General features: G+C 49.1%; 59 protein-coding genes and 3 tRNA genes. 24 read left to right on the top strand and 38 right to left on the bottom strand.

What is annotated here, in order from left to right; translation table 11 throughout:
- The first annotated feature begins 19 nt into the window (after window positions 1-19).
- Window positions 20-238 (top strand): hypothetical protein, encoded by a 219-nt coding sequence (locus QXJ75_03735; GenBank protein ID MEM3737182.1) that lies wholly within the window; start codon window positions 20-22, stop codon window positions 236-238.
- Between the two features lie 377 nt (window positions 239-615).
- On the opposite strand, the gene QXJ75_03730 is transcribed toward QXJ75_03735, so the two are convergent.
- Genes QXJ75_03730 through QXJ75_03710 form a run of 5 tightly spaced genes read right to left on the bottom strand, consistent with a single transcriptional unit; the run spans window position 616 to window position 4,197 of the window.
- Complete coding sequence (locus tag QXJ75_03730) at window positions 616-888, bottom strand: hypothetical protein (GenBank protein MEM3737181.1); 273 nt, start codon at window positions 886-888, stop codon at window positions 616-618.
- Window positions 889-916: 28 nt separating this feature from the next.
- Window positions 917-1,174 carry a hypothetical protein gene (locus tag QXJ75_03725; protein MEM3737180.1) on the bottom strand — a complete coding sequence of 86 codons (258 nt, stop codon included), beginning with the start codon at window positions 1,172-1,174 and terminating at the stop codon, window positions 917-919.
- A 30-nt stretch (window positions 1,175-1,204) separates the two neighbouring features.
- Window positions 1,205-2,263, bottom strand: coding sequence for a carbamate kinase (locus QXJ75_03720; GenBank protein MEM3737179.1), 1,059 nt, complete (start codon window positions 2,261-2,263; stop codon window positions 1,205-1,207).
- A gap of 23 nt (window positions 2,264-2,286) precedes the next feature.
- Window positions 2,287-2,508, bottom strand: a complete 222-nt coding sequence (locus tag QXJ75_03715; protein ID MEM3737178.1) for a hypothetical protein — start codon at window positions 2,506-2,508, stop codon at window positions 2,287-2,289.
- 3 nt (window positions 2,509-2,511) lie between these two features.
- Window positions 2,512-4,197 carry a hypothetical protein gene (locus tag QXJ75_03710; GenBank protein MEM3737177.1) on the bottom strand — a complete coding sequence of 562 codons (1,686 nt, stop codon included), beginning with the start codon at window positions 4,195-4,197 and terminating at the stop codon, window positions 2,512-2,514.
- Between the two features lie 144 nt (window positions 4,198-4,341).
- On the opposite strand from QXJ75_03710, the gene QXJ75_03705 reads away from it, so the two are divergent.
- Together QXJ75_03705 and QXJ75_03700 are read left to right on the top strand one after the other, a co-directional pair.
- Window positions 4,342-5,391: a nitrilase-related carbon-nitrogen hydrolase gene (locus tag QXJ75_03705; GenBank protein MEM3737176.1), complete on the top strand. Its 1,050-nt coding sequence runs from the start codon at window positions 4,342-4,344 to the stop codon at window positions 5,389-5,391.
- Window positions 5,392-5,448: 57 nt separating this feature from the next.
- Window positions 5,449-5,892 carry a CBS domain-containing protein gene (locus QXJ75_03700; GenBank protein ID MEM3737175.1) on the top strand — a complete coding sequence of 148 codons (444 nt, stop codon included), beginning with the start codon at window positions 5,449-5,451 and terminating at the stop codon, window positions 5,890-5,892.
- Window positions 5,893-5,951: 59 nt separating this feature from the next.
- Here QXJ75_03700 and QXJ75_03695 read toward each other — a convergent pair whose 3' ends face one another.
- Window positions 5,952-7,295 (bottom strand): helix-turn-helix domain-containing protein, encoded by a 1,344-nt coding sequence (locus QXJ75_03695; protein MEM3737174.1) that lies wholly within the window; start codon window positions 7,293-7,295, stop codon window positions 5,952-5,954.
- Window positions 7,296-7,660: 365 nt separating this feature from the next.
- Between QXJ75_03695 and ala the strand changes: the two genes are divergently transcribed.
- Window positions 7,661-8,659 carry an alanine dehydrogenase gene (ala, locus tag QXJ75_03690; GenBank protein ID MEM3737173.1) on the top strand — a complete coding sequence of 333 codons (999 nt, stop codon included), beginning with the start codon at window positions 7,661-7,663 and terminating at the stop codon, window positions 8,657-8,659.
- Here ala and QXJ75_03685 read toward each other — a convergent pair.
- Window positions 8,649-10,070, bottom strand: coding sequence for an aspartate aminotransferase family protein (locus tag QXJ75_03685; protein ID MEM3737172.1), 1,422 nt, complete (start codon window positions 10,068-10,070; stop codon window positions 8,649-8,651). The genes ala and QXJ75_03685 overlap by 11 nt on opposite strands.
- A 122-nt stretch (window positions 10,071-10,192) precedes the next feature.
- Here QXJ75_03685 and QXJ75_03680 point away from each other — a divergent pair, with 122 nt between their 5' ends.
- Genes QXJ75_03680 through QXJ75_03670 form a run of 3 tightly spaced genes read left to right on the top strand, consistent with a single transcriptional unit; the run spans window position 10,193 to window position 12,020 of the window.
- Window positions 10,193-10,912 carry a class I SAM-dependent methyltransferase gene (locus tag QXJ75_03680; GenBank protein MEM3737171.1) on the top strand — a complete coding sequence of 240 codons (720 nt, stop codon included), beginning with the start codon at window positions 10,193-10,195 and terminating at the stop codon, window positions 10,910-10,912.
- 8 nt (window positions 10,913-10,920) lie between these two features.
- Window positions 10,921-11,763, top strand: a complete 843-nt coding sequence (locus QXJ75_03675; GenBank protein MEM3737170.1) for a translation initiation factor IF-2 subunit alpha — start codon at window positions 10,921-10,923, stop codon at window positions 11,761-11,763.
- 44 nt (window positions 11,764-11,807) lie between these two features.
- On the top strand, window positions 11,808-12,020 hold the full coding sequence (locus tag QXJ75_03670; GenBank protein MEM3737169.1) for an RNA-protein complex protein Nop10: 213 nt from the start codon (window positions 11,808-11,810) through the stop codon (window positions 12,018-12,020).
- Window positions 12,021-12,029: 9 nt separating this feature from the next.
- On the opposite strand, the gene QXJ75_03665 is transcribed toward QXJ75_03670, so the two are convergent.
- The gene (locus QXJ75_03665; GenBank protein MEM3737168.1) at window positions 12,030-14,060 is read right to left on the bottom strand and encodes an STT3 domain-containing protein; all 2,031 of its coding nucleotides are present in this window, start codon (window positions 14,058-14,060) and stop codon (window positions 12,030-12,032) included.
- 206 nt (window positions 14,061-14,266) lie between these two features.
- Between QXJ75_03665 and ileS the strand changes: the two genes are divergently transcribed.
- On the top strand, window positions 14,267-17,437 hold the full coding sequence (gene ileS, locus QXJ75_03660; GenBank protein MEM3737167.1) for an isoleucine--tRNA ligase: 3,171 nt from the start codon (window positions 14,267-14,269) through the stop codon (window positions 17,435-17,437).
- Window positions 17,438-17,453: 16 nt separating this feature from the next.
- Here the strand turns inward: ileS and QXJ75_03655 are convergent, their stop codons facing one another.
- Window positions 17,454-17,621 (bottom strand): hypothetical protein, encoded by a 168-nt coding sequence (locus tag QXJ75_03655; GenBank protein MEM3737166.1) that lies wholly within the window; start codon window positions 17,619-17,621, stop codon window positions 17,454-17,456.
- 219 nt (window positions 17,622-17,840) lie between these two features.
- Between QXJ75_03655 and topA the strand changes: the two genes are divergently transcribed.
- From topA to QXJ75_03640, 3 genes are read left to right on the top strand one after another with little or no spacing between them, the layout of a single operon-like run.
- Window positions 17,841-19,955: a DNA topoisomerase I gene (gene topA, locus QXJ75_03650; GenBank protein ID MEM3737165.1), complete on the top strand. Its 2,115-nt coding sequence runs from the start codon at window positions 17,841-17,843 to the stop codon at window positions 19,953-19,955.
- Window positions 19,956-19,963: 8 nt separating this feature from the next.
- A complete protein-coding gene (locus tag QXJ75_03645) occupies window positions 19,964-20,173 on the top strand; it encodes a hypothetical protein (protein MEM3737164.1) in 210 nt (69 codons plus the stop codon).
- A gap of 46 nt (window positions 20,174-20,219) precedes the next feature.
- Window positions 20,220-20,558, top strand: a complete 339-nt coding sequence (locus QXJ75_03640; GenBank protein ID MEM3737163.1) for a hypothetical protein — start codon at window positions 20,220-20,222, stop codon at window positions 20,556-20,558.
- Here QXJ75_03640 and QXJ75_03635 read toward each other — a convergent pair.
- The 6 genes from QXJ75_03635 to larA all read right to left on the bottom strand — a co-directional run bounded on the left by QXJ75_03635 (window position 20,555) and on the right by larA (window position 25,555).
- On the bottom strand, window positions 20,555-21,271 hold the full coding sequence (locus QXJ75_03635; protein ID MEM3737162.1) for an AAA family ATPase: 717 nt from the start codon (window positions 21,269-21,271) through the stop codon (window positions 20,555-20,557). The two genes, QXJ75_03640 and QXJ75_03635, sit on opposite strands and share 4 nt — an antisense overlap.
- 171 nt (window positions 21,272-21,442) lie before the next feature.
- Window positions 21,443-22,240 carry a sulfide-dependent adenosine diphosphate thiazole synthase gene (locus QXJ75_03630; protein ID MEM3737161.1) on the bottom strand — a complete coding sequence of 266 codons (798 nt, stop codon included), beginning with the start codon at window positions 22,238-22,240 and terminating at the stop codon, window positions 21,443-21,445.
- Between the two features lie 49 nt (window positions 22,241-22,289).
- On the bottom strand, window positions 22,290-22,850 hold the full coding sequence (locus tag QXJ75_03625) for an NUDIX hydrolase (GenBank protein MEM3737160.1): 561 nt from the start codon (window positions 22,848-22,850) through the stop codon (window positions 22,290-22,292).
- Between the two features lie 187 nt (window positions 22,851-23,037).
- Window positions 23,038-23,637, bottom strand: coding sequence for a small multi-drug export protein (locus QXJ75_03620; protein MEM3737159.1), 600 nt, complete (start codon window positions 23,635-23,637; stop codon window positions 23,038-23,040).
- The gene (gene rimI, locus QXJ75_03615) at window positions 23,574-24,107 is read right to left on the bottom strand and encodes a ribosomal protein S18-alanine N-acetyltransferase (GenBank protein MEM3737158.1); all 534 of its coding nucleotides are present in this window, start codon (window positions 24,105-24,107) and stop codon (window positions 23,574-23,576) included. Before rimI ends, QXJ75_03620 begins: the two co-directional genes overlap by 64 nt.
- 170 nt (window positions 24,108-24,277) lie before the next feature.
- Window positions 24,278-25,555, bottom strand: coding sequence for a nickel-dependent lactate racemase (gene larA / locus QXJ75_03610; GenBank protein MEM3737157.1), 1,278 nt, complete (start codon window positions 25,553-25,555; stop codon window positions 24,278-24,280).
- Between the two features lie 131 nt (window positions 25,556-25,686).
- On the opposite strand from larA, the gene QXJ75_03605 reads away from it, so the two are divergent.
- From QXJ75_03605 to QXJ75_03585, 5 genes are all read left to right on the top strand, one after another.
- The gene (locus QXJ75_03605) at window positions 25,687-26,310 is read left to right on the top strand and encodes a phosphoribosyltransferase family protein (GenBank protein ID MEM3737156.1); all 624 of its coding nucleotides are present in this window, start codon (window positions 25,687-25,689) and stop codon (window positions 26,308-26,310) included.
- A gap of 132 nt (window positions 26,311-26,442) precedes the next feature.
- Window positions 26,443-27,678, top strand: a complete 1,236-nt coding sequence (gene nifS / locus QXJ75_03600; protein MEM3737155.1) for a cysteine desulfurase NifS — start codon at window positions 26,443-26,445, stop codon at window positions 27,676-27,678.
- Between the two features lie 18 nt (window positions 27,679-27,696).
- Window positions 27,697-28,068 (top strand): Fe-S cluster assembly scaffold protein NifU, encoded by a 372-nt coding sequence (nifU, locus tag QXJ75_03595; protein MEM3737154.1) that lies wholly within the window; start codon window positions 27,697-27,699, stop codon window positions 28,066-28,068.
- A 425-nt stretch (window positions 28,069-28,493) separates the two neighbouring features.
- The gene (locus QXJ75_03590) at window positions 28,494-28,877 is read left to right on the top strand and encodes a hypothetical protein (GenBank protein MEM3737153.1); all 384 of its coding nucleotides are present in this window, start codon (window positions 28,494-28,496) and stop codon (window positions 28,875-28,877) included.
- A 147-nt stretch (window positions 28,878-29,024) separates the two neighbouring features.
- Entirely contained in the window at window positions 29,025-29,207 is a 183-nt protein-coding gene (locus tag QXJ75_03585) for a hypothetical protein (GenBank protein ID MEM3737152.1), read from the top strand.
- 43 nt (window positions 29,208-29,250) lie between these two features.
- Here QXJ75_03585 and QXJ75_03580 read toward each other — a convergent pair.
- A tRNA-Arg gene (locus QXJ75_03580) sits at window positions 29,251-29,371 on the bottom strand.
- Window positions 29,372-29,509: 138 nt separating this feature from the next.
- Here QXJ75_03580 and QXJ75_03575 point away from each other — a divergent pair.
- On the top strand, window positions 29,510-30,433 hold the full coding sequence (locus tag QXJ75_03575) for an NAD-dependent epimerase/dehydratase family protein (protein ID MEM3737151.1): 924 nt from the start codon (window positions 29,510-29,512) through the stop codon (window positions 30,431-30,433).
- Window positions 30,434-30,482: 49 nt separating this feature from the next.
- On the opposite strand, the gene QXJ75_03570 is transcribed toward QXJ75_03575, so the two are convergent.
- Window positions 30,483-30,986 carry a ribbon-helix-helix domain-containing protein gene (locus tag QXJ75_03570; GenBank protein MEM3737150.1) on the bottom strand — a complete coding sequence of 168 codons (504 nt, stop codon included), beginning with the start codon at window positions 30,984-30,986 and terminating at the stop codon, window positions 30,483-30,485.
- 82 nt (window positions 30,987-31,068) lie between these two features.
- Between QXJ75_03570 and QXJ75_03565 the strand changes: the two genes are divergently transcribed.
- Window positions 31,069-31,824 (top strand): phosphoglycolate phosphatase, encoded by a 756-nt coding sequence (locus QXJ75_03565; protein MEM3737149.1) that lies wholly within the window; start codon window positions 31,069-31,071, stop codon window positions 31,822-31,824.
- Here the strand turns inward: QXJ75_03565 and QXJ75_03560 are convergent.
- The 6 genes from QXJ75_03560 to QXJ75_03535 form a co-directional block, all read right to left on the bottom strand.
- On the bottom strand, window positions 31,759-32,640 hold the full coding sequence (locus QXJ75_03560; GenBank protein ID MEM3737148.1) for an ARMT1-like domain-containing protein: 882 nt from the start codon (window positions 32,638-32,640) through the stop codon (window positions 31,759-31,761). The genes QXJ75_03565 and QXJ75_03560 overlap by 66 nt on opposite strands.
- An 8-nt stretch (window positions 32,641-32,648) precedes the next feature.
- Entirely contained in the window at window positions 32,649-33,335 is a 687-nt protein-coding gene (tpiA, locus tag QXJ75_03555; GenBank protein ID MEM3737147.1) for a triose-phosphate isomerase, read from the bottom strand.
- Window positions 33,328-34,425: a fructose-1,6-bisphosphate aldolase/phosphatase gene (fbp, locus tag QXJ75_03550; protein ID MEM3737146.1), complete on the bottom strand. Its 1,098-nt coding sequence runs from the start codon at window positions 34,423-34,425 to the stop codon at window positions 33,328-33,330. The genes tpiA and fbp overlap by 8 nt, the downstream gene beginning before the upstream one ends.
- Before the next feature lie 92 nt (window positions 34,426-34,517).
- Window positions 34,518-36,326: a ribosome biogenesis/translation initiation ATPase RLI gene (locus tag QXJ75_03545; protein MEM3737145.1), complete on the bottom strand. Its 1,809-nt coding sequence runs from the start codon at window positions 36,324-36,326 to the stop codon at window positions 34,518-34,520.
- 70 nt (window positions 36,327-36,396) lie between these two features.
- On the bottom strand, window positions 36,397-36,522 hold the full coding sequence (locus QXJ75_03540; protein ID MEM3737144.1) for a hypothetical protein: 126 nt from the start codon (window positions 36,520-36,522) through the stop codon (window positions 36,397-36,399).
- An 86-nt stretch (window positions 36,523-36,608) separates the two neighbouring features.
- Window positions 36,609-38,075 (bottom strand): radical SAM protein, encoded by a 1,467-nt coding sequence (locus QXJ75_03535; protein MEM3737143.1) that lies wholly within the window; start codon window positions 38,073-38,075, stop codon window positions 36,609-36,611.
- Between the two features lie 178 nt (window positions 38,076-38,253).
- Here QXJ75_03535 and QXJ75_03530 point away from each other — a divergent pair, with 178 nt between their 5' ends.
- Window positions 38,254-38,865, top strand: coding sequence for an L-threonylcarbamoyladenylate synthase (locus QXJ75_03530; GenBank protein ID MEM3737142.1), 612 nt, complete (start codon window positions 38,254-38,256; stop codon window positions 38,863-38,865).
- A 10-nt stretch (window positions 38,866-38,875) separates the two neighbouring features.
- On the opposite strand, the gene cgi121 is transcribed toward QXJ75_03530, so the two are convergent.
- Window positions 38,876-39,460, bottom strand: a complete 585-nt coding sequence (gene cgi121 / locus QXJ75_03525) for a KEOPS complex subunit Cgi121 (GenBank protein ID MEM3737141.1) — start codon at window positions 39,458-39,460, stop codon at window positions 38,876-38,878.
- Window positions 39,461-39,608: 148 nt separating this feature from the next.
- Here cgi121 and QXJ75_03520 point away from each other — a divergent pair, with 148 nt between their 5' ends.
- Together QXJ75_03520 and QXJ75_03515 are read left to right on the top strand one after the other, a co-directional pair.
- Complete coding sequence (locus tag QXJ75_03520) at window positions 39,609-39,896, top strand: Trm112 family protein (GenBank protein ID MEM3737140.1); 288 nt, start codon at window positions 39,609-39,611, stop codon at window positions 39,894-39,896.
- Between the two features lie 58 nt (window positions 39,897-39,954).
- Window positions 39,955-40,073 (top strand) — tRNA-Glu (locus QXJ75_03515).
- Between the two features lie 519 nt (window positions 40,074-40,592).
- Here QXJ75_03515 and mobB read toward each other — a convergent pair.
- From mobB to QXJ75_03475, 8 genes are all read right to left on the bottom strand, one after another.
- On the bottom strand, window positions 40,593-41,456 hold the full coding sequence (gene mobB, locus QXJ75_03510) for a molybdopterin-guanine dinucleotide biosynthesis protein B (GenBank protein ID MEM3737139.1): 864 nt from the start codon (window positions 41,454-41,456) through the stop codon (window positions 40,593-40,595).
- A 101-nt stretch (window positions 41,457-41,557) separates the two neighbouring features.
- Window positions 41,558-43,180 carry a glycosyltransferase family 39 protein gene (locus tag QXJ75_03505; GenBank protein MEM3737138.1) on the bottom strand — a complete coding sequence of 541 codons (1,623 nt, stop codon included), beginning with the start codon at window positions 43,178-43,180 and terminating at the stop codon, window positions 41,558-41,560.
- Window positions 43,181-43,199: 19 nt separating this feature from the next.
- Window positions 43,200-44,540 (bottom strand): glycosyltransferase, encoded by a 1,341-nt coding sequence (locus tag QXJ75_03500; protein ID MEM3737137.1) that lies wholly within the window; start codon window positions 44,538-44,540, stop codon window positions 43,200-43,202.
- A 111-nt stretch (window positions 44,541-44,651) separates the two neighbouring features.
- Window positions 44,652-46,436: a translation initiation factor IF-2 gene (gene infB, locus QXJ75_03495; protein MEM3737136.1), complete on the bottom strand. Its 1,785-nt coding sequence runs from the start codon at window positions 46,434-46,436 to the stop codon at window positions 44,652-44,654.
- Window positions 46,437-46,674: 238 nt separating this feature from the next.
- Window positions 46,675-48,810, bottom strand: coding sequence for a sodium-translocating pyrophosphatase (locus tag QXJ75_03490; protein MEM3737135.1), 2,136 nt, complete (start codon window positions 48,808-48,810; stop codon window positions 46,675-46,677).
- A 176-nt stretch (window positions 48,811-48,986) separates the two neighbouring features.
- Complete coding sequence (locus QXJ75_03485; protein MEM3737134.1) at window positions 48,987-49,274, bottom strand: hypothetical protein; 288 nt, start codon at window positions 49,272-49,274, stop codon at window positions 48,987-48,989.
- A gap of 107 nt (window positions 49,275-49,381) precedes the next feature.
- Window positions 49,382-49,957: a hypothetical protein gene (locus tag QXJ75_03480; protein ID MEM3737133.1), complete on the bottom strand. Its 576-nt coding sequence runs from the start codon at window positions 49,955-49,957 to the stop codon at window positions 49,382-49,384.
- A 19-nt stretch (window positions 49,958-49,976) separates the two neighbouring features.
- On the bottom strand, window positions 49,977-50,432 hold the full coding sequence (locus tag QXJ75_03475) for an Lrp/AsnC family transcriptional regulator (protein ID MEM3737132.1): 456 nt from the start codon (window positions 50,430-50,432) through the stop codon (window positions 49,977-49,979).
- A 126-nt stretch (window positions 50,433-50,558) separates the two neighbouring features.
- Here QXJ75_03475 and QXJ75_03470 point away from each other — a divergent pair, with 126 nt between their 5' ends.
- On the top strand, window positions 50,559-51,887 hold the full coding sequence (locus QXJ75_03470; protein ID MEM3737131.1) for an SLC13 family permease: 1,329 nt from the start codon (window positions 50,559-50,561) through the stop codon (window positions 51,885-51,887).
- A 380-nt stretch (window positions 51,888-52,267) separates the two neighbouring features.
- Here the strand turns inward: QXJ75_03470 and QXJ75_03465 are convergent, their stop codons facing one another.
- The 6 genes from QXJ75_03465 to QXJ75_03440 all read right to left on the bottom strand — a co-directional run bounded on the left by QXJ75_03465 (window position 52,268) and on the right by QXJ75_03440 (window position 55,252).
- Window positions 52,268-53,689 (bottom strand): MFS transporter, encoded by a 1,422-nt coding sequence (locus QXJ75_03465; GenBank protein ID MEM3737130.1) that lies wholly within the window; start codon window positions 53,687-53,689, stop codon window positions 52,268-52,270.
- Window positions 53,690-53,958: 269 nt separating this feature from the next.
- Window positions 53,959-54,324 (bottom strand): hemerythrin domain-containing protein, encoded by a 366-nt coding sequence (locus tag QXJ75_03460; GenBank protein MEM3737129.1) that lies wholly within the window; start codon window positions 54,322-54,324, stop codon window positions 53,959-53,961.
- Window positions 54,278-54,463 (bottom strand): hypothetical protein, encoded by a 186-nt coding sequence (locus QXJ75_03455; protein MEM3737128.1) that lies wholly within the window; start codon window positions 54,461-54,463, stop codon window positions 54,278-54,280. The genes QXJ75_03460 and QXJ75_03455 overlap by 47 nt, the downstream gene beginning before the upstream one ends.
- A 102-nt stretch (window positions 54,464-54,565) precedes the next feature.
- Window positions 54,566-54,751 carry a hypothetical protein gene (locus tag QXJ75_03450; GenBank protein MEM3737127.1) on the bottom strand — a complete coding sequence of 62 codons (186 nt, stop codon included), beginning with the start codon at window positions 54,749-54,751 and terminating at the stop codon, window positions 54,566-54,568.
- Window positions 54,752-54,869: 118 nt separating this feature from the next.
- Window positions 54,870-55,007 carry a hypothetical protein gene (locus QXJ75_03445; protein MEM3737126.1) on the bottom strand — a complete coding sequence of 46 codons (138 nt, stop codon included), beginning with the start codon at window positions 55,005-55,007 and terminating at the stop codon, window positions 54,870-54,872.
- 103 nt (window positions 55,008-55,110) lie between these two features.
- A tRNA-Arg gene (locus QXJ75_03440) sits at window positions 55,111-55,252 on the bottom strand.
- Between the two features lie 131 nt (window positions 55,253-55,383).
- Here QXJ75_03440 and QXJ75_03435 point away from each other — a divergent pair.
- Together QXJ75_03435 and lysS are read left to right on the top strand one after the other, a co-directional pair.
- Window positions 55,384-56,553: an ADP-dependent glucokinase/phosphofructokinase gene (locus QXJ75_03435; GenBank protein ID MEM3737125.1), complete on the top strand. Its 1,170-nt coding sequence runs from the start codon at window positions 55,384-55,386 to the stop codon at window positions 56,551-56,553.
- Window positions 56,554-56,771: 218 nt separating this feature from the next.
- Window positions 56,772-57,671, top strand: a 900-nt coding sequence (gene lysS, locus QXJ75_03430; GenBank protein MEM3737124.1) for a lysine--tRNA ligase, incomplete at its 3' end; no start/stop codon positions are given.

Raw genomic sequence — 57,671 nt, 5'->3', positions numbered from 1 at the left:
AATATTTAAGGTGTGAACTATGGGCTGGACTGGACACATTACAACAATCCTTTGCATACTCTTCACGGTCGTACCAGGGATGATAGACCCTGCATGGATGCCTGTGGCTAATCTGTTAATGTACCCTGTCTGGATGGTATACCCACTAGTGGACTCGGACTATCAGGCGGAACGTGTAAGTCTCTTCAAGCAGATGGCGAAGTACGAGGAATACATGAAGATGGCGGAAAAGGCTTAACCTGTATCACCCACCTTCCTCTACGAAGGGTGTAACCTCCTGGGCACGATCTCTCCGCCCATTTATCTTTATTTCACTATTTTTAGGATCTTCGTTCTTAAAATTCCATGACTTCTGTGAACTATCAATACCCTTTAACTTCGCCCATATGGCTTGCCATTTAGTGTGGAACTGTTTACCTTCAAGCTTCTTAGTGTAGCCTATGAAATATTAGTTTTTAAGAGGCATGGAACGGCAGAGTTAGTACAGCGAGCCTAAAAATTTTAACCCCAAACCACACACAAAACTAGAGTGGAATAATTATCTAGAGAGTTTGTTGAAGCATAAAAAAGAGGTGTAATAGGGGGATTTGCCTATCGGCGTTCGCATGTCCGGGTCTATGCGGGGGGTGGGACGTTGGCAGCATATCCTGGGAAGCCGGGCATCCACGGGATCCAGCCCAACCACATGAGGTTGTCGAGCTGGTAGTAGAGATAAATTATAGCGAAGATTATGTTGACGACGGAAACTATAACCTTCGTCCGTGTCTTCATCGGCTGGGCTCCTGTTTCGGTCGCTTTGCCTCTTCCGATCTCGCCACCCTTCTTGAGACGTTCCATGTATTCTGCTCTTCTTTTAGCCGCTTCCTCTTCACTACCCATATTTCTCACCTCACATGTGCTTGCGTTTAAGCCTCTTTTATGCTGGGTATATGCCTGGTGGCGGTGGGATGTATACGTAGGTGTCCCAGTATAGCTTCGTTAGGTAGTCGGCGGTGAATACTGTATCTTCCCATGCTGGGGACTTGAAGGGGTAGTAGTATGGGAGACCTGCGATCTGTGGCAGCGCCATAGATGCATAGATCGCTGAGAAGATTAGCAAGAAGAGGAACATCACTATTGTGATGATCTTGTCCTCCTTTCTCATCTTCTTCCAGCCATATTTCTCGTAGCCCATTTTCCTCACTCCACATAGAGAGGGGGAGGTCTATTTGTAGACCTCCGTTCCTTTCACACCTGCTATGACTTCTTTGGCTTGTTCTAGGTGGCCGATTCTAGCCTTTAAGCCGCCCCACTCCAGGAACCGTATACACGCCTTTACCTTAGTATACATGCTGCCTTGTAAGAAGTGCCCCTCTGCCAGCCACTTCTTTGCTTCGTCTATGTCCATGTGGTCGATTGGCTTCTCGTTCGGTTTACCGAAGTTAAGTCTAGCCCTATCGATATCTGTTAAGATGTAGAACTCATTGGCACCAATAGCTTCACCCATACGTTCACCGGCTAGGTCCTTGTCGATGACCGCGAAGACGCCTTTCAGTTTGCCTTTGTCCATCACAACCGGGATGCCTCCTCCGCCTGAACCGATTATGAGGTAGCCTATGTCCAACATGCCTTTGAGAGCTGCGCCTTCGACGTTCTTTATTGGGTCTGGAGATGGAACTACTCGCCTGAACCGCCGCTCAACCGATTCAGGTTTAACCTGTTTAATTACGAAGCCCATCATCTTCTTTTCCAAGTATTCTTTGCCTGGTGGCGGGTTAAGGACATAGCCTTTGGTCTTTACGAGATCCTCAGCTTCTCCCTTTGTGAAGAAGTTGCCTACGGGTTTGGTAGGGTCTAGGAAGTCTGGGTCGTTGATGTCAACCAAGACTTGGTTGACTACTCCGAAGACCAAGCCTTTCTCGCCCATCTCCCTCCTCCAGTCTCCTGGGGGGAGGTCGAGCATCGTGTTCTGTATTGCCTGTTGGAGTGTGTAGCCGATCTGCCCCTGCGTCATGGCACCAACCACATCAAAGTCTTGTGCAGGTACAAGCTTTGTGGCTTCCTCCTGCTGAATCAGCAGGTTCCCTGCCTGTGGCCCGTTTCCATGGGTCATAGCGACCCTGTCATCTTCGCCTTCTAAGGTTCCCATCAGGTCTACTATGGCTCGGGCAGTTATGTAGGCATTCTTGAACTGTTCCTGGGTTGTTCCAGCCTCATGTGCCTGTTTCAATGCGTTGCCACCTAGAGCTATCAAGATTCTTCTAGCCATATCTTTCACCTCCATTTTTTGAAGTTTTAAACCTCCATTTACCCCTTAGCCTTCCTTTCTGCCTCGGCCTTCCTCCTACGCTCCTCAATTTCCATAATCCTCTTTTTGCTCTCCCGCAGTTTCTCGGGCAGGTGTTTTATGTCGCCTAGACAGTATAGCCATGTGTAGAAGGCTGCTGCACTGCCCCAGACGAGTGTCGCACCGTAGAGGATTGTCCATGTCCATAGGTTGTAGTTTATGATTCCGAACTCCTGAACCATCCTTTACACCTCCTCGTGTATGTAGACGTCTATTGTGGCCATCTTTGTGAAGTCGAAATTCTCAGGCTTTATAGCGCTCCAGCCGACGCAGATGAAGCATGAGACAGCTGTGACTATGATGTTCGCCCAGACGACCGGCCAGTCTAGGCTCCAGTCGCACGCTACCCAGTAGGCGATTCCGAGAGCAGCACCTATCACTGTCCCCCAGAAGCACCCATCCCTGTTGGCATCCTTCCAGAATGCAGCGCAACATAGTGGTATGACGGCTGAGGAGAAGAATATGCCCATCGCTTGATACATGCCGGCAAAGGTGAAGCCTAACCAACGCCACATGACGACGATGAAGAAACTTATGGCCAAAGATACGCCCACCATAAGTCTAGTAAGGACCAGCAACTCCCTAGCGGATGCTTTAGGTCTTATATAGTAGCGGTATAGGTCGTTCACGAAGTTCGTGACAGTAGACATAGTTTCATGGGCGCCAGTGCTGACGGTCGCAGCTCCAACCGCGACGAAGAAAGCAATCAACCCTACATAGCCCAGCACCGTGAAGGCGGTCAGCGGAGCTACAGCCTCCGCCTCCTGGAAGTATATGTAAGCATTTTCAGCCCCTCCAAACGGAACACCATGTTGGCCTCCCTGATACGTCTCACCTAATGTAACACCTAAAGCTAGCCCTACTACGCCTCTTGAAGTAGCCATCGAGAGCGGGATTGGAGCCCAACAGAGCGCTGAGGCTATGTAAGAGGTCCAAACGGTTCTCGGTTTATCTGCGGCGATGGCTATCGACCAATAGGTGGAGTTGTTGAGGACAGCCCCCAAGTTGCCTACGGAGTTGACGATCAGGAAGCCTATACCTGCAGCGTTCAGGTAGTTGATGCAGTCCCATTGGTTCGTCCTATAGAACTCATTGGAGTAGGGACCCCACGGCTCTATGATCGGATGTGTAGTGTAATGGTGAACGAGCCCCTCCCAAATCTTGAGCGGCCCAAGTAACACCATTGAACCCCAGATGCATATGCCAAGACATACGTAGATGGTTAAGCCCATAGCCATATCCGCGAATATGGCGGCCCAGGCTCCAGCGACCAGTATGTAAGCGGCGAATGAGATGCACATGCAGAGGGCACATAACTCGAAGGGTAGACCAGTATATGTCATATACATAATGGATCCGCCGGAGACGATCATTATCGTAACCCACTGGCAGACGATCATCGCGATGATCGCTTGGCAGACGTGGTTCTTCCTGTCCAGTCTGAATAGGATAAATTCAGGGTACGTGTGGATCAAAGGCATCTTGACCTTCAAGGTCTGCCCCAGATAAGCGAATATAGGCAGAGGCAACGTCGCACCCAGCGAGTACCACCATGGACCAGAAGGCCCATATGTGTAACCAGTCCAGCTGCTCATCATGAGTGTAGCCGCCCAGACCCACGTTGCAACGATTGCGGCGTTACTCATCCCGTGACCGACATCTCTCCCCCCAGAGAACATCTCTTCAGCTGTTCTCCCCTTGAAGCGCCCCATGAACCACACCAGCACAGTGAAAACCCCAGACAGCCCGAAGATCAGTATAGGACCGAAGTATGAAGGCAGTGGTCTCTTCACTGCTAACTCGGCGGGAAATATTTGTGCAAACGGCCAAGGAGCGGAGATACTTTCGGCAGCTGCAATTACTTCCGACATATTTGGTTCCTCCAGTTTCTGCGTATGGTTAATCGCGGATTGTCCCTTTAAAGCCATGTATGTCAGCTAATTTACGTACACAATCTTTTATGCGATAACGGCTCAAGTTATAGATCGAAAAAACCTATAGGAGTGAAAGCAAAGATGCCTTTGATAGAAAGATATGTAGCAGTCGGCTGCCAAAACAGACAACTAAAAGAGCTCGCCACAACGCTCTCCAAGGACGTAATATACAAGAACATAGACCAGATGGAAGACTTCGTCAACATGGGCTGGGAACAGTTCAGCTACAGCTTCCCAGTGAAACTGTTCTGCTTCCCAGAATACCAGATATCTGGCTACGTCGCAAGAAGCATCAGAGAGGCTAGACAGGTTGCTGAGCGGGTTCCAGGCCCCATCACCGACCGTGTCGGAGAGATAGCCAAGAAGTACCGCATCTACGCGTGCTTCGGATCCATGTCTGAGGACCACCCCAAGTTCCCCAAGACAATCTTCGACGCCGCACCACTCTTCGGCCCAGACGGCAAAATATTAATGGTATATCGTAAAACCAACCCATGGCTCCCAGACGAATTCTGGCCGAGCCCACATGACTTCATAAATGCTGGTTGGGAGGAGCCGTTCTTCCCAGTAGCCAAGACTGAGATTGGGAACATAGGTATCTTCATCTGCAACGACGGCACGCAGCCAGAGCCTGCCAGGCAACTTGCGTTCAACGGAGCTGAGATCCTGCTGCACCCATTCCTCCTGATGGACCCCTATGTGACCCCACCACAAGACTACATAGCCCTTGAAACGAGATCATCCAGCTGGTTCAACATGGCGTACGGCATGGGCATTAACGGTGGCTGGGAACCATTCCACGCTCCACCCTACCCGATGCAAGGGGCTAGCTGCATCACTGACTATGAGGGACGCATCCTATCTGCCTGCCCCAATGCTGCATGTGAGGCCTACTGTTTCACCCACTTCGACATACCTGCTGTGAGAGCCTACAGGCGAACCATGATGTGCCACAACGGTCTGGCCAACTTCAGGAAGGAGCTATACAACTACCACACTAGAGCCATAACCTTCCCACCCAACGTTGGAATCAAGGACGACATAGACTGGGACTGGAAGAAGAACCGCGAGTACGTTAGGAAGCACTTCGACAGATTCTGGGAGGACTACTACAAGGACGCAGTCAAGTAGCTCTTTACCTTTTATTTTTTTTATCTCTCTAACTTTTCAAGAGAAGGTGTAATCTCGTTGCCCATAACAACAAAAGTAAAAGATGCTATGAGAGTGAAAGTGGTTACTATCAGCCCCCAAAACACCGTGAAAGAAGCAATTAAATTAATGACTGATAACGCCATCGGATCAGTTGTCGTAGTTGAAGCTGGCGAGATTGCTGGAATCCTCACAGAGAGAGATTGTATCAGGAAATGTCTAGCCGCAGGAAAAGAACTGACCACGAAGATTGGTGACGTGATGTCAAAACCAGTAGTCACAGTCAACCAAGATGCAAGTTTAAGTGAAGCTGTTGAATTGATGCGTAGGAAAATGATACGGAGACTACCAGTAGTCGACAAGGCTAACAAACTGGTAGGCATACTAACAAGCGATGACGTGTTAAGAGCAATACCCACCCCCGCCGCTAAACTAACCCAAATCTTCGGCTTTAACCCGTTTTTGTACCGGCCGAAAGAATAGAGACACCCTCAAAAGGTGGCTAATGAACAAGGCCACCTAACCATTCCTTTTTATTAACTTTAAGGCCTGTAGACTTTTAAAGAGGCAAGAGAGACAGACTTACTCTTTGAGATGACACTGCCGGAAGGAAGCACCGCCATTTCATCGAAGGGTGTTGAACTATCCCACACATACTCGAAGAAGAGGCGGAATGAAGATGCAACAGCAGGGGAGCGAATCCATGTTGCCAAGCATGCCCCCGCCTCGTTATAGCCTGTAAGATCTTGGATGAGAACCTCATTCTGGTCTACGATGCTAAGCATAGCCGCACAAGCAAAGTCGGTTATCCGCACCTCAACATATTTTGCGAGGTCTAGTAGACCATCGGAAACCGGCCCGCTTAAGTGCGCCAAGGCCCGAACGTGAACTTTCTCGTTCACCGATTTATTTTTCATTATCTCCTGGCACTCCTTTATCTGATGCGGCAAAGCTGTTTCACTTAGGCCCATTAGATCTATCTCCTCCTTGGCTGAGTAGTACATACGGATTGCGTAGGGTTTAATGCACTCGTAATTAAGGCATGAAAAAATTTCACCATGCTCGCAGCTCTTCTTTAACTCGAGTAAATATTGCCTCGCGCCGAGGCTCATATGCCACCATTCGCCGAATAGAGCTCTCATCGCACTCCTAAATCCAGCTGAGTCTAACCAGAGTGCAGTATCTTTAGATGGCGCATCCGGGTTATTTTTCAAAACCATCAAGACATGCTTGTCGACTATGAAAAAGTCTGAGCAGAGAGTGGACGCATGGCGGATCTCACAGACCCTCAACAGTTTCTTTACTAGAGACGTTTCAGATCGCTGCAGATCATTCAACAATCTAACCTTGACCCCATTACTCCGCGCACTTCTGAACACGCTGTCCAAATCATACTTAACAATAATCGAGAGGGGTTGGCTCAAGGCTATCAGGATTTCTTCTTCAGCTACGCTACATAGGTCCCTGACTTTACCATAGATTACATCCCTACCCTGAACTAGCTGGAAAAATTCAACATCCGTAGGTTTCTTGACGGGAAGAAAATCCAAGTTGGCGAGAATTTTAGCTTTATTAGCTTCTTTCTCCTTTAATTTCTGGGTAAACTCAGCAAGATGCGCTGTTATCACGTTCGCCACAGGTAGGGCGCTATATCTAAAAGGTTTCTCGAGTGTCCTTTGAACTACCGCTCTCTTCTGCAGCTCATTAAGAATTTCATAGACGGCAGTTCTCTGCATCCCCAAGGTTTCAGCAAGTTCAGAAGCCTTGCAACCATTTTTTGCAAGAAGATTAAGGTAGACAACTGCCTCCTTGTAGGTGAAACCGTAAACTTCCAGTTGTTTCGCAAGCTCGTTAATCCTATCTTTCAGCGTAAATCCAACTTCCATCTGGAACCCCCAACCCAAACCAGAGAGTTACGGGCGTACGCCTAACCGGAAAACCTTACTCAGCCATAAAGTAACTTCTTAGAGGCGGATTTAAAAGTTGCCCTAATAGTTACCCCCGCATAACCCTGCATCTTAAGTAACCGGAAGCTTTCCCGATCAGCCGTCTGCATTGGGGCTTTAATGAATTTGCCAAGCTCATAGTAGGCTTTGGAGGTTAAGGGCAGACGATATGGTTAACGTTGTAAAGGGCGAGGTAAGGGACTACTGCCGAGATACGCGTGAACAGCGTCTTAACGTTGAGAGCATATAGGAACTTTTAAAATAGGTTGATCAAAATTTATTCTTCACTAGGTGGGTAAGGGAAGCTGGCTAAACGCATACTTCTTCTTTCTGAAAGCGAGGTAAAACAGGCACTGGAGATAGAGGACTTCCTCGAGACGGCGGAGTTAGCCTTCAAAGAGAAAGCTTTGGGGAAGACACAGATGCCACCGAAGAGCTACCTCTTCTTCGAGAGGTATGGCGGCGACCTTAGAACCATGCCCTCCTATATCGAGAGCCTTAACATTTCAGGTGTGAAAGTGGTCAATGCCCACCCGGACAACCCAAAAAAGTATGGGCTACCCTCAATCATCGCCACGATGATCCTGGCGGATCCCCAGACTGGAAGCCCTCTAGCGATAATGGGTTGTACATGGATAACCGCTATGAGAACTGGCGCTGCCGGAGCCATCGCCACGAAACATTTGGGGCGACCCAACTCCCGTGTTTTGGCTTTAGTCGGTGCTGGAGTTCAAGCCTCGGCACAGCTTAAATGTATAAGTGCGGTACTGCCACATCTGGAAGAGGTAAGAGTAACGGATCTAAGTGATGAGGCTCTCAGAAGGTTCATTGAGGTAAATCGCCGCCAGTTTAAATTTAGGTTCACCCCCTGTGAAGATGTAAAAAGATGCGTCGAGGGAGCCGATGTGGTCTCCACTCAGACGCCAAGCAGGGCTCCCATTGTGGAGAGCAGTTGGATCAGCCCTGGAACTCATATAAATGCTATAGGGGCTGATGCCCCGGGCAAGCAGGAGCTTGATCCCCTACTTCTGAAGCGGGCAAGGATATTTGTGGATGATGTGGAGCAGGCGATTCACAGTGGAGAGATGAATGTTCCCTTTCGCCAAGGGTTTATTACGAAGGATGATATTCGCGGGGAGCTGGGGGAAGTTCTTACAGGCGCAAAGATTGGAAGGACCTCCGACGACGAGATTACAATCTTCGACTCTACGGGGCTCTCCTTACAGGATGTCTCGGCTGCTGAAAGGGCTTACAGGAAGGCTAGAGCCGCAAAGCTTGGGAGATGGGTCACTCTCAACGATTGAGGGGGCACATTTTATCTACAGCCGCCAGCGCATAGTCTAGAGCCGCCAGACCTTTGTCCACCTCCTCCTCATTTAAGGTCAGCGGCGGCGTTATGCGGAGTGTGTTTGGTGTGAACCCTCCTATAAGGCAACCTTTTTCTAAGCACTTGGATGCGATTATGCTCACAGGGTAGTTTGAGGTGTCGCCTGTATAGAGCGCCCCCCTATCTTCCTCTATAAATGGTTTCTTGGTATCTCGGTCTTTAACTATCTCAACCGTCCAGAACATCCCCACACCTGCCACATGGCCAACGCACCTATGCCTATCTTGAAGACTTCTCAAGCCTTCCCCGAGATATTCGCCGATCTTGGCGGCGTGGTCAACTACACCATCCTCCAGCATGGCCTCTATATTAGCCGCCACAACGGCCATCACGATGGGGTGAGCCCCATATGTGGATACATGCCACCAGCGATAGTCCTCGAAGAATTTGGCGATCTCTTTGCTTACAACTACGCCGGCGGCTGGCAGCTGGGCGCTTGTCAACCCTTTACCTAGGATCATTATATCAGGTTTCACTTCTGGCAGATAGTGCTGGTATGCGAACCATTTGCCAGTCCTCCCAAAGCCACATACCACCTCGTCATCTATCCAGAGTAAGCCTAAATTGTGAGTTAATCTTCTCATCTGAGGAGTATACTCCGGAGGTGGGACAACCGCCCCCACACCCATCACCACCTCTGTGATAACTCCAGCGACAGTCTCGGCGCCAACAGCTTCGATGAGATGTTCTGTAAAAGTGACACAGCCCAGCTTACCACTCACCTTACAGTCAGGATAGTCCCTACCTAGAGGGCACCTGTAACAGTAAGGTGGTGGAGCGACAAAGTAACCTCCTGTGTGGTTAGCTGGGATGTCCTTTATATAGCCTTTTCTGGAGGATAGCAGCCCGCGGATACCCCGAATCATTGTGCAGGATCTCGCGGCTTCAGTCCACCCGTGATACGCCCAAAGCCTTGTGAATATGTTGGGGCGGTTCATGAATAGCTTAGCCAACATTAGACCCATCTCCACAGCCTCGCTCCCCGTGCTTACAAACCGCAACTTACCCGCCCAGCCATCACTTCCCAAGATGTTCTCCATCAGAAGGCAGGTAGCTTTGATCCTCTCCTCGGTGGGGTACTTCTCCCAGACATATCCAAATTTGTTGAGACTCTCCCTTATGGCCGCCTGGATCTTTTGGTGGCGGTTTCCGAGGTTTACACACATCAACTGAGCGGTTAAGTCTAGTAGCCTATTCCCCTTATCGTCAACTATATAGGCTCCATCGGTCTCGGTTATCAGCGTAGGAGCATACTCTTCTGCGGCATAGTAGTTAAACAAGTAATACCGCTTATCCAGCTCTAACAATCTGTCCCAGCATTGCCCCATCTCGCGAACACCATGGTAGCCTGTGGCACCTGCGAATACGGTTGTAGTTAATTAATAATATACTAATATACCTCTACTGTCTACACAAAAAAAACTTTACATGAAGACCTGAGTGGGCTAACGTGCGCCTGAAGACAGGTAAACTTGAGTATTGGAGGAACCTCAAAGCAGCCCTCGAGGAAGTCGTACCTTTCTATGAGCGGGTAAACACTGCCATATCATTCGGTGGAGCCTGGAGGTGGAGGGTTATAGGACTTCAAATCCTTCCCATTCGCGGTGGGGTAATACTCGACGCAGGGATAGGCCCAGGTAACATGGCTTGTGCCGCTGCCAAGATACTTAGGCCTAGAATTATCATAGGGTTGGACCCATCAATAAAGATGCTAAAGGAAGCGAAGGAAGCTAGTTGGCGATGTGGAGAGGTTGACTTTCACCTTGTCCAAGGCATCTTTGAAGCCTTACCGTTTAGGGCGGGGGTTTTCGATGTGGCGCTCTGCGGTTTTGCGCTTAGAGATGCGATAGACCTAGAAAGTTCACTTGCAGAACTAAGTAGGTCCCTCTCAACGCGGGGGAGACTTCTAATCATTGAGATTGGGAAGCCTGACAATCCGCTTGCCAGGGGAGTCTATAGGGTTTATTGGAGGTTTATCGCCACTTTAGTAGCTAGGATAGCCGCAAGGTGGACTGCTAGAGGTAATCCATGGAGGTGGTTGGCAGTTACCTATGACAACCTACCACAAAATAGGCTTTTGGAGTTAATGATATCACGTAGCTTGAAGGTGGATAGGAAGTGTTCAAACTTCGGCTTCGTCAACCTTGTCATAGCGGAAAAGACCGAATAGGCTTATAAATCTCTGACGTCTTTAGCCTCTATCTTTATGGGGGATCAGTTCTGAGCGACACCACTACTCAGAGGGTAACCCCGGAGGTGGGGGAGATAGTTATCGCAACGGTAGTGAAGGTAACTGACTATGGAGCCTATGCTGCACTAGACGAATACGATGGAATGGAAGGCTTCATTCACATCTCAGAGGTCGCTTCGACATGGGTCAGGAACATAAGGAATTTCGTCAGAGAAAACCAGAAGGTAGTTCTGAAAGTACTCAGGGTTGACCCTGTAAAACACCACGTAGACCTCTCTCTCCGAAGAGTCAGCGGAACGGAGCGGAAGAGCAAGCTTGTAGAATGGAAGAGGAGGAGAAAGGCCGCGGCTATTCTAAAGAGCGCCGCGGAGGAGCTCAAGATTGAGGCAGAAACGTTTGTACGCGATGTCATGGCCAAGTTAGAGGACAAATATGGGGACGCATACGAGGGGCTTGAGGATCTGGCTGAAAGAGGAGAGGAGGCGGCAAACCGCCTCAAGTTACCTCAAAACTGGGCTACGGCAGTTTTGGAGACAGTGAAGCAGAAGGTAAGGATCCCCACCGTGACTATCAAAGGAAGCCTAGAGTTGACATGCCCGAAGCCTGACGGCGTAGGGATAATTAAGAAGATCCTAATGGAGTGTAAGAGTGCTAAGAGGCATAGGAAGGCGAGAGTTAACATCTATACTGTCGGAGCTCCGAGGTATGCGGTAGAGGTTACAGCGAAGGATTACAAAGACGCTGAGAAGGTAATGGCTGAGATTTCAGAATACGCAGTACGAGAGATTGAGAAGAGCGGGGGGGATGGGTATTTTAAGAGAGAGAGCTGAGTTCTACTATTATACCACCCTCACCGAAGGATAGGTCGGCTGGTTTGAGTCCGTGGATCATGAGAAGATGCAAGAAGTGTGGGGAGTACACTCTCAAAGTTGATCGGTGCCCCAGATGTGGAGGGGAAGTTAGCATACCTCATCCAGCTAAGTTCTCAATTGATGATAGATACGCAAGGTATAGGAGGGCGCTGAGGAGTGAAACTCTCAGCCACTCGACTTCTCATAACTCAGAGAAGAGTGAGACTACTGGATGAAGCCTATGATCATTGTAACCATTTTAGTATAATTACTTGCGTTGTAACCTTGTTGGTTCCTAAGAAGTTGTGAGAAGAGGATACGAATACCACCTCAGAGTCAAGCCCGTCCCACGGCTCTCCTATGGCGTAGAGGATAGCCTTGCCCAGCAACGTATTACTGTCCGGGTAACCATCCTGGTTACTGTCCGCATTCTCGATGCTGATCTCTGGGTAGTACTGCTGAGCTATCTGGGCTATGTAATACCACTTCCCTTCATCCCCCCACAACCAAGGCGCATGGCCACCTCCCTGTTGGGGAACTGTAGTCACAAAAATGACGATATATCTGGCGTTGAAATACTGTTTAGCTAGTTGGAAAGCTCTGGTCTCGTTCGAGAGGAGAATTTGCCCGATGCTGGCTATCTGAGTAGTGTTCAATGTGGCGTTATCGGCTATGCTCTTATGGTCTCCCTCTATAGCTATCCAGTAGCCATAGTCCCACCATGAGAGAACTGGTTCATCTGGAGGGATATTATCTCGCATCCACGCTAGAGCTTCAAGCCAATCGCCACGATACTCCCGGAGCGGTGTACCTGCGGCGGCTATCGTAACGGGCGCGTATGCCCCTTCCACGGAAGAGAAAAATGTCGGAGTCATTAGGAGAGCTAGAATCAGTATAGTAGCGAGCGAGAGGTAAGGTGACACTCGAGGCGTCCGCTTACCTTTATCGGCGCTCTTAGATGATTTGATGCCCACAGCTAAAGGGCGTGTTATGGAGACTAAGGCGTAGGCGCCGAGAAGCGTAATAAAGGGCGCCATGATCAGGGTCAGCCTTACGAAGGAAGACGCGAAATAGACCGAGAGCACCCCCGCCACCACGAGGTAGATGTCCCTCCTCCACCTCCTCTTTAAAGCCAGATAGAAGCCGAGTGGGGCTAGGATGAGGACGTTCCCAAATTGGCTGTAGAAAGTAGCCCAGGTGCTCATCTTATGCTCTGCAACAGACTCCACAATTGGCCCGGCCAGCTGCTCCCTCTGACTCGGGTCGATAACAGTCATTATTTTAGCTGTAAGTGGGGTAACAAATCCGAGCTGGTATAAGATAACAGCGCTCATTGCCGCAACAGTTAAAATACTTGTTACTAGAGCCAGCTTGGTCCTTGGGCTCTTTATATGCCTAAGGAGTTCAGCCACTAGAAGAATTATGAATCCACCTATTACCGGCAGAATTCCGAATGCTGTCAGTATCCCAAAGCCAGGCCTGGGGAAGGGGAGGGTGAAGACTATACCGATGCACATGGTTAGGCTGTAAACTAAGAGAACTCGTGGGGAGTAACGCCCTACCACAACCAACGCCACTATGAATAGGGGGATTAGTGCAAGAATAAACCAGAATGCCCCCCACGATATATTAAGATAGGCTACACTAAGGCCTGCAAGTGCGGCGTAAATTAGACAACTCTTAACAGACCGCTTAGCGTCGACGGACCTCAGGAATAGGAAGGATGCCAGAATTATAGCGAAGACACCTACAGTCTCATGCTTGAGGAAACCAAGAGTCGTCCGGCCGATGTATGCTTCGTTGAGAGCTAGGAATAACGCCGCAAGGATTCCTGTCTCCTTGCCGCCTAGATCTTTACCTAAGAAATATAACACCAGACAGGTGGCGGCAGCCATAAATGGAGGCAGATATAAAGCTACATCTAAGAGCTCAGTCTGGGCTCCTAGACTCTTAAGGATGAGGTAAAAGAAGACCACCGTATAAGGTAGCCCTAGCGGGGTAGTACCAGCCACATCACGCCCCCAAGGAAACCACGTCATATCGTCCACCCACCCAAAAACCGAGAATAAACCATTCTCCACAATGTATTCGGCAACGTAGAAGTGCCAGAAGGAGTCAAACTCTGATAGATATGCCCCCCACCTTAAGGGGAGAATCCGTACCCCTAAGGCGATGAAGACGACAGCCGCAAGACAAATGGCTATGATAAGACCCCTGTAAGGAAAGGCCAGCATCTTCGCGGCATGCTTGTTGACTGCCTCAGCCCCACTCCCCAAACCCAATTTTAATTTGACCGTGAACTCCGTCCCCCAACATTATAGCAGCGTAGTCGATAGTTGTATCTCTTCTATTTAGATTTTGGCTAGATCAGCTAATGTATCTTCATGCATCTTAGGCGAGTCTGAAATAGCTTTTATTTATACCTGCGTACATATAGCCGACCTACTGCTGTTAAGCTTCGTTCCATGCGGAGATGTTCAATGTGAGGAAGTTGAAGAACCACTATAACCCGGTCGAGATAGAGGAGGAAGTCCTTAGATGGTGGCGGAAGGAGAGCGTTGAGAAGCGCATTGAGGCGGCGAGGAAGGATGGGCCTCTCTTCCGTTTCCTCGAGGGCCCCCCGACCACCAACGGTCTTATGCATATAGGTCATGCCCGAGGTAGGGCGATGAAAGATGTGGTGCTACGGTTTAGGACTATGCAGGGCTACGATGTCTGGCGTAGGGCAGGGTGGGACTGCCAAGGATTACCCGTGGAGATCGAGGTCGAGAAGAAGCTAGGTTTAGGTTCGAAGCGGGACATCGAGAGGATTGGCTTTCAGAGGTTCGTAGAGGAGTGTAATAAACTAGTTGATTTTTACATTAGCAGTTGGAGAGAGAACTCTGAGAGACTGGGGTTGTGGCTTGACTATGATAACGCCTACCAGACCAGACGTGATGAGTATATAGAGACGGTGTGGTGGGCTCTTAAAAGAGCCTTCGATAAAGGTCTTCTTAAAGAGGACTTCAAGGTGGTTCCCACCTGTCCCCGTTGTGAAACTCCACTCTCAAGCCACGAAGTAGCTCAAGGATACACCTCCGTCAAAGACCCATCCATCTATGTGAAATTTCCGCTAGAAGGACGGGAGGGAGAATACATACTGATCTGGACTACCACGCCGTGGACGTTGCCTGGAGATGAGGCAGTCTCAGTAAATCCAGACTTTGATTATGCCAGAGTTAAGGTTAGCGGTGAAACTTGGATCCTAGCCTTAGAGCTGGTCGACCGAGTAATGACACAACTTGGAGTCGAGAAATATGAGATTGTTGAGACAGTCAAGGGGCGAACGCTTGTAGGGTTGAGGTATAGGCACCCACTCCTCGAGGAGACCCCTACCCATAGAGAGCACGTTACGCCGCCTGATCATACTATTGTATGCGGCGCCCATGTTACTTTAGAGGAGGGTACAGGTTGCGTCCACACAGCCCCAGCTCACGGTCCAGAGGACTTTGAAATCGGGAGAGAAACAGGCCTGACCCTATTCTGTCCTGTTGACCAGAGAGGGTGCTTTAAGGAGGAAGCTGGCAAGTATGCAGGCAAATTTGTCAAAGCGGCTGATCAGGAGATAATCTCCGACCTTAGGGCGAAGGGCCTACTTGTATGGTCGGGGGAGATAGAACATGAGTACCCGCTCTGCTGGCGGTGCGAGTCACCCCTCATCTATAGGGTTGACAGGCAGTGGTTCATCCGAGTGGACTCCATACGCCGAAGGATGATCGAAGAGAATGCCAAGGTAAACTGGGTTCCTGAATGGGCTGGTAAGAGCAGATTTGGGGAGTGGCTGGCTAATGCTGAAGACTGGTGTATAAGTCGGTCGAGAGTATGGGGGACCCCACTAAACATATGGCGGTGTGTTGGCTGTCAGAAAGTGGTGGCTGTTGGTAGTAGAGCAGAGTTGGAGAAGCTGGCTTTCAGGTTACCTGAGCGTCTAGAACTCCACCGCCCATGGATAGATGAGGTGGTACTCCGCTGTGAGGTTTGTGGGGGGGAGATGAGGAGGACCCCATATGTCCTCGATGTGTGGTTGGATTCAGGTATGGCCCACGCTGCGGCTGTAAACTATCCAAAGGATAAGAGCCTGTTCGAGAAGCTCTATCCCTACGACTTTGTGACCGAAGCTGTAGATCAGACACGAGGGTGGTTCTACTCCCTATTAGCTACAGGTGTGCTTCTCTTCGATAAAGCACCGTATAGGAGCGTCCTTTGCCAAGGTCACGTTGTGGACAAGTATGAACAGAAGATGTCCAAGTCTAAGGGGAACGTTGTATGGGCTAATGAGACACTCGAAAAGTATGGAGCGGACCTGATTCGAATTTACCTCCTAATGAAGGCCCCACCAGAAGATACGCTGATCTTCGACCCTGACGACCTAGAGCAGATCAAAAGGGTAATGTCAGTTCTCTGGAATGTATTCGTCTTCACCATCACCTATATGCTCCTTGACAATTTCAAACCTGAGGCTTGGCCTTTGGAGGCTGTAGAGGCTTATTTAGAGAACGAGGATAGATGGCTACTATCCAGGTGCCAGTCAGTGCAGAGGGAGGTAACTACAAGTTTAGAAAGCCTGCGGCTTCATAAGGCAGTCCGCAGCCTCCTTAATTTCGTAACAGAAGACATCAGCCGGTTCTACATTAGGTTGATCAGGAGGCGAACTTGGATAGAGGCGGAGGAGATGGGCAAGACTGCAGCCTACGCCACACTTTACTACGCATTATCGGTGGCGGTCAAGCTTATGGCACCTATAGCCCCCTATGTGACTGAGGAGTTATACCACGCCTTAACTGGTGACACTAATAGTGTCCACAGCTGTACGTGGCCACCTTTCAACGAGAAACTCTTTGATGCCAGACTGGAGAAGTATATGGATATCACCCGCGAGGCCGTTAAGGCGGCTCTTGCTGCGAGACAGAGAGGCAAAATGAAGGTGAGGTGGCCAATAAGAAAGGTTACAATAGTCCCTTCAAGCAGCGAAGCTGAGGAGGCTCTTCGCCGCCAAGCAAATATTCTGGCTAACCAGATAAACGCGAAAGAGGTGGAGGTTCAAAAACCAGGCTCTATACCGCCCTTTATAGAGATCGTCATCGAGCCGAGGTACGAGAGGCTTGGGCCGAGGTTTAAGGGCAGAGTTTCCGAAGTTAGTGAGGCTTTAAGACAGATGGGCGGCAAACTTGAGAAGAGGGTTGAGGAGCTAACCCTGAATGTTGGTGGTGAGGAGGTAAAGCTCACATCCGAGGACTTTGCCGTGAAGGAGAGCTTACCCAAACATGTTGTATCTGAAAGCTTCTCTTATGGAATAGTATACATTGACATAACGCTTACGCGTGAGCTTCTAGCAGAGGCTTTAGCGAAGGAGATCGTGAGAAGAGCTCAAGTAATGCGGAAGGAGATGCAGCTCAAAATAGAGGAATATGTCAATCTCACCCTCCAACCTCAAGAACAGGAAATCGTGGAGCTTCTCGAGATTATGAGAGAATATATTACGAGGGAAGTCAGGGTGAGAAGCCTTCAAATAACCCCTCCAGAGGGGGAGGTGGCTGTACCCTCCGGCTCATATGTGAAGGAGTGGGAGATTTGGGACGAGATAGTGAAGATTATTCTGCAAAGAGTCGACTGATGGTTAATTGCTCTTCTCACTCTTTATGGGCTGATATCTCTACATCTTCGATTCTGAAATTTAGTTTCTTTTTACAGGAGGGACAGATGCCGCCATATTGCTGAATGAACTCGTCAGCCTGCTTCAACTCTAAACCTCTATAGAAAAGGTGTCCACAATTACCGCAGACAACTATCTGAGGCATAGGGTGTACCTCCGGATATTTAAAAAATGAAGCTAAGCTGTTTTTAAACCTCTCGATGCCAATTTGGGCCATACCTCAGAGGGCAACTGTTGACAGCGAGTTCAGAATGGAAAACAAACAGGTTTGAGGAGGCATGCCCCTAGGGCAGACTATATCTAATTCTTAATTTCCTTTATGAAACATGTTATTTCAGAAAGAAAAGTGGCGCGGTGGGCTGAAGTGGGTTACACGCTGATCGTGGCAGAGAAGCCTGACGCGGCGAGAAGAATAGCTGAGGCTCTAGGCGAGGGGGAGAGGTTCGAGAGACGGGTAGAAGGAGGTTTTCCCTACTTCGAGGTGGTGAGAGATGATAGAAGAATTGTGGTTGTTCCTGCTTCAGGCCACCTTTACACAGTCGCTCAGAAGATTGGCGGGCGAAACTATTACCCAGTCTTTACATACAGGTGGGTTCCCAAGTATATGGCGGAAAGGGGAGCCTCAAAGACTAAAGGAATAATAAACCTAATCACGAGGTTGAGCGAAGAAGCTGACACTTTCATAAACGCCGCCGACTATGACGTGGAAGGAAGTTTGATAGGTTATACGATCTTGAAGTATGCATGTGGAGGGAAGGAAGAGGTGGCGAAGAGAATGAAGTTCTCCACTTTAACCACCGAGGAGCTACGGGCTGCCTACGACCATCTAATGCCCCACCTAGACCTCGAGCTGGTAGAGGCTGGGCGAACTAGACATGAGGTCGACTGGCTTTACGGGGTGAACCTCTCTAGGGCGTTGACCCTATCGGCCTCCAAGGTAAATAAAAGGCATACCACATTGAGTATCGGCAGGGTTCAGGGGCCGACTCTTAAGTATATAGTCAAGAGAGAGGCGGAAATTAGAAGTTTTGTTCCTACACCTTACTGGGAGATAGAGTCCACTGCTACTTTGGGGGATCGAGACTATCCTCTAAAGTTTGAGGAGGAGAAGGTTTGGAGGAAACGTGATGCCGAGGAGATCCAACGCCAGTGCACAGGTAAAACGGGAGTTATCATGGATGTGGAGGAAAAGACTGTTCAGAGATCTCCTCCAGAGCCTTTCGATCTTGGAAGCCTCCAGCGGGAGGCTTACCGCTTTTTCGGGTACTCCCCGAGGAGAACCCTTGACATAGCCGAGAGGCTCTACCTAGATGCTCTAATATCATACCCCAGAACATCCAGCCAGAAACTGCCCCCAACTATAAACTATCGTGGAATTCTCAGAGACCTCTCAAAGAACGCCGCGTATGCGAAGAAGGCCGAAGTCTTGCTGGCGGCACGGGAGTTGAAGCCCAACGAAGGTAAGAAGGAGGATGCAGCCCACCCGGCAATATATCCAACTGGTAAGCCGCCAGCGAGAGAGCTAACCGGTGAAGAGACAAAACTATATGACCTCATAGTGAAACGCTTCATGGCTACTTTTGGCGCCCCAGCTGTAAGACTCAGCCAGAAGGTGACCATAAAATTAGGGAACTACAACTTCTTCCTCAACGGTAGGCGTATCTTGGCGGAAGGATGGACTGCCTTCTATGAACCTTATGTTGAAGCTGAAGAAGTAGTAATCCCGTCTTTAAGTGTCGGGCAGGAGGTCAAGTTGAAGAGCGTAAAGGCTATACAACGTTATACCGAACCTCCTGCGCGTTATAACCCTGCAAGCCTTTTGAAGGAGATGGAAGATAATGGAATCGGAACTAAGGCTACTAGAGCTCAGATCATCGACACCCTCTACGAAAGGGGGTATATCTATGGGGAGAGAATTGTGGCAACCGAGCTTGGCTTCACAGTCATAGATGCGATAGATAAATACTGCCCAGAGGTAACCTCTGCGGAGATGACCCGCGAACTCGAGGCTAAGATGGATGACATTGAAAAAGGGGTCGAGGACGGCGTGAGTGTGCTTGTAGACTCTGTGGATAGATTAAAGTCAGTCCTTGCAAGACTAAAACTCCACGAAGTGTACTTAGGGGCTGACCTTGCCGAGGCGATAGAAGCTGAAGCTCTTAGAAAAAGAACCGTTGGGCCTTGCCCTGACTGCAGGACTGGGAGCCTGCTCATTTTAAGGTCGAGGAGAACCGGTAAGAGGTTCATTGGATGTACAAATTACTTCAAAGGTCTCTGTAGTAGGGCTCTCCCGATACCTCAGAGAGCTAAGGTAACACCAACTGATAAAACCTGCAAAACCTGTGGGTGGCCTCTACTCGCTATTAAATGGACTGGCCGCCGTCTCTTCCACAGCTGCATAAACCCTGAATGCCCCGCCAAGTCAGCTGAGCGGGGCGAAAAAGGCGAAACAGTAAGCCGACCGAGCACCCAAAGGTAAAATTGTATATGAACTGTTCTATTTGCGGTAGGCCCAGCAAGAGCACCTACTGTGAGAGACATGAGACAGCTTACAGGAACCTCGTAGAAAGGTTTAAGGACTGGAATGAAGCCATGGAGATCACTTGGGAGAGGTTTCTAGAGGAAGTAAAGTTGAACCCTAGTACTGGTATATGGGCCAGAGAGGTCGCCATGGATGTCTCCAAAAAAAGAGTCTAAATATTATGAGAAAGTAAAAGCTCTGTCGTCCTTTGGGCGCATAAATGTGTCCGTATCGGTTGTGGCGGCACTTGTGATTGGGGGGGTTATCTTTCTCTTCGGTGGGGGTTTGTACATAATCGTCGCCCAGCCTCCATTCTTCGTTGCCTTCCAAGAAGGCTATATTTTCTTCACACCTTACGAGCTAAGCTCCCAACTCATATTTGAAGGCATGATCTCAGGCTTTCTCATATGCTTAGGAGTACTGGGATGCTATGTAATACATAGAAGCCAGCGAAGCCTAACAAACCCTAGGCTGGCCGCGATGCTGTTGGTGACAGGCATCGCGTTGATTCTAATCGGAGCATTTGGCCTCGAGGCGCTCATGCAGATTAAGTTCAGCTAGGAGTCAATCCCCTCTAGGCCGCGTTCAGTGAGCCGCACATAGCAGAATGGGGGCTGGAGTTGAACTTTACCCCCATACTTTTCCAAGAGAGCCAACTTCACGTTGGGGGCTGCGCTAGGCTTCAAGTGTATGATATCAGTTGCCCAGTATCGAAGAGCCCTAGCTGCAACCGGTTCGACTCTTTCGTCGAGTAGGTCGTCGGCGGGTACTTTGCGCACATGACTCGTAAGGAGGGCAGGTATACCGCAGCTCTTGACTGTGTTAGTAATATAAGCGAGCTGCCTGTTTAATTCCTTACTCAAAACTACCGCCTGCTCTAGGTTTGTGATTTCTAAGCGGTAAAGTCTGCTGATGGAATCTACGACTAAGAGACCCCTCCGTCCTGCTGTCAGACGGTCGAGGGTCTCGAGCAGAGCTGTCTGCTCATAGAAGTTGCTCGGGGAGAAGATGTAAATTAGCTGCGCCACCTCATCCAGGCATCCGGCGGCTATTTGCCTCAACCTTTCAGCTGGAAGGCATCCGTCGGCATCTATGAAGAAAGTCGCCCAACCCCTCCTCCCAGCGGTTACTGCACATTGAATAGCTAAACTCGTCTTACCAGCCCCAGCCTCACCATAGACTAGCAGGATACCACCCTTTGGGAGACCACCCTTCAGCAGCCTGTCTATAGGGACACTCCCAGTAGGGAGCCTATGCACTGCCACCTTTGGCATGGTGTACACAACATTTATGGATGTTATTTATCCGATCTTCAGCTTTACTACCGCGGGCGCACCTAATGCACTTTGGGACAGGACACATTACAACCTATCATGTGCAGACCGCATACAGCCACTGGCTGGATGCGAAGTGGGTAAACCATGGGTTGTATCCACGCCAGCCTTTTATCCTTTAGGTCTGACCTTCTCGGCTACGAGCTCAGCCACCCTACGCCCGGAGAGTAGCATACCCCCAAAAATGGGTCCCATCCGTGGGGTCTGGTGGAGGGCAGCTACAGCCATTCCAGCGGCGTAAAGCCCTGGGCAGACTTCACCAGTATTTTCTACCAGCACACGCTCAGCGAGGGAAGCCCACATGGACTTCTCCCCAGGAACAGCCAGTTTGAGTTCAGGAATTTTACGGGAGGCTATGGTGAGAACCTCAGCATCGTGACCTGTACAGTCGATAACCGCTTCAGCCTTCACCGCGAGGGGGTCTACGTGGAGACCAGCCATAGCTACGGCGCTCCACTGAACTACGACGCCAGATACGTGTAAAGGATTATTTCTGTACACTAAGTCATTAACCGCCACTCCGAGGATTATCTTCGCCCCGGCGTCAAGAGCACCTGTCGCCAGCCGCGCAATCATCTCCGACGCATCTACCAAGAAGATCCCGTCCTCAACCCGCGTCAATCTGCAGCCGAGTCCCTCCAGTATCTTCTCAGCAGGCGACTGGATGACAAGCTTATGGAAGAGCATCCCGCCACCCCCAGTCCCGCCCCCAAAGGATAACTTCTTTTCGAAGACTACCACCTTCAAACCTTTCTTGGCTAGGAATCTTGCAGCTGTAAGGCCGGATGGACCGGCTCCGGTTACGACGACGTCGGTCTCAGCTATGCCAACCCAGTCCTCAGCTGACTTCTCAACGATGAAACGTGTGATTGCGCTCTCATCAACATCTCTAAGTTTATCGTAGGACAAATTAGAAGCCTCCGAGCAGGGTCGATTATATGTGCAGCTTCTCTTATTTCTACTTTCTCGTACTTAGCCTAAGATTGGCGCATAGTATTCCTATCATGGAGAGACTATCTCGAATGCGCCCTGACAGCACCATCCCTAGTGCCTCATCGATGTCACATCCTCTAACCTCAACTATAAACTCCGACTCACCACAACCGGCTGAGATGGGCTCACACCTTTCCAAGTCTTCACCGATGAATAGATGGGCTGTCTGGACAACAGACATGTTCGGGTGGTATGTAGCTAAATGCGTTAGCTTCCCCGCAGAGTAACCTGTCTCCTCCCGGAGTTCCCTCTGAGCTGCATCTTCAACGGTTTCCTGTGCTTCAACCACACCCGTAGGTATTTCCCAGCTGAAGAACTTGTATCTATACCTATACTGCTTCACTAACAGTATCCTCCTATTATCGAGGAAGGGGACTACTCCGATACAGTTCATAGTCGGCAGATCTGCCTTTACGACTGTGAAGGTGGTGACATTCCCGTTAGGCAACTCAACCCTATCTTCCTCGACCGAGAATCTCTGGTTACTATAGATTACCCTTGTATCCAGTGTTCTCCAAGCTGACACTAGGAGAACCCTCCAAGAGAAATATTTAGGACGCGTATATCTCTGTTTAGCTGAGCAACCCCCATGCTGGGTAGCCAAGCTAGGAGTTAGAAACGTGAAGATACATTCTCAGAAGCTTTAGACAAACAAGTTGACTATTGGAAGCAGTAGTTAATTGAGCACATCTGGGCGCCAGCTACGCTTGCATTCAGGTCAGTAGCCATCCTAAAGGGGTGGAAATGATTAACATCACAGTGGACGCTATGAGCGCGCCGATCAATATCGAGAGAAACGCTGCCTTCTCCCTTATGCCCAACGCAAAGGCGGCAAGGTTAGCAGTCCAAACTCCAGTAGCTGGAAGAGGCACTGCTACAAATACGGCTAAACCTATAACGCCATACTTCCTCATGTAGGGTCGAACTCTCATAGAAACCCGCTCTTCATGGCGACAATACCACCTTGCAAAACTACCGAGAATAGAGTTCCGTTCAGCCCCTGCCTCAGCCTTTCTCCTAAGAAATAGCTCAAGCCGACCCAGTGAGAACCAGAGAACCGCCGCTATGAACATGTTACCTGCAGTCGATATGGTGAAGTTAACCCATGGGTCGATGCCTGCAAGTGTCCCATAGATTATTGCACCTCTAACCTCCGAGACCGGTGAGACTGAGAGAGCAAATACTATCAATAAATCGTAGAGAGCGTCCAAGGGTTCTTCGGTTTTCTCCTGTGTTACTGGGCGTAAATCTACTCTCGAGGATTGGTCAGCTGCTGTTTTTTCTCTGCTGAAAGTATGATGCTCATCAGGCAAGCATCCTCCCCGTCTAAGTAGTATCCAGGTATGCACCTAGTAACCTCATAGCCGAATTTTCTGTAGAGATTCATAGCTTTAGTGTTGCTCTTCCTTACTTCAAGGAAAGATTCACGGCACCCATACCGTACCATTCCCTCCAAGGCTGCAGCAAGTAACCTACTCCCTAGACCCTTCTCTCTATGTTCGTCCATAACGGCTAAGGAGACAAGATGGCCTTTCTTCACAAACCTGAACCTCTTAAACTCCGATAGGCCAGACTCAACCCTGCACAGTACATAGCCTACTACCTTTCCATCATATTCAGCCACGAGGAAAGTCGCAGGGTACGACTTGTGGAGGTCGAGGAAGAAGCTAGATGTATAATGTTCTGGAAGGCATTTACGATTTATAGCCATAACAGCCTCTAGATCCTCCTCCCTGAACTTCCTTAACTTATACGCAGAGGAAGAACCAGCCTTAGAACTCATAAGTTGCTCCACCGTTTATCGGCTTTTAAGAGCTTACCCGAGGTATTTAAAATAACTCTTTTTCACCTCAATGCAGGAGAGGCACCTTGGAGGATACACTCGACCTTCACGGCGATGCCAACCTTGCAGGCACATCGACTAAAGCCATGATGTGTGTAAAACTTGTTTTTTTATCCCGGGGCTATTTGCGATGGCTCTGCCGATCGCAATCTAGGTAGAGTGAACTGCCCTCGAGGGACAACCCAGACCTTAGCCTTCCTACCCGCCAACCTGAAAGCCGTTTCTAGAGCCTCATCAGTACACCTCACGCTCTTGAGTTTGAAGACACCGGTAGTCATAAACTCTGGCATTGCTGACAATGCGACTACCCTAACTTTCTGTAGTGTCCTTAGCAGAAGATACGCGGCGCAGAGTTCCGGGGTAAAGCTCTTTCTCACAGCCTCTCGAGCGTCCTCAAATGATCTGAACTGAGTCATCCACCTGTAAAAGCTGACGTTCCCATGCCCATTAGAACACTCTGCAGCCAACACCACTACACCACCATCTCGCACGATCGCCAGTACGTTTTCTAAACTATTGATCGCGTTATAGAAGCTATCATCGTAGGGGTAGCCCCCTGGACTGATTACCACTATGTCTGACTTTGAGTCCACTGTAGCCCCAAGGGTTTCGGCAAGAAACTTTGCACCCTCAAGGAAAGCTGGCTCCAATCCACCTGCAAACGCCTTCACAATTTTACCGGCGTCGTCGGTTACAGCGTTAAGTATAAAATTCACACCTGCCAATTTAGCTGCCTCTACCATGTCGAGATGGACTGGGTTCTTTTCTAGGTTTCCAACTTTGCAGTTAGGATCAGTTATGAGGCTTCGGTTGTGTTGGATAGTTTTAAACCCGCTGACGGCTAGAACTCCTGCCCTACCGCCACTGTAACCAGCGTAAGGATCAAGCCCAATCTCGCCGATCAACACCTTAAAGTCAGCCTCCGCGAACGCTCTGTTTAATACGACGCGAGTCTTGTAACTAGTGACGCCGACTTCCACAAGCTCTGCGGTGTTTGGGTCGTGGGCAAGCTTCACTAAACCACCCAAATCGCCTACTTCAAGACTCGAAGACCTATCCGGCGAAGGTTGTGACCTTTGACCGAAGATTATGGTAATAGCCGACTCTGAGATGCCGCCGCTCTTCAATTCGTCAATAACTTTTGAGAGCATTAGCTGGCTTAGATGCATATTAGTTGTTGAATCGACGACTACTGCGACCTTTCCTCCGGATCTTACAATCTCTCGCAGCCTCGGACTCCCCTTAGGATTCTCCAAGGCGTATTTTATTTCCGCTTCAGGATCCGGTGCAGCGGGTTTGAGTTGAGGCTCAATTGTGCCCAGAAAATTCTCCGCGGAGATCGTTAGACAGATCTCCGTCTTCCCATAAGGAAGCCAAACCTCAACCATTTAGATTTCCTTACCTTCGTTGGAGGTGTAGACTCATCAAGCTATCATTAGCTGTTCATTTAACTTTTCCGATAGGTTTAGTGAGAAAACCTTAAACGCATTACAGCCTCCTTCTCATGGAGGTGTGATGAGTGAATAAGACACGAATCGAGACGGCAAAGAGTTTCTCCCAACTCTTATGGCGGACAGGCACAATAAAATTCGGAGCCTTCACATTAGCCAACGGAAGTTTGACCCCATACTACATTGATCTCAAGGTGATCCCAAGCTTCCCCAGCGCGTTTAGAGAAGTCATTAGAATCTACATCAACGAAGCTGAGAATGTTGGCACCTCAAACTATGAGGCTATTGCGGGAATGCCTCCAACAGGTCTGATTTTCGCCTCGGTTGTAGCATACGAACTTGGTAAGCCGGCTATCTATCCTCGCAAGGAGGCGGTGGAATGGCGCGGTAAGAGGATCACGGGAGTCATAAAGCCCGGTGAGCGGGTATTGATTATCGACGACATAATCACTACCGGGAAGTCTATTCTTGAGACAGCTGAAATTGTGAGGGCTGAGGGTGGTGTAGTGGAGGATGCAATCGTCCTACTAGATAGAGAAGAGGATGGTGTCACAAGTCTCTCCCTTAATGGGATAAAGTTACATGCCTTCACCAAAGTGAGAGACGTGGCCGAGGCGCTCTATGAGCTACAAGAGATCTCTGAGGAGCAGAGGGATGCAATCCTTAAGCAGGTCCGGAGACAGACACAATAAGGTTGAGGTAGGTTTTTAGGTAGTCTAATAAAGCCTATAACGTAGTTATATAGCTGGGAGAACATAAGTGGTGAAACCAACCCTGCGGCGGGATAGAGTTTGAGTGAAGCTAAGCCTGTTAGACGCGTCTACATGGATCACGCCTCTACAACCCCAGTCGACCCTGAAGTGATCGAGGCAATGTTACCATACTTTGCCAGTCGATTTGGGAACGCCTCAAGCCTACACTCTTTTGGCAGAGAGGCACATCAAGCTCTAGAGGATGCGAGGAGGAGAGTAGCCGACCTCATCGGTGCAAAGACGGAAGAGATAATCTTCACTTCTGGTGGAACTGAAGCGAACAACCTAGCAATCAAGGGCATCGCATACAAAAACTGTAATAAGGTGGTGCGATATCCCAACGGGCCTCATATAATTACCAGCCAGATAGAGCACCCCTCAGTCCTGGAGACCTGTAGATACTTAGAGGGCTGCGGCTTCAAGGTGAGATACCTTCCAGTGGATAGGGAGGGAGTCGTAGATCTCCAGGCACTTGAGGACTCGGTGGGGGAGGGTACAATCCTCATCACTATAATGCATGCCAACAATGAGATAGGAACTATTCAACCGATCGAAGAGATTGGGAAAATAGCCAAGGAGAAAGGTGTCGCCTTCCACACGGACGCAACTCAATCATGCGGCAAGGTGCCAATCGATGTCGAGGGAATGCAGATCGACCTACTCTCTATCTCCGCCCATAAGATGTATGGGCCGAAGGGAGTCGGCGCCCTTTATGCTAGGCGTGGTGTGGCCCTCGATCCTCTGATCCACGGTGGAGGGCATGAGCGCGGGATGAGATCTGGGACTGAGAACATTGCGGGAATAGTTGGCATGGGTAAGGCTGCAGAGCTAGCTAAGGACAGGTTTAACAGCGACGTTTACCGGTTAGCGATATTAAGGGATCGGCTGATAAATGGGATCCTCAACAATGTGGAGGAGTCCTATCTTAACGGTCACCTAACCATGAGGCTGCCGAACAACGCTCATTTCCGGTTTACAGGGATTGAAGGTGAGTCTTTGGTACTCATGTTAGACGTGGAAGGAATCGCAGCCTCCACGGGGTCAGCCTGTTCCTCTAAGAAACTTGAGCCCTCCCACGTCCTAATGGCAATAGGGCTGAATGAGGTTGAGGCACATGGCTCACTCAGACTTACACTTGGCAGGGGAAATACCCAAGAAGATGTGGAGTATGTACTTGAGAGACTGCCGAGGGTTGTTGCTAGGTTGAGAGAAATCTCACCGCTGTGGCGGCGAGAGCTTGACATAGATAAGTGGAGGAGGAGGATGGAGGTTGAGGGTCGGCGGAGTAAAGAAGTGGAGTTAAAGTGAGTAAGGAGGATTTGGTGCATGTACAGTGAGAAGGTTATGGATCACCTCCGCAACCCTAGGAATATGGGTGAGATCCCAGATGCGGACGGCGTTGGAACCGTTGGGAACCCTATTTGCGGAGACCTCATGACCATCTACATAAAGGTTAAGGATGGACGACTGGATGATGTGAAGTTCAAGACGTTTGGCTGTGGAGCTGCGATAGCTACTAGCAGCATGATTACGGAGATGGCTAAAGGGAAAAGCATAGAAGAAGGCCTGAAGATTACGAGGGAAGACGTAGCTGAGGCACTCGACGGGCTCCCACCCATCAAGATACACTGCTCCAATTTAGCTGCTGAGGGACTTCATGCCGCCATAAGAGACTATCTCCAGAAAAAGAAGACATAAGGTTAACAAATCAACCAGATACGGCTAAAGCTGAAAAGCCGCCGCAGGTAAACTTGCTAAGAGTTAAGGAAACTTTGCAGGTCACACTTTCGTGGAATCCGCCCCTCTTAATGGTAAGTACCCTCGAAGTCTAAGACTGGCTGGCCGCGTGAGGCCTATTCCTTCACATTTTAGACTCCAAGTTTCGAGGGCTCTAGACTCCGGCATTATGCCAATAAGGCAACCTGGCGAGGATGCTGCTGGCCTATTTGCGAGGAAGAATTGATGTTCAGGTCCTTTGCCTTATATTTAAATTCCGACACATAATAATTGTCGCCGAGATGTATAGAGAGTATTGTGGCAGTGGATCTTCGAAGTTGCTACCTGCTGTATTCTTACTCGCCGGGCTATTTATCGGTGGAGCGGTAAGTTATTGGGTGTTCACGGTGATTCCAGAGGCTACCTCCGATATCAAAGAAATAACGATAATAGACGCGACTATAAAAGAGATGGGGAGCGCTCAGCTGAAAATCCCGATCATAAACAACGACCCAAGCAAGGGGCACAATTATACTGTAACTTTCCAAACTGACCCCAGCCTATCGGTTTATGTTGGGGATACCTTACTACCGAGAAGGGACAATAGCTTCAGTCATACCTTCTATTTGGATTCAGGAGATTCAGCAACGAAGAGTTATATCATCCGTGTGGGTATCCTGCCTGAAACTACAACCTCCGTCTCATTTAAAATCGCAGTTAGCGTATATCTAGACGACGAAAGTGAGCCCATCGCAAAGAAAAACGTCGAGATCACCGTAAAGAAGCAGTAACCGCGCGACTTAAAAAGTAAAACTGGCAGGAGCGGGTGGAAGCTACCAGATGCAACTTGCTCGGCTCTCCAGCTGAGCTGTGAAAAACGAACTATTTTTAGCCAACACCATCTAAAGGAGATGAAACTTAGCGAAGAGGCGCATTGAATGGGTAAAATCCTGCTCCTCGTGGCTTGGTTAATAGATGAGGCGGATAAGGAAACCAACGAAAGCTTAGCGGAAGAGATAGAAAGGGAGTTGAAGGACGCATCAGTTCAGATTCCGTGGGTGGACTGTAGCAGGATAGAGAAAGTTATGGTTATAGACGCCCAAACATGGGAGCAGGGTTAAATTTTGAACATCCCATTTGGAGACTCTGAATAAAGATTTTTAGCGGGCCCGAGGGGATTTGAACCCCTGATCTTCGGCTCTCTTCCGAGGTCTACGTCCGGAGGCTTCCGTCCGGGTCCACATTTAAGCCGGTCAACGTCCTATCCAGACTGGACCACGGGCCCGCCGACATGGGCTAGTGGAACTGACACATCTCTTATTCAGTAAAGTAAACATTAATTATAGCGCTCACCTACCTAAAAAGGCACTCGCCCCTTAACAACCCGTAAGAGGTTAAGTTTTGGTTGTAGCTGGTGTAATCTATGGATGTTCTAGTTACTGGTGGCGCCGGGTTTATAGGTTCAAACCTGGTTGAACGGTTGATTGTGGAGGGACACAACGTTACTGTTCTAGACAACCTGAGCACTGGAAGCCTGTCCAACCTTGAGGCTTTTCGAGGCGAGGTCAGGTTCACTCAGGACTCATGCCTGAACATAGGTGAGGCTGCGCCTAGAGGCGTGGGGGCGGTTTTCCATCTTGGTATGCCCTCCTCGTCGCCCATGTATAAGGCGAACCCAAGCCTTGTAGGTGAGACTGTGAGTGAAGCCGTAGCCGTATTCGAGTATGCTAGGCGACATAACGTGGGAAAGGTGGTGGTGGCAAGCTCCTCAAGCCTGTACAGTGGGCAACCTCCACCTCACCACGAAAGCCAACCCATCAAGGTCTCAGACTACTACACTGAGACACGTTTAACCGTCGAGAGACTGGCTGAACTGTACAGTAAACTTCACAGGCTAAACATAGTCGTATTACGGTTTTTCTCAGTATATGGGCCCCGAGAGGAAGCTAAAGGCAAATATGCGAACATCATAAGCCAGTTCATTTGGGCCCTCCAAAAGGGTGAGATGCCTCTAATATACGGCAATGGGACACAGACCCGCGACTTCATCCATGTCAGAGACGTGGTGGAGGCGTGCATGTTAGCTTTGAACTATAGGGGAAGCTTCGACATATTCAATGTGGGAACCGGTAAAGCCTACACATTTAACCATGTGGTTGAACTTTTGAACGGGAAGATGAACCTCAACGTTAAGCCTGAATATGTTATCCCGAATCCTATAGGGAACTATGTGGAACACACCCTAGCCGACACGAGGAAGGCAGAAAAGAAACTAGGCTTCAAAGCCGAAATCAGCCTAGAAGAAGGCATAGATGAACTTCTAAGATTCTACTCTACTCAAAAATGATGCAACCCAGTTTATACCTCTCACTGTAGGTTTTACTGCTTATCCAACTCTACGCGACTAGTTCTCGGTTTATCCACCAAGCTCTTTTCTTCCCCATCCTACTTGACGCGTAGAAGCTGACAATGGGTCTCCCAAGCTTCTGAATCGACCTCTCTTGTATCTTCTTCAACCTATTTAGCACCAGCCAGCGGTTCTCTTCCAACCCTCTCGCAACCTCGGGCGTCGTCAGCCCATCCTTCTGGAGCAGTAGCTCAATTATAGCCCTATCCTTCTCGTCCTCACAGTAGGCGTATGGGTCTACACGCTTTCCATTGTAGCTGAGTAATTCTAGGCTGGCGAGAGTTGACTTGATTCCAGCTAAGTCCTCCTCCAACCGTCTCATCCGTTCCTCCAGCCTCAGAAGTGGATTTGGCTTAGGGGTTCGGCTGAGCTTCTCTATGATTGCTTCCCTGATAAACTCGCTCCGCTCCCCTTCAGGGACTCGTAACTGTAGCTCCTCGAAGATTTCCTTAGGGAGTTTCAGGGTGACTGGCACAGGCTCCGAGCCGGCCATTTTGACAACACCTACACGTTGTTTCCGAATAAATATATGAATTCAATCTCAGCATTACTATTTAACCTAGAGGGCTGTTGGCTTGGTCAAGGTAAGCTACTTCGCTGTCGATGTGGATGGAACTCTAACCGACGCAGACTCGAAGCTTGAACTGGCGGCTATTAGTGAGGTTAGGAGACTGGAGAGCCGCGGGTATAGGGTAATCTTGACGAGCGGCCAATGTTTCCAAGCTTTAGCTACCCTCTCACGGTACATTGGAGCCTGCGGCATAACAGTCGGTGAGAATGGGGGAGTGATCGGCAGAGGACTTGAAATAGTCGATGTTCTAGGCGACAAAAGGAAGGCCCTGGCCGGCTTCAAAATTCTGAGAAGCAAACTTGGAGAAGGGGTCAAACGAAAACCTTCACTTCCAAGATCTGTTGATATAGTCTTGGAGAGAACCTTCGATGTGAACCTCGGAAACATGATCCTTTTGAGGGAGAAGGCTGGCGCACGCATCTTCGATAGCGGCTTCGCCTACCACCTCCTCTCTGACGGTGTCGATAAGGGTGCAGGTTTGAGGAGGGCTGCTGAACTCTTTGGGTTCGACTGTGGGGAAGTTGTAGCTGTTGGGGATGGTCTGAACGATATAGAACTATTCAAAAGCGTGGCTTATAGTGTAGCCTTGGCCAACGCGCCTCAAGAAGTTAAAAGAGCCGCGGACGCGGTTGTGATTGGAAGTTATGGTTCAGGTTTCTGCGAGGCTGTCCAGTTCATAGCGGAAAAGTTCGGCTTAAAGCTTTCTAAGGAGGGCCACGTTGGAGCCTCTAACAACCCCCAGACTTCTAGCCACTGGTAGACATTTAGCTTTGAGCAGGAAGAGAACCTGTTTCCCACAGCCTTCAAGCTCAGTCAAGGTCTCATAGTTTCCCATACCTTTAGCGACGACTAAGTCGGCTTCGAGGAAACTCATCCGAGCCTCCTCCGAGACCTCGTCAAACATGAAGCCTACGCCATCTGTGCCTGTGGTGATGAGTTCATCGGCATTTTTGTCGACACCAACTTCCAGAGCTTCATTAAGAGTTGCGTCGTTTAGGACAGGTGCGCCCTTCACAGCCACTGTTAGCGTTGCGCCAAGAGATTTTAAAACTCTCATGAGCGGGATGTCAAGCACTATCTCCCCCGCATTGTCGGTTAAGAAGAGGACCCTCCTCGCGGTCTCAGCCCTAGTGAATGCCTCTAAGGTTTGGTCAATGGTCAGGCTGGGAATCTTTAACGCAGTCTCAAGGTTTTCAAACTTAAAGTTATAGCCGGCTACATCGAACTCGACAGAGTTCGCAACTACTGAGATTGAGCATGCTATCTTGAACCGTTCAGACTTCAAGGAAGTCTTCTCAACGAGGTCTTCGACTGTAGGGAGTAATTTTAACGCTCTCTCGTTGGCAAGCTTCTTGAGCTCGACGTAGGGGTCTCTTCCAAGTGTCTCCTTGACTATTCGGTCCCGTAGTGTCCCTATGTGGGCTGGGATGGCATTGGCGCTATATTCACTGCCAACCATCTTTGAGAGCTTTACCATAACATCTAGTAGAAGGTTTTGATCCTCTGTAACATAGCTTGCTTCCTTGTAACCTCTCTCCACGATGCAAGGGAGACACTTCGCTGCAACTTTCATCATTCACCCTCCTATGCTCTCTTGGCGGAATTCGCCATCTCCTCTAGAACGCTGCGGGGGTCGGCGGCTTTAATCACTCCGCTAGCTAAGAGAACCCCCTCCGTCCCTAACCTCAACGCCGCGGAGACATCCTCACCCTTCGAGATGCCAGCACCGCATAGAACTCTAACCTCCGGCCTCGTATACTTCACAGCCTGAACTGCGGCTTTCACGATCTCCGGCTTAGCTTTCGAGACTGGGATGCCTGAGCCTATAAGTTCCGGGGGCTCTATGGCGATGAAGTCCGGCCTGAGATACGCTATATTACTGCAGACCTCCGGCTTGTCTGCGCATACGACTGTGACTAAACCGACCTCCCTAGCTCTCTCAACGCATACTTTGAGATCCTCGAAAGGTAGCCTACGTTCAGAGTGGTTAAGGAGAGTCCCTGCAGCACCCGCCTCTCTCACAGCCTCTGCGAGGATATGGCCGGTGTGGCTTCCGGGCTTTATGGGGTCTATATGTTGTGCAAGGATGGGGATTGAAACGTAGCTTGTTACGGCGTGAAGGTCAGTCAGCTGTGGGGCGGCAGCCACAGTGACACCTGTCACACGGCTGACTTCCTCACAGGTCTTGGCTAGATGGACGGCTCTGCCACCGGTGGCCTCGATGTATGTCTTGAAGTTTAGGATGATAATCGGTGTCCTGAGGTTAGGCACTTTTGAATCTATCCTTAAGCTTGTCTAAAACTTTAGGGAGTGTGGTGTACTCCATCTCTTCAGGCCCTAGCCTATGGGGCATGAAGGGCCCGTGCCTGCGGAGATAATCCGCGACCTCGTTAGCCATAGCCCTAGCCCTATCGAAGGCTGGATCGTCGAAGAGATCTGCTGGGCCTTCGAGCTGGGCGTCATGAACTTGGAAGCCCAGCGCTATAACCCTCGGTGGGCCGTCAAATCTGGTGCACCGCGCATTCTTTAGCGAAACAGGCATCAGAGGGCCGTGGTGGGAACCCCTCATCCATCCTGCGACGATCTGGGGAAAGGCGTAGGGCTCTAGAACCTCTCCGACGGCGGGTAAGCCATGTTGCGCCCTCACGATGCATACAGGGTCATCTTTACCAACATACCTACCAGCGATGAGAGAGAGCCTGCTTGTGCTGGCAACAGCGGCAAGGAGTCCATCTCTTCTGTAGACCCTGCTTATACAATATCTGCCAGGTGTTCCTATCAGTGCCAGAAGCTCATATAGTTCTGCGGGGCATCTTAGTTGAACTTCCTTATGTTCGAATACATCCATCACCACGAAGTCAAAGCCGTCGTGGAGAGCGGGGTCTATGACCAACCCAGCCGTGTTGAAGGGGTCTGCGAAAGTCTTGTAGAGAGGGTAATTCCAAGCGCCCGGTTCAGTCTTATCGGCGGCGAAGACTACAATGGGCTCGGCGGCTCTTTCGTCAAACTCAACCTCCGCCACGCCGGGACCCATGCCCTTAATGTTCCCGGAGAATGCCTCTACTAGAAGGTCTTGACCCGCAGCATATAGCTTGAGAGGTTTTGATACTTTTTCGGTCACCTCTTTGAATACATTCCAAGCAAACTCGTGGATCTGAGGGTTATTCTCTCCCCGCTGATGGCTCATCAACAGTTCTAGGTCATCCCCACAGTTGAAAACGCGGTAATCAACTATAAGGCCCCCCATTTTCGCCTCCTCTAAGAGCTTTTCAGCGTGAGCCAACTGTTTAGGGTGGACCACATGGTGGCCCGCCAGACTTCCCACATCAGCCTTGATGAGGCTAAGTGTCGTTCGAGTCATATATTTCACCAGAACTTTCTAAACATGACAAATGAGTAGTCAAAGAGGGAGGGACTGTATTTATCTTTTGCTAATAGTGAGAATCTTAAGTCTCACTCAGCACTCTCGGCTCTAGTTGAGATGTAATAGTATTCACCCACCTCTTTCTGCCACCTGTCTAGACGCGAGTCTAGCTTGTTCACCCGAGGCCTTCCGCTGGTCAGGTCTCGCCTGAAAGTCATACCTAACTCTCTAAGGAAGAAGTTCATTCCATCTCTCAGTGTCATCGGCTCATACGCGCAGCCTTCAACCCCCGGCAAACCCGCGAAGATAACCAACCTGTCTGCCACAAAGTCCTGTAATACAACGTCATGCTCCACAACTATAGCCGCTGCTCCTCTACTTTCCACCCTTCTCCTAATGACCCGCGCAACTGCAATTCTCTCCTCTACGTCCAGAAAAGCACTCGGCTCATCGAGAAGGTAGAGGTCAGCCTCCCGAGAAAGACAAGCCCCAACAGCAACCTTCTGCAGCTCCCCGCCACTCAGTCCTTGAACACTCTTGTCGAAGAGCCTATCCAATTCAAGCGGTTGCAGTATCTCCGATTTATAGTGGCCAGTCTCAAAGTTTTCTCCAGCAATCTCCCTGAGGAGAGCCTCAACATTCCCTCTATAATCAACCGAGATATACTGAGGCTTATAGCTCACAGTAACCTCTTTCCTAGTAGGCGGCGTCCCTTTTGAAGGTGCCTCTACACCAGCTAGGAGTTTCACGAAAGTTGTTTTCCCTATTCCGTTGGGACCCAGAACACCTACAACCTCACCCTTACGAATCACCCCAGCCTTAACCTTCAAGTTGAAACCTTCATAGTTTTTTTCCATCTCACCCCACTCGAAAATGGCCTCCGCCGCCCACCACCCTTCAGTGGGGGGTTTAACGTGAAACTTAACCGGCTCATCTCTAAACCTCATATTATCATCAGGTAAGTAGCCGTCGAGGTAGATGTTTATCCCAGACCGAACACTATGCGGGTGTGAGACGATACCGAATACACCAGGCTTACCGTAGAAGACACATACCTTGTCTGAGAGGTAGTCAAGCATAGCTATATCGTGCTCCGCCACCAACACAGTCTTTCCATCTCCAACTAGACTCCGAATAGTCTTAGCTGCGTTGACCCTCTGCCTCACATCCAAATAGCTGAAGGGTTCGTCGAAGATGTATACGTCAGCCTCCCGGCAGATTGCAGCTGCTACCGCTAGCCTCTGACACTCTCCCCCAGAAAGCACCTCCACTGGTCTCCTCGAGAGACCATTTAGCTCAAGAAGCCTCATGACTTCTGCAGCTTTGCCCCTTTCATCTAGGGCGTTAATTACTTCGCCTACCTCGCCCTTCACCCTACGGGGTATAGCGTCGACGTATTGCGGCTTATGAACTACCTTTAAGCGTTTATCTCTGATGCGGCTAAAGTAGTTTTGGAGAAGTGAACCTCGGTAGTAGCTTATGATCTCCTCCCAGTCTGGAGGTTGATCTATCCGACCGAGGTTAGGTTGAATCTCCCCTGAAAGGATTCTCAACGCAGTCGTCTTCCCTATCCCATTCTTGCCTATAAGCCCAGTAACCATCCCGGCAGACGGAACCGGCAGCCTATATAGTTTGAAGGCATTTCGACCATACCTATGGCTACACTCCCTCTCTAGCTCCTCGGGTAGATTCACGATCGCCAAGGCTTTGAAGGGACACTTCCTAACACATATACCGCAACCGGAGCACAAAGCCTCTACTATAACCGGTTTCTCCTCTCCAGCCTCAAACTTGATCGCGTAGATTTTATTCCTCACCATTGGGCAGACCCTGAAGCAGAGTCTGCCACAGTCTTCAGGTCTACACCTATCCCTATCGAGAGTTGCTACCCTCACCAAAACAGACACATTCAGTTATAGCTCGTTTTTTGTGGAGGTGTAAGCTTGTTGGAGCTAAAAGTGGTTGATGCTACCACTCTTCTTCCTCTTCGAAAGACTCCTCCTCGCCCCACTCCTCTTCTTCGCCCAGATCCTCGTCAGCAGCCTCTTCTTCGCTGAAATCCTCCTCTTCCGCGGCACCATCATCTAAGAGCATAGATTTACCCCCGAAACAACACTCTCTTCTGAGAATGAGAGGATATACTTAAAATTTTCGTAGAGGCTTAAGGGTTCATAATTTCCCTAACTCTCTCGCTGCCCACCTAAGCTTGTAGCAAACTTCTTCTCAACTATAGGTCTATGGATCGTGTTGTAGGAGCAGAATGGTCTAAGGGTGCCGTCTGGGAGACCGTAATGGATGCAACAACGTTGAACCCGTTCCAGATCGAAGTTGTAGGGATCCATAAAATGCATCATCCCAATCATCAACATGCGGTAGTGTAGATCAGCGAGAGATTTGTAGGAGCCTGTCTTCAAGATCGGAGGCAATAGCTTACGCAGGAGCCCCCCCTTAACGTATCGTAGGGAGGAGAGCATCCGCATTTTAGCCCTAGTCTTATGGCCGGCTTCGGCTGTTGCATATACTTTCTCCATGACACCCATGAACTTCTCAATATTGCCATATCTGGTGATCGGCATTATGTTTCCATCGTCCTCAACGAACATATATGTCGCCATCCCGCAGTGTGGGTGAGCTGTGAACTCGACGTAGCGGTGATCCCTCAAAGCCCCTATCGCTCTCGACATCGGAACCACGAAAGGCACAGGGTAAAAATCCTCAGCCTTCACCTTACCTCCACTCTGCGCCTCAATTAATTTTATAGCGTCAGGTATAGTGATCCGCATATCATTGAGTTTAGACTTGTCAATCCTCCCACAGATCGAGACTGGCTGAATGTTCACACACCTTACAACATCGAGATTCTCCAGAGCGAAACTTACTATATCCCAAAGCTGGTGATCGTTCACTCCCCTTATTAGCGTTGGAACAAGTATCACGGCGTCGAACCCAATCTTCCTACAGTTCTCGATAACTTGAAGCTTAAATTTGAGCAGATCGGCGCCGCGTGTAGTCAAATATATCTCCGGTGTTACTCCGTCAAACTGGAGGTATATGGCGCATGCTCCAGCCTCCCACAACTCTCGGCAATAATCTAGACTCTTAGCAAGTCTGATTCCGTTCGTGTTCACTTCGACGTGATGTATTCCCCTTTTCTTTGCGTAGGCGATAAGTTCGGGGAGATCTTCCCTGAGAGTTGGCTCGCCGCCGCTGAACTGAAGCCCGGGAGGCTTAACTGGCTTATTTGAAGCGAACCTGTCAATGATTGCCTTGAGTTCTTCGGTCGAAGGCTCATAAAGGTATCCTGCAGCACCAGCATGGGCGAAGCAGAAGGGACATTGGAGGTTGCAACGATTAGTGACGTCGATTATACCTAGCGCCGTATGCGATCTATGTTCATCGCAGATGCCGCAATCGAAGGGGCACCCCTTACTGCGTTTAGTCTGGGGGTTATGTAAGCCGTCCCCAACATGTTCGAACCTCTTCGCTCTCAAATACATCTCATAATCAGACCAGTAAACATCCTTGAAGCCCCCGTGCTCCTTGCACTCTTTAGTAATGTATACAATGTTATTCTCTTCGCATAGAACCGCATCCACGACTTGGAGGCATTCCGGGCAGAGGCTCTTTGTATTACCTATTACGTTCAATTAGCCACCACAGCGAGATAATGAGTAGGCACCTACAAATCTAAAAAGGTTTTCCAGCCGAAAATATGAGAACGAGGTGACCCTTGGTTAGCTGTGACAGTTTTGGAAGCCGGGTAGGTGGTTGGATTTCAAAAAGTTTTTACATTAACACCTACAACCTCAACGTGGGTTGCCGAAGATGAGGGCCCCTATTCTCAGGGTCAGCGAGGAAAGTTTGGAGAGGGCGGCTGGAGTTGTTAGGGGAGGGGGGCTAGTTATCTACCCTACAGACACAGTCTACGGGCTAGGTTGCAACCCTTTTGATGAGCCGGCTGTCACGCGGCTTCTTAAAGTGAAAGGTAGAGTTGACAAGCCCCTGCCCATCCTCGTCGGCAGCCTAGAAGATGCGGCTGAGTTAGCTGAACTGTCAACCGTAGCCTACAAGGTGGTGGAGAGGTATTGGCCGGGGGCACTTACGCTGGTTGTGAGGGCCAAGGTCAAACTTCCAGGCATTAAACTTGGTAGTGTAGGTTTAAGGATGCCTGGGCATAGGGTTGCCTTGAAGTTGATCCGTCTATGTGGCGGCAGTCTTGTGGGGACCAGTGCGAACATAAGTGGCATGCCTTCTCCCTTGACGGCGGAGGAGGCGGCTTCTCAGCTTGGCGATAAGGTCGATTTAATCATTGATGGAGGGAGAACCTCCCTCGGTTTAAGTTCCACGGTCCTCGACCTGACGGGAGATCGACCTAAAGTTCTGAGGGCTGGGCCTGTCGCTCCAGCTGAGCTTCTTAGGTTCTTGTGTGTGGAGTAGACTGGTGGCTTTATGATCTCACAGTTAGAAGAGCCATTTTCTCGATGATAAGGTTTGTCAAGAGCTCAGAGTCTTTGATGTTTCCGATTCTCTCTGTCTCCAGCTCTAGCGAGGTTATATTATAGGTGTCCATTAGTTTTCTCAGTTTATTGGGGTGTACCTCTAGAGCTCCTTCGTCGACTCTGCCTCGGCTAGCTTCGCGGATTACACCTAGAGCCTCTTGGAGGTTCAGGGTAGAGTCCCCTATGAGGATGGATGCGATGGCTCTTGTCTCAGCCTTGACCCCAATTAACTCCACTGCTTTCTGTATCTGCCTCTGCGTGGAGGCGTATAGCATGATCTCCACTGCTAAAGATTTGGAGATGTTGTAGCCATGGTCTAGAGCGTAGAGGGCGTTCAGAAGTGCGAACTCGATGTGTCTCCTTCCAGCGATTACCTCAGCGTCGAGAAGTTGCACATCTAAACCTTCAAGCCGCTCCCTGACGACTCTAATTAGGGCATCTGGATCTACGGCTTTGACCTCAACAAGGCAGCTCACTATGTAACTCTTACCTTCGCGCTCAAGCCGCTTATTTAGGTATCTTTCAACAGTCACATGTCCTTCGCTCTTTTTTGCCGCTGAAGGTGGGGTTGGAGGTATAATTTGTGTAATTTGTGAGTATAGATTTAATGTTTGCCTGCGGTATGTCTGTGAGAAAAATTCTTATGGTTTAGGGTTTAACTTTTAATGGGGGCTTCTAGGTGTGAAGAGGAAGCTGATGGACTTCCTGGCTTGTGCTATGTGTAAGTCACATCCTCTTGAGCTCTACGTCTTCGTGGAGGGGGAGGAGATAGTGGAGGGGTTGCTAGTCTGCCCTAACCCTGAGTGTAGAATGTGGTATCCTATCATTGAGGAGATACCTCACTGCCTCCCCCCAGACCTTCGCCAAGATAAGGACGACCTAGAATTTCTGAGAAAGTGGAAGAGTCAGATACCTGAGAAAGTCCTCAAGGAAGGCCGCCCATTCAACCTTTCAGCAGAGATGGGTTGAAGGCTACGCGGCTGGAGAATAATCCTTAATAGCTTTGAGAGTGAAACATCGGAGTAGGGCTCCGGTAGTCTAGTCCGGCCAACCTTTCATGGGCTACGGATGTAGGCCTCTCGAGCCTGCGACGCGGGTTCAAAGCATAGAGGATTGCTCTATGGGAAAATCCCGCCCGGAGCACCAAACAAGCATCAGAAGATGCGGATACTCGACCATTCACATGTAGAGCTCTATAGCGGGGCATGCTGCATTGTGGAGATAGCTGTCTCCTAGTGGAGTTTAGCCCTAGCATCCACTTCTAAACAGTGCTGGCTAAAAAATCTACGGTCTTTTTATGCTGCAGCAAACTAGCACCATGCCCCTTTCAATTCCCTTTGTTGGGATTTTCGCTATGCATCCTTTCCCGCAACAAAAACACGCCCAATCGCAACCAAAGGCTTTCAATTCCCTTTGTTGGGATTTTCGCTATGCATCCCGACCTCAGACGCGGCTTATCCAGCAAAGATAACCCCAAGATGAGGGCAGCCGCGAAAGAGACACCGATTACCCTATAACCGCAAACCAACATATAAAGATAATCGAAAATGGCTTCGCTACTTTTGCTGATGGTTTTTAGGCTTGCCTCTTCCACCGGTCAAGGATACTCTTGGCGGATTATTCCAATCCGATGTGCATTTTCCATGATTGTCAACATTTTTAGTTCTAGTCTCTCTGAGTTGATTCCGCAAACTTGCGCCTTATAGTTATCTCAAGTTCCTCGTCGCCACGGATCTCCACTCCCCGCAAACTACTCATCATCCCCAGAATTGTCTTCCGGATAATCTCTTTGACGAAACGATTCATAGAAAGCCTCACGCCACCTACAGTCACCAGCACATCTCTCCCATCCTGCAAAGCCGTACACCGCCCCAGACTGCTCCTACCCGCAAGGATTGCCTTTGCATGCGTATTACAGTCCTTATAGCCACAGTCACCACAGTCAAGGCCCCCAAGGGAGCCTACAGTCTCTACTAGTGCATGTTGGGCGCGGTAATAATCATAAACCAGCTCCACCAGCTCAGCAACCCCCTCGGGAAGGCGTAGGAGCCTTACGCCAGTCTCCCTAAGCTTAGCCTCATCAACGCTGGCCACCCCTCCAGCTATCGCAACTACGGGGCCCTGCACTATAGCTAGAAGATTGAAGATATCATTAACATCCTTCGAGACGATTATCTTGGCCACATCACCCCTCTGCATAACGAGTTTCTTGAAACCCTCCAAGACGAGTAGGTCGACAGGCTCAAGCATCTCCACCAGCGCCTCCAGATTGAGTGCAGAGACATCTGTCTTGAAAATATTAACGACCTCAGCACCAGTAACTGCCAACACCTGACTTGCACCAGACTCAGCAAACCGACGGGTGTCAGTCCCTGTGGGGTCAAACGTGAAATGGCTCTCGGCTATGTGTTTAGCTGCAGCCACCTTGAGACCCAACTTTACAAGCCCGGAGATGAGCGCCTCAGCCACCACAGTTTTCCCTACATTCCTCCCAACACCTACAACCGCTACTACGGGTACTCTAAGCACCAAAACCACCTAACTTTACCGCCAGTTAAGAGGTCACGGCCCCCTTTTAGTTTTATACACCCAGCCAACTACCCAACTACACCCTACGGAGTTTCACCTGTTCAAAGTTGAACATATTTCTCGAGCACATATATTGATCCAAGCTTCTCGCCAAAGGGGCCATAATAACCTATTTCCTTGAGCACCCTATACTCGTGGAGTTGGCTGAACGAGATTAAGTATTTGTCGCTGATACTGTAAGCCCACCCATGCCAGTTTACAGCTTCCTCACGCGGCGTATTGTAGGGTTCTAGAAGGAATCTCGCATCATACTCCATCCCTCCGTCTATCTCGTACTCTGGAACCCCGCTCTCGAGGAGGTAATTTATCCCCTCCCACCTCACCCTATTCCAACCCATATACTCATACGTCCCATAGACAGACCAGAAACTGAAGAGGACGACCAAGATGACTACCAGAAATTTATACCCCCGCAAACGGCTTACAGACGAGACCACTAGAGGGAGGAGTAGTGGTACCACAGGTAAGTAGTGGCGGTGGTCATCCCAGAGGACAGCCGCAATTGGCAGGATCACAGATACAACCAAGAGTGATAAAACTAGAAACCGTCTATCTCCCCCGCCAATCCTACGCAGAACGTGAACGGCAAGACCGAAGGCAGCTACCAACGATAAGGTAAACATTGGAATCCACAGGAGATCTGGGTAGAGCAGAGGCTTGGCGCCAGAGATCAGATCTGGACCGACGCCGATGGGCCCAATGTAGGTGTAGGTGAACGGATGCACCGTCACACCGTATTTCTCTTTGATGAATATGCCGTAATAGTAAACAGCCAGTAGAATTGGCCCCCCCACCAATGCAGCTACCAGCAGTTTAGAGGCGCGGTTGAGCTGTCGCAGGTCGCTGATAAGCCTTCGACAGTTAATAAGATAAACAATGCCCAACGGAAAGAAGAACGACCCCACATAGACGAAGCTTCGAGTTAGGTTTCTAATGAAGGATAGCGGGGGCACTATTGCCACATGTAATGGATACGTGCCTGGAGCTCTAAACTGGGTCAGCCAGACTAATACGCTGAGCAGGGGCAACGCCAAAAGGAAGACCACGATAGTGACTGCTCTACTTCTCTTTGTAAATGCCCCACGCTCGAATATCAAAAAATAGAGTAACACCCCAAATACAGGGAGAATTGAGAATTGGCGAACCCAAAAGCCAATAACAGCGAAGATACCCCCCACAATAAGATAACTATTCTTATCATCGAGTACTCCCAGATAAAAAAACATCACGGCTGGGATTATGAAGACCAACGATGGGATATCAGTCATGAAAGTATGGCTCAAACCGTAGAAGAGGGGCTGAGCAAGTAGTATAAGCGACCCCCAGACCGCCTCGACGCTACTATGCCACCTTCTTAACCAGATGTACGTCTCTGCTACCGATATAGCGGCCAAGAGCATGGTGGAGCCAATAAGCACGGCATGGTTCAACCCGAAGATGCCCGCGAAGAGTGCACCGTAGAGAATTTGAAGTACCGCCGTCACCTCGTTTGTGGGGAAAACCCAAATTTCTCCCTCCGCCAGCAGGCGTCTAACCTCTTCATAGTATATCACACTATCGTGCAGTGGAATATCTTCCGGCGGTATCAAGAAAAGGTATAAACAAGCCCCAGCTGCTATTAAAATGCATATTACGACTTCCTTACTTCCCCCGCGCGTGCTCATCCAAGAACCCAGCCTAGCTTCAGGATTTCTCTATGTTATAACTTGGCTGCTTAACACCAATAATGCCATGAATTATCCCATAGCAGGTACTGAAGGTTTCACAGCTGAATCCCTCCTTAACCAGTAATTTACGGATCAACTGGTCCTCCACCCATTTGTGAGGCCCCTCCGGTAGTTTCAGTTTGAGTAATTCTAGAAGGTGGAAAAGGGGCGAATAGGAAGGATTAGGGCTTGTTATAACCAGAGTTCCACCCTGCGCCGTTACTCTGGAGATCTCCATCACCGCAACCTCCAAGTCGCTGACATGTTCTAACATGTCTACACATGTGACACCTGAGAAGACAGCGCTCTTAAATGGCAGATGCTTAGCATCGGCAACTATGAAATCATGCCGTTTAGATAGACTATGTGCCGCCCTAATAAGCCCAGAGGAGAGGTCTACTCCGACGCCAACCTCGAAGATGTCTCTCAGCAGCTTACCAGAGCCGCAACCAACATCTAAGACGAACTTCCACATGGGGATGTGTTCTCTAACTATCTCCTCAACTTTCCTATAATATGCTGTATCTTTTCGTCTGTCATAAATCGGCGCAAGCTTATCATAATGTGCTCGCACCTCCTTATCCCATAGCTGGTTAGAGTCTTGTGTGAGAGGTTTTAAGAGACCACACCTGTATGAAAGCGCCCAAAGATACCATCTCAAAATTTGGAGTAAGAACCACAAAGCCGCCGAGGCTGTTTTCAGCTTCGACTTTCCCTTTCGGGGAAGGTAGGAGACTGGAACTTCGCATGTCTTGAATCCCATAGCCCAAGTTTTGAATATGATCTCAAAATCTGGCCACCCAGCTGTCTTAAGTCTCCACCCTATGAATACTTCTCTCTTGAATGCTTTCTGTCCTGATAAAGTGTCCGTGAGGTGTTGGTGTGTTAAAAGACTGGTAATCTTTGCGTATAGAATATTACCTACTTTCCTGTAGCGAGGCATAGCTCCAACAGCAATATCTCCTTTCAGCCTAGAGGCGTTCGCTATGTCATACCCCTCTTGCTTGATTCTTCGTAGTAGGGTTGATATAAAGCGGGCGGGGATGGTAAGGTCTGCATCTTGGATAACTATTATCTTTCCTACACTAGCCTCTATACCCGTCCTGACCGCTGCGCCCTTACCTTGATTGACCTTATGCCTAATAACCTTAGCCGTTGTCCCCAAAGCTAAACTGTAGGTAGCGTCGTTCGAGCCGTCATCGACCACGATAATCTCATATGAGACTCCTTCCCTGCTAAGAACTTCATCAACCTCACTGATCGCTCTCTTGATGTTCACTTCCTCGTTATATGCCGGTATTATTACGGATACTTCCACCTACTCTACCTCGAACTCGAGCATATACCCAAAGGTCTTCGAATCTAGATTACGCCTTCACGATTTAACAGTTCCTAGAATATATGAAGACTGACGCCGAAACCCGTCAGCTTATATGCCGAAGCCGAAGTAGGGGATCTTCCTTCTCATCAATTCAACATACTCTTTGAGTGTCTGAAGCTCCTCGGCTGAAAGCTTACCCGCAAAATCTCTAACCAGAACCTCCACATGTTTCTCAGGCACCTCGACGTATAAAACGTCCTCTTCCCTAATTTGGCGGCCGATTGTAGGTTCTTTCATCGAGATTGCTACCTGCATACCTCGCGTAGCCTCTGGGAGGTTCTGGCCTTTATCCTGTATCTGGGAAATCTTTCCTACAGGCGTTCCATCTCCCCTAACCAGCGAGTAGTGTGGTTTTATTCTCCCCGCCACGACCTCTACCCCGAAGACTGCTGGGTCACATCGCCTGAAAACACAGCCTCGGAGCAGCTTTACCTTCCCGGGTAGAATCATCGATTCAAAAGCCTTGAGAACTTTAGCTTCTTCCTCACTCTTAACCCAGGCGGTGTAGTCCTCAAGTAACTGATAGATGACGTTGTTACGGAATATTTTCACCCCACTACGCACAGCTTCATCGTGGGCGTCAGGCAGAACTTTTACATTGAAGCCTAGGATTACACCAAGCGTAGGCTCACGGCTTCTGACTGCCTCCGCCTCCAAGACATCCCGCCTGCTCACATCCCCTACGTCTCCTATACGGATTGGTACGCTCCGTAAGTTGAGCTCGTTTACGATCGCCTCGAGCGCACCTAAAGTGTCAGTCTTGATAATGATGCCTGATTTGTCGGAGGCGATCTTTACACTCTCGACCTCCTCCTTCACCTTATTCATCAACTGCTCTGGCGATTCTCCTTCAGGGAGGGCGTATATCGGCCCACCTGGTATAGCATCCTCTAAACCCGGGGCCACGACCTTCACACCTGCCGCCGCGGACACTTCACCAACTTGTTTGAACTTTTCTCTAGGGTCTCGTATCTCGTCGAGGGGTTTGGGGAGCAATAGGGCTCTGACCTTAGTAAGTATCGGCTTGGTCCTTCCGCCTACAACTATCGTGGAGCCATCTTTGAGTATGCCAGAATAGATGATGGCGTTAATGTTAACACCTAGACCCACATCTTCCTGGACCTCTAGGACTGAGCCCCTAGCAGGTTCGATTGACTGGATGAGTTGGTGCTTCATAAACTGCTGGGTTAATCCGACTAGTACCGTCAGAAGGTCGGGTAGGCCCTCTCCACTCTTCGCACTTACAGGAACTATCGCGGCTGTCTTAGTGAAGTCTTTCACCCTATCGAAACGGTCTGAATTAAGCCGCTCGTTACTGAGCCTACCTACAATTGCATATATCTTCTCGTCCAAGTTAGCTAGAGCTTGGTAACTCTGCTTCCTCATCGACTCGAGGAAAGGCAAGTTAGGTTGCGGCTGCCACCCTGTGATCATGTCGAGCTTATTCCCAGCCACGACAAAGGGTGTACGGCGAGCTTTCAGAATGTTTATGGACTCAAGTGTCTGAGGTTGAATCCCCTGTAGCAGATCAATCACCAGTACGGCTATATCAGCTACAGAGCCGCCACGCCGTCGAAGGTTTGAGAAGGCTGCGTGACCTGGCGTATCTATGAATAGGAGACCGGGGATTTCTATTGTAAAATTGAATTTTTTGAGGAGACTTCCACACACTTTCTGGAGAGCGTCATTAGGGACGAAACTGGCTCCTATGTGTTGAGTGATAGCACCGGGCTCTCTGGCTGCAACGGCTGTGCCTCTAATTTTGTCCAATAAAGTGGTCTTTCCATGGTCGACGTGACCCAGCACAACTACGATAGGCTGGCGTATAGGCAAAGGCAGCCACCCGGCGCGCTCTAATATTCAACATGCCGAGTGGGGTAGTATATCTCGCGCCTAAAATATTTAACGACCCCGGCAACCTGCAAAAAGCCCTCGATCATATACTATACACATACCAAATCCACTCAGGCTTCAATATGGAAAGTGATTAATATACTAAACAATAAGAGGAAGGTTGAAGAATGCAACTACAACCATAAGAGTCTTCGATATGGTAAATTTAGCCAAGAGTTTAGACGAGCAACGCTGTCAACTCGGCTACGAGGAAGAGAGGCAGGAAGATTATGGAAACCGTCTGCACCACCTTGATCAACGGGTTTATCGCAGGCCCAGCTGTATCCTTGAGTGGGTCTCCTACAGTATCACCCATAACAGCCGCCTTATGCGCCTCAGAGCCTTTCCCTCCTAAATTCCCAAGTTCGATGTATTTCTTTGCGTTGTCTAAAGCTCCGCCGCCATTAGTCATCATGAAAGCTAGAAATACACCTGAAACAACTACCCCCACAAGCAACCCTCCCACCGCTCTCACCCCGAAGAGGACCCCCAAGACGATCGGTGTTGCCACGGCGATCAAGGCTGGAGCTGCAAGCTCACTTATGGCACCTTTAGTAGCGATGCTGACGCACCTCTCATAGTCAGGCTTGGCTCGCCCATCCATGATGCCGGTAATCTCCCTGAATTGCCTCCTGACCTCATCTACTATTCGCATACCTGTCTTGCCCACTGCAAGGATCAGGAATGAGCTGAAGTAGAACGGGAGGAGCCCACCCACTAGAAGCCCTAAGATGACAAGTGGATCCACCAGCGTGAAGGCTGGAACATCGCGCCCCAGTTCAGTCATCCCCCGCACCGCATCTATGCGGAAAGCTTGGAACAGTGCTAGTGCCGAGAGAGCTGCGCTGCCTATGGCGAAGCCCTTAGTCGTGGCTTTAGTGGTATTACCTATCGCATCCAGCTTATCTGTGACTTCGCGAACCTCACCCATCCCAGTCATCTCAACTATGCCGTTTGCATTATCCGAGACAGGCCCGAAAGAGTCAATCGACATAACTATCCCTGAGAGTGAGAGCATGCCAGTCGTAGTGATCGCCACAGCATAAATTCCCATAATTGAGGCATCCACACCCCAAGGTGCCGAGAGATAGCCTACCGTATAGGATACTATAATTGCTACAACAAGAATGAGCATGCTGGGGAATGTACTCTTCAATCCTACTGAGAGCCCTGCTAAGAAGGTTGTAGGCGGCCCAGCTAGGGAGGCATCTGCGATTGAGCGAACGGGTGCGTATTTATAGGATGTGTACCGGTCGGCGACTTTCTCCAAGAGGATCACTACCACCAGCCCTATCAGACTACAGACGAACAGCCCGATGGCTAGCGGGGTTCCGAAGCCGAACATCCAGCCGGCGAGGAGGAAGCATAAAACCGCACTAGTCACTGTTGCCATGTAAAATGAGAGGTCTAAAGCCCGCATAGGTTCCCCCTTCCACCCTTCATGCACCACCGTTACCCCAAGCATCGAGCCGAAGATTCCTGCCGCCCCCAGCAGCATCGGGAATGTTATAGCATTCGACCATGAATCCAGCTGCCAGAAGCCAAAGTAACCGAGCAGCATGGTAGCGATCATGATTACTATATAGGACTCATAGACATCTGAACCCATCCCCGCGCAGTCTCCCACATTGTCACCTACATTATCAGCTATTACAGCAGGATTGCGTGGGTCATCCTCCGGAATTCCAACTTCAACCTTCCCCACCAAGTCGGCGCCCAAGTCAGCTGCCTTCGTGAATATGCCTCCGCCGACCCTAATGAACATCGAGACGAGACTTGCTCCGAATCCTAAACCCACTATGAGCGGCACCGCGGAGGGCTTAGCGCCCAAAGCCAGATAGAGCCCCGCGACCCCTAGTAGACCAAGCCCAACGACGCAGAGACCCATAACCGAGCCCGCCCTAAAGGAGACCACCAGGCAGGGGCCGATACCGCCCTTGGCAGCCTCAGCCGCACGGCTTGCAGACCGCGTTGTCACCGCCATACCAAAATAGCCTGCCAGCGCGGCCAAGCCTGAGCCGATGAGGAAGCCAACGGAAATCTTCCAGCTGTCTGCCCAAGATAGGCCAGTCATCTCACCTGCTAGGCCTGTGGCACCGCCTACGAGCGGCAATGAGACCCATATAACTAAGGCGATGGCGATTGCTATGGGGAAGATGTAACTGAACTCCTTCTTTAGGAAAGTAGCTCCGCCTAAACGAACTGCCTCTGAGATCTCCACCATCTTGGGATTCCCTGGGTTCTGCCTGAGCACCCACAACCCCAATATGCTGGCAGCCGCAACAGCCAAGACAGCTGCAACCAAGGGTACCATAAGCTCCAACTCAAATCAACTCCTTAAGATCTATCCTACATTTGCGAGCAGCTATGACCAAGCTTTCATCCCAGTTGAGGCATGGCCGGTGTTTATTAGACACCGAGGCATCTACGATTTATAATTAACGCCTAAAGTTTTTCGTGAATTGTTCGTAGGGGTCTAAACAGCTTACCTTATGTACTGAAGAGGTACCTTATCCTCTCCTCTGCCTCTTGAAGAGTTGGGTAGAACTCAACGCCTCGAACTCTCAGATTTCCGTCGAACAACTCATATTTACCTTGAGGGGCGAGAAGAGTTAAAGAGACCTCGTATCTTCCGTCACTGTAGACCACGTGGAGACTTTTATAGCTCTCCTCAGCAGGCTCCAGCTTTATAATGTATTTCCTAACGCCAGCCCCAAAATCCTCCTCAGAAGCGATCAACCTACCCTTCATCAGTCGACCAAAATTTTTGACAGCCAATTATCGGCAACCTCCAGACTGCCTGTCCACCCTAGAGACGGCTATTGGCTAAAGGTTAACACGTTACCACTAGTCGCAGGTAGAGTCATCTAACTTTACTGCCTTAGCTAGGCTTCCCTCTTACACATCTCGAAGTAACGCATTAAGATCTTGCTCCTGACATCACCGAGTTCATGTGTCTTTGATTGAAATATTCCATGCACGACGAAGCTGTTATCTTTTTGGTAGAAACCAATCTCTATGACCTTCTGCCCCTCAGCCTCTATCGCCTTCCTCATATTTTCCACCATTCTCAAGTCGAAATTCGTTAAGTCGCTTCTAATATACGCCACAACCTCGTCTATTATTGACTCCCCGTAGAGAAGCGTTGGGTTATTGAAGAGTAGGAAGTTCGGAATCTTTAAGATCCTCCCAGTCTGGACACTGGGGAGCCTTTCACCATCGCCAACTTCCTGTAGAGTCGTCCTCAGCCACCCTATATTCAATATGTCTCCCTTAACAATAGGGGAGGTCAGGATCTTGACCCTGATGCCAGGTTTGATATTCTTAATCCTCCTGAAAATCAGTCCGGCGATGAAGCTTGCAATGTAATCTTTGAACGCAAGAGAGAAGCCTAGTGCGCCAAGCAGTGTAGCGAGTAGGCTTGTGACCAATGCTAGTTCTACTGAATTTCCAGGCGCCAAATCAGTTCTTGCACCCTTATTATTGATGTGCGAAAACTGGCAAACTACGTTCTTCTTTCGCGACTTTTAGCACGGTATACGCTTCGCTGGAGACCACGTCGCTAAGTTCCCTTATCTCTTTCACTAGCTTGTCTCTTAAATCAGCTAGCCCTTTAGTCCTAACTTTCAAAAGTATGTCGCAGTGTCCATATATTTCATGCGCCTCTAATACGCCTTCAGTCTTGCTCAACTTTGCGACCACCTCATCAGCTGCTCCAGGCTTAACCCTGATCTCGATAAAGGCTGTTACCCCGTAACCCATCTTCTCTTCATCTATTACTGTCTCGAAGCCTTTGATAATACCCTCATTGATCATCTTTTTAACTCGGGCATGGATGGTGGCATCTGCAACTCCGAGATCCTTTGCTAACTCTAGGAAAGGCTTCCTAGCATTAAACCGCAGAGCGTAGAGTATTTTCAGGTCTAGATCGTCCACGGTGAATTCTTACCAGATTTAGTAAATAAGAGTTTTGCTTCTGAACCTGTTTTAAGTCAAGAATTTTCTAACTTTTTCGCAAGATTTATAAGAACATGCCATGTAGACTGGAGCAGAGGCGAGGTAGTGTCCCAAGATATTCTTCGTACCCCTCTCACTTCGAACGTTATGCCAAAGGAGGTATTTCACACTGCTTCACTAGTGTTCTTCATCGTATATGCACTTATTATATTCAGAAACCTGAAGAGGACCAACCTGCCAGTATGGGTCATAATGTTTGCTGGTGCAGTCTCTTTACTCTTCCTTAACGGCATAGCGCTTAGAGACGCCTATTCCGCTGTTAACATCGACGTAATCTTCTTCCTCATAGGCATGTTCTCAATCGTATCGGCTCTGGAGGCTTCAGGGCTTCTCAAGTATTTAACTCTACGGATCTTATCTTTCGCGGACTCCCCTGATAGAGTCCTCTTTTTCACCATTATAGTCTTAGGAACAATGTCAGCATTCCTAATGAACGATACAATCGCAATAGCTGCGACGCCCATAATCATAAGCATAGCCAGAGAGGTGAAGATCAAACCAACACCTTTCCTCATCACCCTCGCATTTGCGGTGAGCATAGGAAGCACCATGACGCCCATGGGCAACCCCCAGAACCTCCTTATAGCCCTCGACAGTGGCATCGAAGCCCCACTCTTAACCTTCCTCAAATTTTTAGGCCCCCCCACCGTAATCAACTGTTTTGTAACCTACTACCTTCTAAAATTCTATTACAGAAAAGATCTGGCGCGTGGGGCACAGCCACATAACTTAGCGTGGGAAGACGCCGTAACCGATATGCACCTTGCTAAGATAAGCGGTATTATAGCAGTGTTAACAATAGCTGGATTCTTTGCCTTGAATATTTTGAAAGTAGTGGGCTATGAAACTGAGCTTAACTTCGGGACTGTAGCGTTGTTGGGGGCGGCAGCCTTATTCTCAGTTAGCTCTAGGAGGAGGGAGATAATAAGAGGCGTGAACTGGAGCATAATCATATTCTTCATATCGATGTTCATTGTTATGCAGGCAGTTTGGAATAATGGTTTGATAAAGCTATTCACATTACTTCTCCCTCCTATTACGCATACAGACTCTTCCCTAACCATCCTAAACATAGTCGTGGCTAGTGTGGTTTTAAGCCAGTTCATGAGCAACGTCCCTTTCGTTGCGGTGTATACCCATGTCATGAAGAGCGTGGGTTTCAATTCGCTGGACGTGGAGGCGTGGATGGCGTTAGCGGGAGGGTCGACACTTGCTGGAAATCTTACAATTCTTGGAGCAGCCAGCACGATTATTATACTTGAAGCCTCCGAAGAGGAAGATTACACATTCAGTTTCAGCGAATATTTCAAGATAGGCTCCTTGGTAACCGCAGCCAATGTGGCAATTCTAGTTTTATGGCTATTTTTCGTTTAACAAACCATCCAAAGCCTGGGGGTTTAAACTGCAACTTGACATCAACCATCTAGAAATTTCACTTTAACCCCCTACAAACCGTCATATACCAGAAACAAAAAATTTCAAATGCCATAATTTTAACGGGAACAGAGACCTCTACAACATAGCGCGCGGCTGTGTGCGGCCTTGGCGGAGGTGACAATCTTGGCAACACCTAAACTGAGTTGCAACTTTGGGCTTTAGAACATCTGAGGCGAATGAAATTTGATGGATTGTTCCTCCCCTTACCGAGAAATATAGCAACCCTCCCTACAAGGGAACCGGTATCTCGCTTCTTCATCCAGCATTCACAGAGACGGTGAATCCTTTGTTTAAAAACGCGAAATACACCATAACCGTCACTTGCCCTTACCTCGAACTAGAGAGGTTAAAACCCCTACCGCCGAGATAGGCGCTGCGGCAGCAAAAGTCTTCCTCATAGCTTCGACAAATACCTCAGCAGCCACCTCTAACTTAGGGTCGATACCTACGAAAAGATCGGAGAGCATCTTACTAGGAGCAACAGTAGCAAAGATTGCACCCATAATGACTAGACTCAGTGACTGACCCAGAAACCTCATCATCGCCAGCGTCCCAGACGCCACACCAAGCCTGCTCTTATCAACGGATCCCATCACGGCGCTGGTATTAGGAGAGGAAAAGAGTCCCATCCCCAATCCTATGATAAGGAGTCTAATGGCTATGTCTGTTGATGATGACTGCAGACCCAGTGTGCTTGCCAACAGAAGACCGACACATATTATAGCCATACCGAGGGAGCTCAACATACGCGAACCAATCCTGTCAGAAAGCCACCCGCTAATAGGAGCTAAGACTGCCATGGTCGCAGGCATTGTGAGGAGTATAATTCCAGCCTGCAACGGAGAGTAGTTTAGAACTCTCTGAAGGTAGAAGGATGTGAAAAAGCTGACACCAAAACATGAGGTATAGTTCAGTAATGCTGAGATATTAGCAGCTGAAAAGAGCCTGTTGCGAGAGAATAGCGAAACATCCAGCATAGCTTCGGCGCCTTTCCTAATTTCAACAAGCACAAACAGAGTTAGGAAGACCCCACCTACAATTAAGAGACCAATTATTGGGAAGGCGCCCCACCCAAAACTTCCACTCAACGTTAAAGCTAGAAGCAGGGCGACTAGGCCTAGAGTAAAAGACGAAGCGCCTAGTAGATCAAAACGCTTTTGGCTTGCTGTCGTTGATTCCTGTAATTTCATAAGTGCCAACGATATTACGAGCAAACCTATCGGGACATTTATACAGAAAATCGACCGCCAACCAAACTCATATGTAAGGAAGCCGCCTAAGCTCGGGCCCACCGAGAGCCCCACATAGACTGACATAGTATTTATCCCAAGAGCCTTGCCTCTTTCTCTACTTGGGAATACGTCTGTGACTATAGCGGCCGAGGTTGACCCTATGAAGGCAGCCCCACCGCCCTGAATAGCTCTAAAAGCTATTAGCTGTAAGCCGTCCTGTGATATACCACAAAGGAAAGATGACGTGATAAATATCGCAAAACCTGAGATGAAAATCAGTTTCCTCCCTATCACATCTGATAGTCTCCCTATACTCAACAGAAGAGCTGTAAGGGAGGTCAAGTAAGCCGTTGGAACCCATATAGCCATTGCATAATCCATTTTCAGACCTGAAGTTATTGAAGGAAGAGAAACGCTCACTACAGAACCGTCAAGAGGGGTCATAAAGGAGCCTATTGATGTTATTGATAAAACTATCCACTTGTGGGAGTTATTGCCGTTATTCACAAAACACCTCTAACTAGAAAGAACACTATAAAAGTTACCGGGAACAAATGCCCATCCTGACTGCCCTAAGAAATGCGTGGGCGCGGCGCCTTTGCCCCAAGGTAGCAGTCACAATGTCAAGCACACCTTCAGGTGGCATATACATTATTTACACGCCCAAACACCCTAAGTAGGACTGTAGATCGCCTTCGCATAAATATGGAAGGAGAGGCTTATAGAGTCCTTAACTAAGCTACTTTAGTAGGAGTATGAAACATAACTCCGAAGTGTTACTGTGAGGTCTTGATCATGTTTTTCACTATTTTTTCGAGTTCCTCAAGTTTTTCTTGGTCTAAAACTTTATGGGCCAATGGTAGCAGTTCAGCATCTTCTCTCTGTGCATGCGCTGAAAGTTTTTCAATTATCCACCCACCAATCTTGACGAGTTCCCTCTTTCTGTCCTCATTTTCAATGCCTGATTTTACGATTGCTAGAAATTCGGAGATCATCTTTATTATGATTTTATGCTCAGCAACCAAGTCTAAGATTAATGTCTTTTCGAAGCCGGCTGCTCGTTCCAACATTGGAAAGAGACTTCTTTCCTCGATTTCAAAATGGAAGGGAACAGCCTTCCTTAAAAAAATCTGAAAGTTCATCGATATTTTCTAAAGTGCCTACTTTTTTTTTCAGATGGTCTACCTTTCCTATTTCAAGCCCCTGTATGGTTACTCCTAGGAGAGACAATTTCTCTAAAACATCTTTATGTTCTTGACCCAACTTTTCTAATACGGCCATTTGCGCCACAATAAATAATGTATTCCCACAGACTCCCCTTTAAATTCTTTCCTAGCAAACCCGTCAGGATTAGCTAAACCTCCCACGAAACACATTGAATTTCTACATCAGCAGATCATACCGGTTTTTGACAGCTAACGGTTTTCTTATCACCATTTTTCCGTTGCTAAGCTTCATCATTATATCCAAACTGTCGTCTAGGTAAGCCAAAAGCTTGTCTTTTACAACTAGCTTGCTCTCATACTTCTTACAGTTCCCCTCCACCGTCGCAGTCGCAATTTTCACCATCCGACCTGAGGGTGGTTAGCTGAGGTATACGCTCCTGGATCTCCAGTTGTAGCGCCTACATCTTCCCGTCAATGAAAAATTCTTCTCTAAGTTCTTTATTCTTCTCAACTCTTCACCTTCACCGGGTCGTACCAGAAAGTTTGGCTTGGTTACACCAGAGAGTGAGGATCATCTCCTTCTTCGCCTCCTCTGAGACAGTTTCGCCTGAAGGGCTTAAGAGGATGTTCAGCCTCAGCTCCACCTTCAGATACTCCACCCTGGATCACTCTTCACACAACCGCAAATTTTAAGACCCTTATAGGGCACCCAGCCCACCAACAATGGCTGGTGGAGGACTACATATATCGAACCACGTGAGATGGCGGGCCCGAGGGGATTTGAACCCCTGACTTCCGGCTCCGCAGGCTTCCGTGCAGCTTTTTTCCAGCTGCTCAGCGTCCTGATCCTGACTTTCCGGGCAGGTGGAGTCGGTGTATCACTCTGCCTCTAGACGACGGGCCCTCACGGATTGGAAGACCGTATACCGCAATATTTTAAGGCTTTTAAATTAAAAAGGTTGATGTATTAATCTCTATAATGTCTTAAACGGGTTTCAGGCTACTGGCCTCTAGGTAGGCTTTGGTGGTGGTTGCGTGTCTATTCCTAAGGGGCGGTTTGCTACAGGTTTATACACGAACTGGGATTCCTTCGTAAAAGTCGACGAGAAGACTGTAAGTTGGGTTAAGAGTATCGGCAAGGTACAGCCAAGAGAGCTCATCCTAACCTCCATTGAAGAGGTAGCCCATACGCTTGAGGAGGCTTTCACTAGGGGTGGAGGAGAACACCTGATATCGAAGGAGCTCTATGATGAGCTAAATTCTATGTTTAGTGGGCGAAGTAAGTCCTTGGGAGGGAACGGCTTCCATATGGGGCGCGCCCTTTATTCGCTGGGTCTCCTACCACTGGTCTCATACCCTTGTAGACCGCCGAATCTGATGGCTGCCTCACCGAGCTTCAGGGTTGTTGATAACGGGAGACTGAAGTTTCCGAAGGAGGCGGTCAGAGAGACTGACTGTGAGTATGAGCACATCGTCTTCGAGTTTACTAGAGACCTCAAATTGGGTATTGATGCAGAAGGCAGGCAGATATTCTCTTGGGATATGATGTCCTCAAGCGGACTATTCGACGTTGACTTTCTGGACTACGCTTCAACATCTAAGAATATCGACGTGCTGATTCTCGGTTACGCTCATCTCCTGCTACCTCAACACAAAAGACGCACCGATGAACTCATCGATAGACTCGCCCACAGCCAGAGGCCGAAGGTTCACTTAGAACTTGGCCAGGGATCTGAGGAGTCTGTTAGATACGCTATGGAAAAGTTTAGCAACAGTGGCTGCGTTGACTCGTGGGGCATGAACGAGGATGAGTGTGTAACCTACCTTGGTGCCGAGTCCTACGAGACAAGCGATCTGATTGAGGCTGTAGCGAATGGTGTAAAGAAGTACGGGTTGAGTAGGATCTGCGTTCACTCTCCAGAGTATGTATTCTCGATCTCTAGGTATACTCTTGAGAGGGAGACGGAAGCTCTTCAGGCAGGATGTCTAGCCGCTGCTGCTTTAACGTTCGGAGGCAGTAGCATAAGGTTGAACCTCGCCAAGGCAAAGTCGCTACCTACATCAAAGGTTGTTAGACTCGCTAAGGGGAAGGGTGAAGGCTACAACTTATGCCTTATCCCCACCTATGTTAATCCTAAGCCAAAAGTGCTCACAGGTTTAGGGGATACCTTCGCCGGGGTTCAAGCAGCCATCGCCTTGAGGTAAAGTGTAGTAGGAGCCAGTGGGCAATTGGCAGTGCTAAAGATTACACGCAACGACCCAAAAATACAGTGATCTAAGGTAAACGGACCCCTGGATCCTCCCAAACATTTCACATAAATTGGCGAGCGGAGACAATAACCAGATAAATAACGCCTCTCAAACTATAGGGACACTAAACTTTGGCCAACTAGACATATCCGCATTCGCCGGGGTAATCTAGTTTGAGTCAGCCGTCACATTGGATAACCAAGATTGTGGACGATCTGGAACAGCGCGGCGACTTGGTAACAGTCTTCAGCACCGCTAAGACTCCAAGCGGCCCAATTCATGTTGGAGTTGGAAGGGAGCTGATCTACTGTAGCGCCTTCGAGAAGCTTCTAAGGAAACGAGGTCATGACACACGTTTCCTCTTCTTCGTAGACGACTTCGACCCCCTCAAAAGTTTCCCCACCGGCACTCCGACAAATTTCACAAAGGAAACAGCATATCTGGGGGTGCCACTCTATAAGGTGCCCTGCCCATATGGGGATTGTAGAAGTTGGGGGGAACACTACGCTAGGGAGTTATTCGATACCTTCCCCGACTTCGGCCTCTACCCTGAGATAATATTTTCACATGAACTCTACCAAACCTCTCAGATGAAGAGTCTCATAAGGCTCTCCCTAAAAAGGGTTGAGGAGATACGGCGGATTTTTGACGAAGTTGTAAGCCCAACCCTCTCAGGGGAGCAACTCCAGGTCTTCAAACGCGACCTCCTAACATGGTATCCATGCCTCGCCCTATGCAGAAACTGTGGAAGACTGAAGACTGGAGTGGTTACAAGTTACGATGCCAACAGTGACAGCCTCACCTACCTCTGCAGCGCTTGCGGGGAGAAAGGTGAAGTTCCAGTGGAAAGTTGGCCTATCAAATTGAGATGGAGAGTTGATTGGCCGGCAAAGTGGGCACTATTCAAAGTCAGCTGCGAGCCGGCTGGAAAAGATCACTGCGTCAAGGGTGGGGCTTACGATACAGGTGTGGAGATATGCAACAGAATCTTCAACTGCAAAGGACCATACCGCATACCTTACGAATGGATTCTCCTCGGGGATCGAGCTATGAAGACGCATAAGGGCATCTCT

The organism is Candidatus Bathyarchaeia archaeon (genome assembly GCA_038883335.1).
In the GTDB taxonomy this organism is placed as follows: domain Archaea; phylum Thermoproteota; class Bathyarchaeia; order Hecatellales; family Hecatellaceae; genus JAVZMI01.
Note: the sequence above shows the minus strand (reverse complement) of the source record. Positions and strands in the feature narration are given on the sequence as shown.

Excerpts from the sequence above, each read along its gene's own strand:
- QXJ75_03735 (MEM3737182.1), top strand. The coding sequence starts at position 20 with ATGGGCTGGACTGGACACATTACAACAATCCTTTGCATACTCTTCACG.
- QXJ75_03725 (MEM3737180.1), bottom strand. The coding sequence starts at position 1,174 with ATGGGCTACGAGAAATATGGCTGGAAGAAGATGAGAAAGGAGGACAAG.
- QXJ75_03720 (MEM3737179.1), bottom strand. The coding sequence starts at position 2,263 with ATGGAGGTGAAAGATATGGCTAGAAGAATCTTGATAGCTCTAGGTGGC.
- QXJ75_03715 (MEM3737178.1), bottom strand. The coding sequence starts at position 2,508 with ATGGTTCAGGAGTTCGGAATCATAAACTACAACCTATGGACATGGACA.
- QXJ75_03710 (MEM3737177.1), bottom strand. The coding sequence starts at position 4,197 with ATGTCGGAAGTAATTGCAGCTGCCGAAAGTATCTCCGCTCCTTGGCCG.
- QXJ75_03705 (MEM3737176.1), top strand. The coding sequence starts at position 4,342 with ATGCCTTTGATAGAAAGATATGTAGCAGTCGGCTGCCAAAACAGACAA.
- QXJ75_03695 (MEM3737174.1), bottom strand. The coding sequence starts at position 7,295 with ATGGAAGTTGGATTTACGCTGAAAGATAGGATTAACGAGCTTGCGAAA.
- QXJ75_03685 (MEM3737172.1), bottom strand. The coding sequence starts at position 10,070 with ATGGGGCAATGCTGGGACAGATTGTTAGAGCTGGATAAGCGGTATTAC.
- QXJ75_03655 (MEM3737166.1), bottom strand. The coding sequence starts at position 17,621 with ATGCCTCAGATAGTTGTCTGCGGTAATTGTGGACACCTTTTCTATAGA.
- QXJ75_03645 (MEM3737164.1), top strand. The coding sequence starts at position 19,964 with ATGAACTGTTCTATTTGCGGTAGGCCCAGCAAGAGCACCTACTGTGAG.
- QXJ75_03635 (MEM3737162.1), bottom strand. The coding sequence starts at position 21,271 with ATGCCAAAGGTGGCAGTGCATAGGCTCCCTACTGGGAGTGTCCCTATA.
- rimI (MEM3737158.1), bottom strand. The coding sequence starts at position 24,107 with ATGAGTTCTAAGGCTGGTTCTTCCTCTGCGTATAAGTTAAGGAAGTTC.
- larA (MEM3737157.1), bottom strand. The coding sequence starts at position 25,555 with ATGGTTGAGGTTTGGCTTCCTTATGGGAAGACGGAGATCTGTCTAACG.
- nifS (MEM3737155.1), top strand. The coding sequence starts at position 26,443 with ATGGATCACGCCTCTACAACCCCAGTCGACCCTGAAGTGATCGAGGCA.
- nifU (MEM3737154.1), top strand. The coding sequence starts at position 27,697 with ATGTACAGTGAGAAGGTTATGGATCACCTCCGCAACCCTAGGAATATG.
- QXJ75_03585 (MEM3737152.1), top strand. The coding sequence starts at position 29,025 with ATGGGTAAAATCCTGCTCCTCGTGGCTTGGTTAATAGATGAGGCGGAT.
- QXJ75_03575 (MEM3737151.1), top strand. The coding sequence starts at position 29,510 with ATGGATGTTCTAGTTACTGGTGGCGCCGGGTTTATAGGTTCAAACCTG.
- QXJ75_03570 (MEM3737150.1), bottom strand. The coding sequence starts at position 30,986 with ATGGCCGGCTCGGAGCCTGTGCCAGTCACCCTGAAACTCCCTAAGGAA.
- QXJ75_03560 (MEM3737148.1), bottom strand. The coding sequence starts at position 32,640 with ATGATGAAAGTTGCAGCGAAGTGTCTCCCTTGCATCGTGGAGAGAGGT.
- fbp (MEM3737146.1), bottom strand. The coding sequence starts at position 34,425 with ATGACTCGAACGACACTTAGCCTCATCAAGGCTGATGTGGGAAGTCTG.
- QXJ75_03540 (MEM3737144.1), bottom strand. The coding sequence starts at position 36,522 with ATGCTCTTAGATGATGGTGCCGCGGAAGAGGAGGATTTCAGCGAAGAA.
- QXJ75_03530 (MEM3737142.1), top strand. The coding sequence starts at position 38,254 with ATGAGGGCCCCTATTCTCAGGGTCAGCGAGGAAAGTTTGGAGAGGGCG.
- QXJ75_03505 (MEM3737138.1), bottom strand. The coding sequence starts at position 43,180 with ATGAGCACGCGCGGGGGAAGTAAGGAAGTCGTAATATGCATTTTAATA.
- QXJ75_03490 (MEM3737135.1), bottom strand. The coding sequence starts at position 48,810 with ATGGTACCCTTGGTTGCAGCTGTCTTGGCTGTTGCGGCTGCCAGCATA.
- QXJ75_03460 (MEM3737129.1), bottom strand. The coding sequence starts at position 54,324 with ATGAACTTTCAGATTTTTTTAAGGAAGGCTGTTCCCTTCCATTTTGAA.
- QXJ75_03455 (MEM3737128.1), bottom strand. The coding sequence starts at position 54,463 with ATGGCCGTATTAGAAAAGTTGGGTCAAGAACATAAAGATGTTTTAGAG.
- QXJ75_03450 (MEM3737127.1), bottom strand. The coding sequence starts at position 54,751 with ATGGTGAAAATTGCGACTGCGACGGTGGAGGGGAACTGTAAGAAGTAT.